Below are 57,671 nucleotides of genomic sequence, written 5' to 3'. Positions count from 1 at the left end.
AAACAGAAATCACAGGAAAACATTTACGAGGTGGCGTACTGGCAGATGGCTTAGGTTCTGCTTTCGCTGCCATCATGTCCACCACGCCCTTTTCTTCATTCTCACAAAACATTGGCGTGATTTCTTTAACTGGCGTAGCGAGCCGTTATGTTGTGGCATTGACAGGGGGGTTATTGGCATTGGCAGGGTTATTCCCTGTTTTCGGCGCCTTAATTGTTTCCATTCCATTGCCAGTTCTAGGCGGAGCAGGATTGATGATGTTTGCGATGATTATCGCCGCAGGGATTCAAATGTTGGATAACGTGGAACGCAGCCGCCGTAATGGATTAATCATCGCGATTTCAATTGGCTGTGGCTTAGCCGTTACCACCCGCCCAGAATTACTCGATAAATTACCGCACTTTTTCAAAGAAGTGCTCGGCTCGGGCATTACCGTAGGATCTTTGCTCGCTTTAATCTTAAATCTCATCTTGCCTTACGATAAGCCAAGCGAGAAATCCGAATAGGGAAACTACAAGTGCGGTCGATTTTCACCGCACTTTTTGCTATACTCCGCCCGTTTTTAATTTTAGCAAAAGGAAAAAATCATGGATCAAATGCCAAATTGCCCTAAATGTGGCGGCGAATATGTCTATCACGATAGTATCAACTTTGTTTGCCCTGATTGCGCCTATGAATGGTCTGGGGAAGAAGTGGCAGAAGAAACGCCAGAAAAAGTGTGGAAAGACAGCAATGGCAATCTGCTACAAGATGGCGATGATGTGATTTTAATTAAAGATCTGAAAGTGAAAGGCTCTTCGATTGTGTTGAAAAAAGGCACTAAGGCGAAAGGCATTCGTCTTGTTGATGGCGACCATGATGTGGACTGCAAAATTGATGGGCAGCCATTCTCACTCAAATCTGAGTTCTTGAAAAAGGCATAATTAAACTTTCCAAATAATCAAAGTGCGGTCAAAAAACTTTCTATTTTTTGACTGCACTTTTTTCATTCTTGCTAAGCAACGTCAACAGGCTTAACGATTTCACTTGGATAACAGCCTAACACTTTAAGAAATTCGCTGTATTCTTTCAATTCTTCTAAGGCTTCTTGTGTCGCTGGGTGATGAATATTAGCTTCGATTTCTAAATAAAACATTTCTTGCCAAGGCTTGCCATAAATCGGGCGAGATTCCAATTTGGTCATTTTAATTTGGTGCTTTTTGAATACAAACAAAGCATCAACCAATGCTCCAGCCTGCTGGCTTGTAGTCATCAACAGCAAGGTTTTTGCCGTGATTTGTGGCGATACCGTTAAAGGTTTGCGTGCAATAACGATAAAACGTGTAATATTATTTGCTTGGTTCGCAATGTCTGTTTTTAATACTTTCAAGCCATACAAATTGCCACCGTCTTCATTTCCCAACGCTGCAATGTTCGGTTTATTTAAACTGGAAACCAATTCCATGGCGTGCGAACTGCTCTCACAATATTCAATATGCACACGATCTAAGTCACGGATAAATTGGCTACATTGTTGAATGACTTGTGGATGGCTGTAAAGCGTGTCAATTTTGCTTAAATCATCTTGATCGCTCACGAGAACGCAATGTTTTATTGGATAGGCTAATTCGCCCACCAAAGATAGATCCGTATGTTGCAACAAATCATAAACTTCGTTGATTGAACCCGATGTCGTATTTTCTAACGGTAATACGCCTAAATCGGCTTCGCCTGAACTCACTTTTTCAAAGATTTGTTCAAAAGACGCACAGCTTAATTCAATACATTGCTTTTGATAACGATTAGCATAGCTGCGTGCGGCTAAATTAGAATAAGAGCCGCGTTTGCCAAGAAAAGCGATATGCACTTGGTTTTCGCGCTCATCGTTCAATTTCTTCTGTAAATAAGCTTGCTGTGTTAATACGGAATCTTCAATAATGCGCTGGAAAATTTGCGTAACATACTGTGCATCAAGCTGATAATTTTCACTTTCCGCGAATTTAACTAGCTCTTGCAATAATTGTTGTTCTCGCACTTCATCACGCAGTGCTTTTTGAGTAATCTCTTTGCTACGTACTACATCAAAGGCTAAACGATGACGCTCTGACAGTAATTTCAACAAACTACGGTCAATACGCGTAATTTGCTGACGAATTTCGCTTAAATCTAATGTCATGAGAATTCCTTAGGAAAAAATAAGTGCGGTCATTTTAGCAGATATTTCAAAATTTGTGATGTAAAAAACCGAGCGCATTGGCTCGGTTTTCGTGGGTTATTTATAAACGATTTCCCCTTTCGGTTCAAATTTGCTTGCATCAACATGCGAATTTTTCTCGAAAAACTCTTTGAGCACATCAGCATCAATAAAGCCTGTATCAACATAAGTTGGGTTGTTTTTGATTACTGGATAACCGTCGCCACCTGAAGCGCTGTAATTCGGCACAGAAATTCGATATTTTTTGTCCGCACTTAACGCTTCTCCATGAATTTTAATGTCGGAAACAGTTTTATTTTTAAAATCAATTGTCATACTAATTCCTGCGCTAAATTGCGGATAGCCGCCTGAATCAGTCTCTTTTAATGCGACAACGTTTAAATAATCTTGCAATTCTTTACCATTGAGATCCACATAGCTCACGGCGTTACCAAATGGCAGAACAGTCAATACATCACGATAGGTTACCACACCATTTTCGATAGATGTGCGCACCACGCCAGAATTAATAATCCCCACATCAGCATTGGCTTTAGCGCGTTGTGTTTCAGCGATTAAACGTCCCAAATTCGTTTGTTTGAAACGAACAACCTGACGATCGCCCTCCAATTTGCCATGAGTTTCCCCCACTTTCACATTGAGTAATTTATCGCCTTCGTTTTTATAATGTTGTAGTTTGTTGAGTAAAGTCTGATCTTGTGGAATTTCCTCAGCATAATAGCGATATTCTGTTTTGCCATCTGCCGTTTTGACTTTTTCTTTTAAGTTCACAGGGATCAGTTGGTAATTCACTAAACGCGTTTTACCATTTTTAAACTCAAAATCTGCACGTCCGACAAATTTGCCCCATTCTCCTGTTTGCATAATCCAAGTGCCGTTTTGGAAATCAGGACGACAAGGTTGTGTCGGTTTGTAATCTTTAATCCACACACCTTTTTCATCTACGCACACGGTATCATGGCTATGCCCACCAACAATCATATCAAAAGCCTGTTTATCTAATTGGCGCGCCATAGTGACATCGCCAGGGGCGTTAGAGCCAAATTTGCCGTCATAATAATAACCCATATGTGTCAACGCAATTTTCACATCGGGCTTTTCCGTTTCTTGCAATTTTGCTAATAACTTGCGTGCCGTGTCGATTGGGTTGTCAAAACGCACTAATCCCATATATTCGGGGTTGCCCAATTTTGCGGTATCTTCCGTTGTTAATCCCACAACAGCCACTTTCAACCCTTGCTTATCTAAGATGACATAAGGCTTCACCAATGGTTTGCCTGTTTTAGCGTTATATACGTTTGCCGCTAAAAAAGGGAATTTTGCCCATTTTTCTTGCATATCCAAAAGTTGCAAAGGATTATCGAATTCGTGATTACCAAGCGCCATCGCCTCATAACCTATTTCATTCATTCCTTCAATATCAGGACGAGCATTTTGTGTATCAGATTCTGGCGTGCCAGTATTGACATCACCCGCATTAAGCAAAATCACAGAGCCACCTTGGCTTTCCACTTCTTTTTTAATGCGGTCAATTAATGTTTTCTGTGCGGCAAATCCATATTCACCTTTGTCATTGGCGAAGAAATGTCCATGCAAATCATTGGTATGCAATACGGTGAAGTGATAGGTTTTGTCTTGCTCATAGGCATTCGCTGCCGTTGCAAACAAAGCGAGTGAAAGTGCGGTCAATTTTAACTGAGTTTTCATAAATGTTCCTTCGTTCCTTATTATAGTACCATGCGTAAAATACGTTCTACAGCGGCAAGATCAATATCTTTGCGCTCACCAATAAATGGTGGACGATGCTCTGCCAATTTTTTCAATACCAAAGGGAATTGGCTATCATCAATGCCCAATGCTGAAAAATTTGTTTTTAACCCCATTTGCTCAAAAAACTCACGTATTTTTTCAATAGCAAATTCCGCGGCGCGATGTATATCACCTTGATAATGAAATACTCTTAACGCCATTTGAGTTAGTTTTTCTCGTTTTGCTTCCAATTGATGGGTAAACAATGCGGGGACGATAATCGCTAAAGTTTGCGCATGATCCATACCATACACCGCAGTTAATTCATGACCAATCGCATGGGATGACCAGTCACCTGGCACACCAACGCTCAGAATATCATTTAGCCCTTGTGTTGCTGCCCACATAACATTGGCTCGCGCGTCATAATCAGTAGGATGTTCAAGCAATTTGGGACCATCTTCTAATAATGTTGATAGCACGCCTTCTGCAAAACTGTCTTGAATTTTGCCATTCACTGGATAAGTGGCATATTGCTCTAACGTATGCACAAAAGCATCGACCACGCCATTGGCAGTTTGTTTCGCTGGGAGTGAATAAGTTGTGGTGGGATCCAGCACTGCAAACTGTGGGCGAAGCCATTCGGAATAAAGTGAGAGCTTATCTTGTGTCGCCCTGCGACTCACAACCGCACGATGATTCATTTCTGAACCCGTAGCAGGCAATGTCATCACGCAACCAACGGGAAGTGCGGTCGAAATTGGCACTTTTTTATAAGGAATATCCCAAGGATCGCCATTAAATGGCACGGCGGCTGCAATAAATTTGCTACCGTCTAATACTGAACCACCACCAACAGCAAGAATAAAATCAAGTTTTTCCTCACGGGCAAGAGTGACCGCTTTCATCAATGTTTCATATTCAGGATTGGCTTCGATACCACCAAATTCAATATAAAAATGATCTTTTAATGCGCTTTGAACTTGCTCAAAAATGCCATTTTTCTTAATGCTACCACCGCCATAAGTCAGCAGAATGCGAGCCGTTTTGGGAATTTCATCAGCAATTGAAGCAATTTGTCCTTTTCCAAATAAGGCTTTAGTGGGTAAACGGAAAGTAAAATTAGAAATCATCATATTCTCCTGAAAACTTGGATAAAAAAAGCCATACTTTTCAGTATAGCTTTTTTCTTTTTAATCCATTAGATCAAAACTTGAGATGCTGCCACATAACCCTGCGGAACTTCTTCCTTGTCTTCGAAAGTTGCGAATTCCCACGCATCTTGATTATCTAATAATGCACGAAGTAATTTGTTGTTCAGACCATGGCCTGATTTATATGCGCTAAAATCACCAATCATATTGAAACCGCACATATACAAATCACCGATAGAATCTAGCATTTTATGACGAACAAGTTCATCTTTAAAACGTAAACCATCTTCATTGAGTACACGATAATTATCCAACACGATTGCATTGTCTAAACTACCACCTAATGCTAAACCTTGCGATTGAAGATATTCAATATCTTTCATAAATGCAAAGGTACGTGCACGGCTAATTTGTTGTACGAATTTTTGCGCTGAGAAATCCAGAGTGTATTTACTCAATGATTTCGGAATAGCAGGATGGTTAAAATCAATGACAAAGTTTAAACGGAAACCGTTATAAGGCTTGATTTCTGCCCATTTATCACCGTCTTCAACGCGCACTGTTTTTTTCACGCGAATAAATTTTTTCGCAGCATTTTGTTCTTCAATACCTGCATCTAATAGCAAATAGACGAATGGACTTGCGCTACCATCCATAATGGGAATTTCAGGTGCATCAACTTCGATAATAACGTTATCGATACCTAAACCAGCTAATGCTGCATTTAAATGCTCAACAGTTGAAATACGCACACCTTCATCATTCACAAGTGCAGTACAAAGCATTGTGTCGCGTACAGCTTTCGCATCAGCTGGGAATGATACAGGTGGGTTCAAGTCAGTACGACGATAAACTACACCAGTATTTGCTGCTGCAGGACGTAAATTTAAAGTGACTTTATTGCCGCTGTGTAAACCAACGCCAGTTACTTTAATACTCTGTTTTAATGTTCTTTGTTTAATCATTCTATTTCTCTTACATAACCATTCAGATTATGAATGATGATTATTTATTATATTGACGTAGAAAGTCAGGTTTAAATAAATCACTGCTACTACCACTTAACGATGTAGGGCGTGCTGGTTGTTGAGGCTCTGCTTGTGCAGGTGCAGCTTGTTGTACACCAGCTTGCTGAACTGGTTGAGTTGGCACGCGATTAACTGGTGACAATGGCGCTAATTCTTCATTTGCACCAATGCCCGTAGCCACTAATGTTACACGAATTTCACCTTGCATTTCTGGGTTCAAACTGGTACCAACAACTACTGTTGCTTCTTCTGATGCAAAAGATTTAATCGTATTACCGATAATTTCATATTCATCTAAACTTAAATCTAAACCAGATAAAATATTAACGATAACGCCTCGAGCACCACTTAAATCCACATCTTCTAATAATGGGCTAGCAACGGCTTCATTTGCCGCTTTTTCTGCACGACCGTCATCTGTATCGCCTTGCGCAATACCAGTTCCCATCATTGCACGTCCCATTTCAGACATTACTGTACGCACATCGGCAAAGTCCACATTGATCATGCCAGGGGTGGTAATCATATCTGAAATACCCGTTACAGCATTGCGTAATACATTATTTACCGCTGCAAATGCATCAATTAATGATGCACCTTTTGGTAAAACTTTCTTCAGTTTATCATTTGGGATCACAATTAATGAATCAACATATTGTGATAACGCTTTAATCCCTTGCTCTGCAAAAGACATACGTTTTTTACCTTCAAATGAGAAAGGTTTAGTTACGACAGCAACGGTGAGAATATTTAATTCTTTTGCAACTTGTGCAACAATTGGCGCAGCCCCTGTACCTGTGCCGCCGCCCATACCTGTTGCAATAAAGACCATGTTTGCGCCTTCTAACATTGAACGAATGGCATCACGATCTTCTTCCGCTGCTTTTTGCCCTACATTAGGATTTGCACCTGCACCTAAACCACGTGTCACTTCTGCGCCGATTTGTAAAGTTTGTTGCACTTTACTTTTACGCAATGCTTGAGCATCCGTATTCACTGCGTAGAAAATGATTTCGCCGTGTTCATCATTTGCTAATGAATCAATGCCGACTAATTCAGCACCTTGTTGTTGCATTTGGTCAACCATATAGTTGACAGCATTACCGCCGCCGCCGCCAACGCCAACTACTTTAATCAGCGTGCGACCAACTTCATCATCAAAATCATATTGTACAGGTTCAAACATTTATATTCTCCATTGATGTTAGCTGACCTAACACTAAATTATTCTTAAATTCTTTCTATTGTAGATGAAAAATCAAAAATTATCAAAATTCTGACCGCACTTTATTAGCAATTTTTTTAACTTTGCCCAAAATTTTACCCCAAGTGCCTTCTCCATTGGCTATTTGTGTTAATAATGGTGTATTTTCTTCTTCATTATGGTAGCTATATTGTAATAAACCTAATACTGTTGCATATTGTGGTTTATTCACATAATCCGTTAACCCATTAATATTCAACGGATTGCCAACTCGCACGTGAGATTCAAAGATTTCTGTTGCACATTTCGCAATATCTTCCATTTGTGCACCGCCGCCAGTTAATACCACTCCCGCAATTAAATCATTTTTAATTCCTTTTGCGGTTAACTCATTGCGTAAGTTCACCAGTTCATGTTGAACAACGCGTAACAGATCACCATAACATTTTGATGTCACTTCCATAATTTGTTTTTTAGTGAAAGTACGTGGTGACGTTCCGCCTAAGCCTGCTACTTCGACCTTTTTCTTCGCAAAATGTTCCGCAAATTCTTCGCTAGGATTGACCGCACTTCCGTATTTAATCTTGATACTTTCTGCCTCAGTTCGAGATGTTGTCAAGCTTTGTGCAACATAATCAGTAATATCATTACCACCATAAGGCACGACTTTGCTGTAACGTAATGCGCCATTTGTGTACACCATGATATCCATTGAGCCACCGCCAAAATCAATCATACACACACCAAGATCTTTTTCATCTTCGGTTAATACAGAATAGGTTGATGCCAAGCCAGAAAATACCACTTGATCCACTTTTAAACCGCAGCTTTCAACTGCTTTTTGTAAATTATTTAGCCACGATTGATGGCAACCGATTAAATGTGCTTGCGCTTTTAAGCGGACACCTTGCAAACCAAGAGGGCTTTTAATATTTTGTTGTTTATCTACGGCAAATTCTTGTGGAATCACATGTAATAAATTCAAACCTTCTGGCAGTTTTACAGAACTTGCCGTGTGCATAGCGGAATCAATTTCATCTTGTGTAACTTCACCACTGGCAATAGGCACAAAGCCACTTTCGTTAATGCTATGGATATGTTCACCTGTAATTGCGAGAGTGACCGACACAATTTGACAGTCGGCAACAGATTCTGCATTTTCAATAGCACGTTGAATTGAATTCACCACAGCGGCAAGATCAGTAATATTGCCTTTATCAATCCCTTTGGAAGGGCTGCTGCCAAAGCCCATCACATTTACCACACCATCAGGCAATACTTCACCGACAACCGCCACAACCTTAGAAGTACCCACTTCTAAGCCAACAATCGTTTTTGATTCCACCATTTTTGCCATTTTGTTTATCACCGTTAATTTAATTATTCTTATTTATCTGTAAAAGCAACTGAACCACCCACTTTATAGCGTAGATCCACATAGGCTATACGCTTATTCTCTGGGATTTCAATCTGTGGGTAAATAGTGACAAAATGATCAATTTTTGTTTCCCATTCACCGCGTCCTAATTTTAATAAAATATCGTTATCTAAGGTAATTTCCCACGAACCACGATCATCAATTGACACTGATTTTAGCGTCAAATTCTTATTTTTTAGCTCATTAAAAATCTTATACCACGCATCTAAGACCTCGGCACTTTTATAGTCGGGACCAAATAAACGAGGCATATTGGTTTCTTTTAATTTTTCTATCGGCAATTTAAAGACGACACCGTCACTCGATAAAAACTGGTCGCCATTCCAATAAGCGATGGGCTGATATTCTGAAACCAAAATACTTAGACGATCAGGCCAAATTTTACGCACCACAGCCCCTTTAATCCAAGGCAAAGACTGAATCTGCTCGCGCACTACATCCACATCTTGCCCGAAGAAACCTTTGAGCTCGCCCATTTTTACAATCATATCTCGCACATCGGCATTGGTGGTATAAGTGGGTGAGCCAAGCAAGGCAAAGGCGCTAATTGGCTTATCATCCAACTTTTCTAACCACGATTGCCAATTCACATAGGTAAAATAAAGCAAGCCCACGCATAATAACACAAGTAATGGCTTAATTTGTATTAAGCTCTTTGCGTTAAAATCTGGCAACTTCGCTTTTTTCTGTGAATGATTGCGTTTAATTACCGCCATTAAACACTTAACTCCAAGATTTTTTCAACTAATTGCTCGAAAGAATAACCTACCGTTGCTGCCGATTTAGGGAACAGGCTATGGCTCGTCATACCTGGGGTAGTATTTACTTCCACTAAACGGAAATTGCCTTGGCTGTCTGTCATCACATCAATGCGGCTCCACCCACGACACCCCACGACTTCATAGGCGGTTTTCACTAATTTTTTTAGTTCTTCCCAACGTTCAGCGCTCATTGGCATTGGGCAGAGATATTGCGTATTATCAGAAATATATTTGGCGTTGTAATCATAAAATTCGCCATCTGGAATAATTTGTATCGCTGGCAATACTTCGCCGCCTAGCACAGGCACGGTGAGTTCATCGCCAGCTAACCATTCTTCAATTAATACCGTATCATCATGCTCTAAGGCTAATTCTACTGCACGTTGCAGCTCTTCCGTTTTATTCACTTTAGTTAAACCAACACTAGACCCTTCGCGCGATGGTTTCACCATTAGCGGCAAGCCTAAACGCGCAACCACGGCTTGGGGATCTAAATCAAGTGCGGTCGTTTTTGTCACAATTTCCATATCCGCAATCGGCAAACCAAAGCCTTTCCACAACATTTTAGTACGCATTTTGTCCATCGTTAGTGCAGATGTCATCACCCCACAACCCGTGTACGGCAAGCCAATTTGTTCTAATACGCCTTGCACCACGCCATCTTCGCCACCCCGCCCATGCAGAATGTTAAAAGCGCGGTCAAATCCGTCTAATTTTAAGTTCGCCACTGGGGTTTCTTTGGGATCAATCGGGTGTACGTCATAGCCTTGTTTACGCAAAGCCTCTAAGACCGCAGCCCCTGAATTTAAAGAGATTTCTCGTTCGGCTGAGCTGCCACCTAATAACACGGCAATTTTTTGTTGTTTTAAGGGTTTCATTATTTTTGTTCTTCTCTATCTAGGCGTATGCATTACGCCAATATTTATGCCAACACATATTCAAAATACGTGTTCAATTTCTATTCTTTTGTCCACAACTCCACAAGATTGCGCGATAAACGGCTCACGTTGCCAGCACCTTGGGCTAAAACCAAATCGCCATCTTGCAACACTTGATCCATAATTTCAGGCAACTGGGTATGATCTGCGACAAAAATAGGATCAACTTTGCCTAATGCGCGAATTGAACGTGCTAAAGAGCGACTACCTGCGCCAACAATCGGCGTTTCACCTGCGGCATACACGTCTAATAAAATCAGCACATCTACTTGTGATAGCACCTGTACAAAATCATCAAACAAATCACGAGTGCGTGAATAGCGGTGCGGTTGGAACACCATCACCACACGCTTGTTTTCCCAGCCAGAACGTGCGGCTTGAATGGTTACGCCCACTTCCGTTGGATGATGTCCATAATCATCGACTAGCATCACTTTGCCATTCGGACGGATAAACTCGCCTAACTGATCGAAGCGGCGACCTGCTCCTTGGAAATCCGCAAGTGCGGTCAAAATTGGCGCATTTTCGATGCCTTCTTCTTTCGCCACCGCTAAAGCTGCTGTGGCATTCAATGCATTGTGTTTACCAGGCACATTTAATAGCACATTAATCCGTTCGCCCGTTGGGGTTATCACATCATAATGCCCTTGAAAACCAGTTTGTTCATAATTTTCAATACGATAATCAGCCTGTTCGCTAAAACCATAGGTAATCACTTGACGCCCAACTTGTGGCACAAGCTCCATTAACACGGGATCGTCTGCACACATAACCGCCAAACCATAGAATGGCAAGTTATGCAAGAAATTCACATAAGTGCGCTTCATTTCATCAAAATCACCGTGATAAGTATCCATATGGTCAGGTTCCATATTGGTTACCACAGATACCATCGGTTGCAAATGCAAAAACGATGCATCACTTTCATCAGCTTCCGCAATAAAATAACGGCTTGCGCCCAAATAGGCGTTCGTTCCAGCAGATTTGACTAAACCACCATTCACAAAAGTCGGATCTAAGCCTGCTTGAGTATAAATCATAGAAATCATTGCCGTTGTCGTGGTTTTGCCGTGAGTTCCTGCGATGGCGATGCCATGACGGAAACGCATTAATTCTGCTAGCATTTGCGCACGTTGAATCACCGGGATTCGTTTTTCATGAGCAGCGACCACTTCGACATTATCCGCTTTAATCGCACTGGAAAGCACAGCAACACTGGCATTCTCAACATTTTCAGCTGAATGCCCAATAAAAATTTGCGCACCAAGCGAACGCAATCGTTCCGTTACCGCATTTTCAGCAATATCAGAACCCGTAACTACATATCCTTCGTTTAATAATACTTCTGCAATTCCGCTCATGCCTGCGCCACCAATGCCGACAAAGTGAATTTGCTTAATTCGGCGCATACTTGGCACAGTTTCTCGGATTTTTTCACGTTTCTCTTTCATTTTATTCTCGAATAACCTATTAATGGGTTAAAGTTTAGCTACTAAGACAATCACTTGGCTTATCGAATGCCAGCAAAGTACAGTCAAAGTGCGGTCAAAATTTTCAATATTTATTTCGCATTTTCCATAATCACTTCTGCGACACGTTGCGCAGACAGTGGCGCGGACATCGCTTTTGCTTTCACCGCCATTTGTAATAATTTTTCGCGATCCAAATCAGCCACTAAGTTTACCAAAATTTCGGGGGTAAGTTCAGACTGTTCAATAATTTTTGCAGCCCCTGCATCAGCAAGATAAGTAGCGTTTAAATATTGCTGACGATCTTTATGTTGGAACGGCACAAAAATAGCCGGTGTGCCTACCGCCGCGAGTTCGCAGACTGTTAAGGCGCCAGAACGGCAAATAACTAAATCTGCCCATGCATAAGCCTGAGCCATGTCATCAATAAATTCCGTAATTTTGACCGCACTTTCAGCCTCTACATTCATGCCAAGATCACGATAAAGTGTGCTAACACTTTCCACCGAACCCGCACCAACTTGATGACAGACTTCCAATTTGTCTAATAATTTCGCCACCATTTTAGGAACATTTTGGTTTAATACACGCGCCCCTTGGCTGCCCCCGACGATCAAAATACGCAATTTACCTGAGCGTTCAGCAAAGCGTTGTTCTGGTGCGGGAATCTGAAATAAATCAGCACGCACAGGATTGCCGACCACTTCTGCATCAGCAAACGCCGTTGGAAATGCTTGTAAAGTCCGCTTGGCAATTTTTGATAACCAAACATTGGTTAACCCAGCAACGGCATTTTGTTCATGTAAAATCACAGGCACACCGCATAATTTAGCGGCAATACCGCCTGGCCCAGACACATATCCGCCCATACCCAGCACGGCGTTAGGCTGATATTGCTGAATAATTTTCTTCGCTTGCAAAACGGCGCGAAAAATAGCAAAAGGTGCTTTTAGCAACGCGACAATGCCTTTGCCACGCAAGCCCGAAATTTGAATAAAATTAATTTTGATGCCGTGTTTAGGCACTAATTGCGCTTCCATACGATCTGCCGTGCCCAACCATTGGATTTCCCAACCTTGTTTCTGTAAGTATTGAGATACGGCAATAGCAGGGAACACGTGCCCACCAGTGCCGCCTGCCATTACTAATAATTTTTTACTCATTGATTACTCTTATTTTTCTTTCATTAATCATCACGCAAACGCGCTTGTCCGCCTCGGCTTAAGCGATTTTCATGGTCAATTCGCAATAAGACGGCAATACTAATGGTCATAATCACCAAGCTAGAGCCACCATAGCTCACTAAGGGGAATGTCAACCCTTTGGTCGGTAATAAACCTAACGCCATACCCAAATTGACGAATCCTTGGAAAATAATCCAAAAACTAATGCCAAAGGCGAAGAATCCTTTAAAGCGTTGTTTTAATAGCAAACTTTCACGTCCAATTTTCATCGCACGCAACACCAATGCGCCCAGCAAGAACACCATGATAAGAATGCCTAAAAAGCCAAACTCTTCGCCAATCACCGCCATAACAAAGTCTGTATGCGCTTCGGGTAAATATTCTAGTTTTTGAATAGAGTTGCCTAAGCCCTCGCCTGTAAATTCACCTCGCCCAAACGCCATTAACGAGTTAGAAAGCTGGAAACCTGTGCCATAAGGGTCTTTGAACGGATCCATAAAGCCGGTGATACGCTTCAGTCGATATGCAGAGTTCAAAACCAACACCACAAATAAGAAAGCGCCAACACAAACCAATCCGAAGAATTGCATAATGTGCGCACCAGTTAAGAATAATAAGCCAAAGGTGATTACAAATAATACAATAGTACTCCCTAAATCGGGTTGTACAATTAAAAGGACTCCTAAAACTCCCATAACCGTAAGCGGCTTAAATGCACTCAATTTTTTTGAGCGCACTTCATCATAATGGCGTGTAAAATAGCCTGATAAGAAACAAATTAAGGCAAATTTTGCAAATTCTGCGGGCTGAAAATTAAAAAGCACCATAGGAATCCAACGACGAGCACCATTGATCGATTTTCCAATGCCAGGAAGCCAAATTAAAGCTAGAAATAGTAAGGCTAACCCAAATACCCATCTATGATGTTTTTCCCATTTTTCCATTGGAATTTTGAGAAAAAAGTACAGCACAATGAAAGATAAAACCACATACACAGCATCACGCGTGGCAAAATAGAACGGATCATTATATAAACGAGTGCCTACGGGAATAGATGCCGATGTAACCATAATAAAACCAATAAACAATAAAATGACGTATAGCCAAAAGAGCCAACGGTCATAAAGTAAATTGGTTGGCGTGACAGTTGTCCATCGACTCCAACTTTGTTTAAATTCCTCGAGAAACTGCATTATTTATCCTAATTTAGCTAAACGCGTAAATTCTTCACCGCGCTTTTCAAACGATGTAAACTGATCAAGACTTGCACAAGCTGGCGACAATAGCACCATATCGCCTGATTTCAACTGCGGGCGCAATGCACTCATTGCTTGTTCCATTGTTTCAAACAGTTGGCTTTGACTAGATAATTTTGCCAATGCTGCGCCATCTTGCCCAAAGCAATAACAAAAAATTTCAGGTTTATTGATCAGCGATGCAAGCTCTGTAAAATCAGCGCCTTTTCCATCGCCGCCTAATAACAAATGTAAACGCCCCTCTAATTGCAACCCTGTTAATGCAGCTACCGTACTTCCCACGTTAGTTGCTTTGCTGTCGTTTACCCAGCGCACGCCATTGGCGATATGCACCACTTGAAAGCGATGATCTAAGCCACCAAAGCCTTTAAGTGCGGTCTGAATGGCAGGCGTTTTTACACCCACCGCCTGCGCTAAGGCAATAGACGCCAAGGCATTCATATAATTATGGCGCCCTGAAAGCAATAGCGCATCGCAAGGCAAAATCATTTCTTGTTTTGCCATTAAATACTGTTTACCGTTCTCTGTTTTCAGCCAGTAATCCGCATTATGCTCAGCAAAACTCAATTGCGTTTCCGCACTTTGCTTGCCATCTTCTGTTGTCAACGCATCTTCTGCATTCACAATAGCTGTTTTGGCATTCAAATAAATTCTCAATTTAGCTTGGCGGTAATCTTCTAAATCTACATAACGATTCATGTGATCTTCCGTCACATTTAACACAGTCGCTACTGCGGCTTTTAAACTGTAAGTGGTTTCTAATTGAAAACTAGAAAGCTCAAGCACATATAAATCATAATCATCATTTAATAAAGATAAGGCAGGAATACCAATATTTCCGCCCATACCAACGCGCAAACCTTGTGCTTTCGCCATTTCTGCAGTCAGCGTGGTGACCGTGCTTTTGCCGTTTGAGCCAGTAATCGCAACCACAGGTTTGCCTTGTTCATTTGCTTCGCGAACAAAGAGCTCAATATCCCCTACAACTTCAACGCCATGAGAAAGTGCGGTCTGAATTTCAGAAGTTTTTACGGCTAATCCCGGGCTGATAACAATCATATCTGCAGCGTTCAACCATTCTTGGTTTAAATTGCCAGTATGCAATGGAATATTTTTATCTAAATGCTCTGCACCTGCGGGGTTTGCCCTTGTATCAATGACTTTTACATTTGCTTGTTTTTTAACAAGAAAATCAACAACAGATAAGCCCGTTTTGCCCAAGCCAATAACAACGATATTTTTATTTTTGTAATCTGCCATTTTAAACCTTCAGATATGATAAAAGGCTTTGGGTTCGACAAGCGCCCCCAATGCCATTGTTAGCGTAATTTTAATGTGATCAATCCAAATAAAACCAACATTAAGGAAATAATCCAGAAGCGGATGATCACCCGTGGCTCAGGCCAACCTTTGAGTTCGTAGTGATGATGAATTGGTGCCATTCGGAAAATGCGCTTTTTGCGTAATTTGTATGAGCCCACTTGCAAAATCACGGAAACAGTTTCCATGACAAACACACCACCCATAATGACTAACAAGAATTCTTGGCGAACCAATACGGCTAGCGTGCCTAATGCGCCGCCCAATGCTAGCGAGCCAACATCGCCCATAAATACTTGAGCTGGATAGGTGTTAAACCAAAGAAAACCTAAGCCAGCGCCAACAATCGCGGTACAGAAAATCACTAGCTCAGAAGTAAAACTAATATAAGGAATATAAAGGTATTTTGAGATTTCTACATTGCCCGTTGCCCACGCGATTATCCCGAAAGCACTTGCCACAAATACGGTTGGCATAATGGCTAAACCATCTAAACCATCCGTTAAATTCACGGCGTTACTGGTGCCAACAATCACAAAATAGGCAAGCACAATATAGAACAAGCCAAGTTGCGGCATAATTTCTTTGAAGAATGGCACCACCAAGCGTGTTGCATCAGTGTCTTTGCCCACGGCGTACATTCCCACTACTGCGATTAACGCGATCACGGATAACCAAAAATATTTCCAGCGAGCGATTAAACCATCGGTATTTTTATATTTAATTTTGCGATAATCATCGACAAAACCCACCGCGCCATAGCCAAGTAATACCAACAGGCTAAACCAAATATAGGGATTAGATAAATCGCTCCAAAGCAAGGTGCTGATTGTGATTGTCGCCAAAATCATAATACCGCCCATTGTTGGCGTACCACGTTTTTGGAAATGGCTTTCAGGGCCATCATTGCGGACTTCTTGACCAAATTTAAAAATCTGCAAACGTTTGATCATTTTTGGACCAATCCAAAGTGATAACAATAACGCGGTCATTAACGCCAATACTGCGCGCACCGTGAGATATGAAATCACATGGAAACTAGTGAAATATTGCTCTAAAACTGAGGCGAGCCAAACTAACATAATAATTATCCTTTAAAATGTGTTTTAATCAATTCGATGACTTGTTCCATTTTTTGGCTACGAGAGCCTTTGGCTAACAAGACAACACGTTGATTCTCTTTCATTTTTTCTTCAATAAGTGCGGTCAAAAATGCGGACATTTTTTGTTTATCCGTAAAGTGATTGCCTTGGCTAATCACTGCTGAAAACTGCCCAAAGCTCGCAATACAATCTAAATCTGCGGCTTTTGCGTGATCTGCCACTTGTTGATGACAAAGTGCCGTATTGTCGCCTAATTCTGCCATATCGCCAACCGCTAAAATGCGAAAAGCGTCATAATTTTTTAATACATCAATGGCAGATTTCAAGGAATCTACATTGGCATTGTAGGTGTCATCTAATAAAAGTAAATTGTCATTCACTTGAATTGGGAACAAACGCCCTTTAACTTGAGCACGTTGCTCTAACCCAGCTTTCACTTGCGCCAGCGTTGCCCCAACATTCATCGTAAGTGACGTTGCGGCTAAGGCATTGCTCACATTATGCGAGCCAAGATAAGGCAGGTTAATTTCCACGGAACCCGCAGGGCTGTGCAATACAAAGCGCGAGCCTGTTTCAGTTAAACGCACATTTTCTGCCCAAAAATCCGCTTGCGAATTTGTGGCTGAAAATGACCGCACTTGGCGAGTGCCAATTTCTTTTGCCCAAAGTTCAGGGTAACAACAATCCAAATTCATTACCGCCACACCATCGGCAGGCAAGCCGCGATAAATCTCGCCTTTCGCTTGCGCCACGCCTTCAATCGAGCCAAATCCTTCTAAATGGGCGGGAGCGACATTATTCACTAAAGCCACGTCAGGGCAGACTAATTTGGTGGTATAGTCAATTTCGCCTTGATGATTCGCGCCTAGTTCAATGACGGCAAATTGATGTTTCGGCTCAAGACGCAATAACGTCAAAGGCACGCCAATATCATTATTAAAATTGCCATTAGTGAACAAAACTGCGTCAGAATTGACCGCACTTTGCTGCAAAATTGCTGCCGTCATTTCTTTCACGGTAGTTTTGCCAGAAGAGCCTGTCATTGCTACGGTTTTCGGATTAATTTCCGCTTTTAGCCATGCGCCCAGTTTGCCTAAAGCAAGGCGAGTATTTTCCACCACAATTTGCGCAACGTTAATCTCCGTGACACGTTCAACCACCACTGCCACGCAGCCTTGCGCAACCGCATCGGCTAAATAATCATGGGCATCAAAATGCTCGCCTTTTAAGGCAAAAAATAGACCATTAAGCGCAGCTTGACGTGTATCCGTACTCACCGTTTCTACATAAGTATTTTCATCGCCGATTAATTTACCATTGAGAATTTCGGCAAGTTTTTTTGTTGTGAGTTTAATCATTTATTATCTCTTAAATTGCACTCGTTCAATATGTTGAATTGACGATCTGTCATCTGTTTTGTAAAGCCCAAATTACTCGCTTGTAAGGCTTTCACCGCTCACTAAGCCAAATATTTTTTAGCTGTTTCTTGATCTGAAAAATGCTGTTTTTCCACGCCAATAATTTGATAATCTTCATGCCCTTTGCCGGCAATTAAAATAATGTCTTTTTTGTCTGCACTTTGAATCGCCGTTTGAATGGCTTGCTCGCGTTTATGGATCATCTGTACGCAATCAGGCTGTTTAAAACCAGTTTGGATATCTGCAAAGATTTGCGCGGCATCTTCCGTGCGCGGATTATCGTCTGTGACGATTACTTGATCTGCCATATTCTCAGCGATTTCTGCCATCATCGGCCGTTTACCCTTATCACGATCGCCACCGCAACCGAAAATGCACCATAGTTTGCCGTGACAATGAATACGCGCCGCCTGCAAGGCTTTTTCTAAAGCATCGGGTGTATGCGCATAATCCACGATAACTGTGGGTTTATTTTCTGCGCTGATCATTTCCATACGCCCGCACACGCCATTGAGCCGTGAAACCGTTGCGGTCAATTGTGCTAATGGATAGCCTAAAGCAAGCAAGGTTGCCAATACAATCAGCAAATTACTCACGTTAAATGCGCCGATTAAACGGCTTTCAAGCGCGCCATTTCCCCAGCTTGAGGAAAATTCAATATTGCTGCCTTTATTTGTGTAAGAAAGTGCGGTCAATTTTAGCCAAGATTTTTGACGCGGTTGATAATCTGGGTTGCAACTCACCGCTACGGCATCAGGCATTTCTGCCAGCCATTGCGCGCCCACTGCGTCATCTGCATTGATAATTTTATGTTGGCTGGCTAACTCGGTGAATAGGCGCTTTTTCGCTTTGGCGTACTGTTCCATAGTGCCGTGATAATCTAAATGATCACGGCTTAAATTGGTGAATAATGCCGCGGCAAAATGCAAGGCTTCGATGCGTTTTTGAACCAAACCGTGCGATGACACTTCAATCGCAGCAAAATCAGCACCTTGTTCCACAAAGTTTGCCAAAGAAGATTGCACTTCAATCGCTGAGCCCGTGGTGTTTGCAGCGGGCTGTACGCGCCCCAATAAACCGTTGCCAATTGTACCCATTACAGCGGGTGTTTTGCCTAAAATTTGTGTCCATTGGGCAAGTAATTGCGCCACCGTTGTTTTGCCATTCGTGCCAGTTACGCCGACTAAAGTTAAGCGTTGTGAAGGCTTGTCATAAAAAATATCCGCAATTTCTGACAAATGTTCAGGCAATGCAAAATAAGAAATCACAGGCGTATTTTGTTGCCAGTGAACCTGCAAATGCTCACTCACATCATCACATTCTGCCAAAACCGCCGCTGCGCCTTGCTCAATCGCATTAGCAATAAATTTGCGCCCGTCCACGGCATGGCCTTTTATCGCAACGAAAAGACAGCCGCGTGTTACCAAACGGCTGTCTAAGGTCATTTGATTAAAAATGATGTCGTCAAGTTGGGGCAGGTTATGCCCTAAAAGTGCGGTCAAATTTTTCATATTTTTCTCTAATTCGTTTGGCGTTCCGTTGACTGATCACTGAGGCGCACTATCCGTTTAGTTGTTTTTTGATTTTGTTCGCTCGGCGCTGCATCTGGGGTAATGTTATAGGCTCGCAAAGCTGCCCCCATAATGCTGGAGAACACAGGCGCTGAAACAGCACCACCATAATATTGTCCCGCTTTTGGATCATCAATTAAAATCACTAGAGCAAAGCGTGGATCGGTAACTGGCGCAATCCCTGCGGTGTACGCCATATATTTGTCCACATAGCGTCCGTTCTCAATTTTTTTCGCGGTACCTGTTTTAATCGCCACACGATAGCCATCGACCATTGCACGTTTATTCTTAATCGCCACTTTTTCCATCATATTCACCACATCTCGGGTGATTTTCTCCGAAAATACGCGACTTCCAATTACTGGCGGATCCACTTTGGTGATAGATAATGGACGGTAAATTCCAAAGCTGCCTAATGTCATGTAAGCGCGTGCAATTTGCACTGGGGTAGCATTGATACCATAACCAAATGAAACGTTTGCACGTTCAATATCTGACCAACGTTTACGGTTTGCATTAAGGAACCCCATTTGTTCACCACCCAATCCTAGATCGGTGGATTTACCTAAGCCCGCCGCTTGATAAGTTTCCATCAAGGCTGAAGGGGGCATGCGCAAGGCAAGACGGCTCACACCACGGTTTGATGAGTTTTCTAAAATCTCATCAAGGGTTTGTTGGTTACGGGGCGCCACATCTCTAATCTCTTTGCCCGTTAATACTAATGGACCGGTGTTAATAATTTCATCACGACGCACGGCTTTACGCTGAAGTGCGGTCAAAACAACGAAAGGTTTTACCGTAGAACCCGGCTCGAAAGTATCGGTTACCGCTCGGTTACGCATAAAATCTTTCAATACGCCAGAACGTTTATTTGGGTTATAAGACGGCGCATTAGCCATAGCAAGAATCTCGCCAGTGCGAATATCCACTAACACGGCAGTGCCTGAAGTCGCATTGTTGTCTGACACCGCCTTTTTGATTTCTCGGTACACCATTGATTGCAATTCTTTATCAATACTCAGCATAACATTATGCGCTTCGTATTTTTTAACATCGGCAATGTCTTCAACAATATTGCCATATTTATCTTTACGATAGGTGCGCGAACCCGATTTGCCCACGAGTAAAGAATTAAAACTTTTTTCAATGCCTTCAATGCCGTTATTGTCTATATCCGTAAAACCTAATAATTGTGCGGTTTCTTCTGCTCTCGGATAAAAACGGCGGTAGTCATTAGAAATGATCATCGTTGGCAGTTTTAAATCGCGTGCATAATTTTTGATTTGCTCTGACACTTGACGGGCAATGACAATTTCACGCAATTTAGGTTTGCTTTCAATTTTTGAAGCTAAATCTTTGTAAGACATGCCTAAGACATCCGCTAAGGCTTTCCATTTTTCGCGATTTTTTGCGACTCCACCATCTTCAATGATTACTTTGGGATCCACTTTTAATTGGAACATTGGCACGCTAATGGATAACATTTGTCCATTACGATCTAAAATAGAGCCGCGTGGCGATTTGATCTCTTGCACACGTAATGAACGTTTATCGGCTTCATTCGTTAATTCTTCAACGTTTACGATTTGTATATAAGCCGCGCGCGCAACCAAGGCAAATAAGCCCAAGAACACAAAAGACATCGCCCAACGATAACGCCCTTTTAAAAAGCTGTTTTCGTAGGTTACTTTGGGTTTATTCAGCTTCACTCCACCAGCAGCTGCCATTGCAGGCTTTTTCGCTGGTTTCTTTGGTTTAGCTTGATTACGTGCTGTATTAAATTTAACCATAATCCTTATTCTAAAATCACCACTTCTTGTTCAGGTTTCACACGCGACATACCCAGTTTTACTGTGGCAATCGCTTCAATACGCGTATTATCACTTAATGTTGTTTCTTCTAATTTTAAATTCACATATTCATTTTCTAGCGCTTGTTTTTCAAACACTAATTCGCCTTTTTCTGCCACTAGAAGGCGTGTTTGGTGCGTCACCCAAACGGTGCTCACTGCGGTGACTGCAATGCATAAAATTAAGGCGATGACCGTTTTATTTAATTCAAATAAATCTTGCAACAGCACATATTGCAATGGATAACGTTCGCTATTTGATAAAGGTTCTGCCATTATAATTTCTCCGCAATTCTTAATACGGCACTACGAGAACGTGGATTGGCTGCGACTTCCGCATCACTCGCTTGAATCGCTTTGCCTATGGTTTTCAAGGTGCAATTTCGGTTAATTTGATCTTCACGCAATGGCAGCCCTTTTGGCAGATTTTCACCTTTGCTCTGCTTGCGCATAAAGTGTTTCACCATACGATCTTCTAAAGAATGGAAACTAATAATGGATAAACGCCCCTGCGGTGCAAGCACACTTAATGCTGAGTTTAAAACGCTTTCCAATTCTTCTAATTCAGCATTGATAAAAATACGAATCGCCTGAAATGAACGTGTGGCGGGGTGTTTGTGTTTATCCTTAAATGGCACAGCATTTGCAATAATTTCCGCAAGCTGCAAAGTGCGGTTAATTATTTCTTCGTTTTTTTCCACCGCACTTTTGTTGTAATTTACAATCGCTGTGGCAATACGTTTTGCGAAACGTTCTTCACCAAAGGTTTTCAGCACCCAAGCCAGATCATCAATTGAAACTTGCGCCAACCATTCCGCTGCAGATTGCCCTTTGGTGGTATCCATACGCATATCTAACGGGCCATCTTTCATAAAACTAAAACCACGTTCAGCATCATCAAGCTGCGGGGAAGATACGCCAAGATCTAATAAAATACCGTCAATTTTTCCCGTAAGACCGAGTTTTTCACAAATTTCAGGCAGGTGAGAAAAGCTATTATGTTCAATATGAAATCGAGGATCTTGAATAGTTTGTGCTTCTGCAATAGCACGAGGATCGCGGTCAATGCCGATTAAACGACCTTGTTCGCCAAGTTGAGAAAGGATTAAACGAGAATGTCCCCCACGCCCAAAAGTACCATCTATGTAAATACCATTTTCACGCCCATTCACCAATGCCAAGCCATTCACTGCTTCGTGAAGTAGCACCGTGATGTGTTCTGGATGTGAAAAGAGATGTTGCTCGTTCATATTAATAACCGAATAAAATAAAAATCCACAATGGAGAGCTTACTCAGTCGCTCTAAAGGAGAGATAATACGGCGATTGCTCGCCGTTTATCTTTTTTACACCTAGCATTATGCTAGTGGCTAATGCCGCTGTTCTTATATTTTGAAAGTTATAGTGACAGCGTTTTTAATGCTTCAGACTCCGCGAATTCGCCTTTCACGCCCCGCGCAATGTCTTGTTCGATCTGAGCATTCCATTCTGCTTCAGACCAAATTTCAAATTTGTTTAATTGCCCCACCAACATAATACTTTTTTCTAATTTGGCATGTTGGCGTAATGGCTGACTTAACAAAATGCGACCTGAATTATCTAATTCGCATTCGGTTGCATACCCCATCATCACGCGTTTTAACGCACTTTGGACAGGATCTAGGCTTGAAAGCCCTAAAAGTTTTTGTTCTATTTGTTCCCATTCTTTTAAAGGATAAAGCAACAAGCAAGATTGGCGGGCATCTACCGTGCATACCATCGCACCTTGGTGCTGTTCAAGGATCTCTGGGCGATAGCGCGTTGGGATCGCTAAGCGACCTTTCGCATCTAAATTTACCGCTGAAGCTCCACGAAACATTCGTTTATCCTAAATGAGATTTCTTAACAAGTGCGGTCAATTTTAGCTGGGAATTTGTAAAAATTTCCCACAATTCACCACTTTTCTCCACTTTCATGCAATTCTATATTTTGAGCGCTCATTATGCAAGCAATTAATATACGAGTTATCAATTCTTATATTTTGCAAATAGCAGGCGCTCTGCAAATCAGGTTTTATAAGCACAAAAAAGGACAGGTATAAACCTGTCCTTAATCAAATCTTAAATGCTAATTAATCATTATTTTGTTCTTCTGGCGTCATTGGTTTTAATAGGGTGAAAAATGCAATCACCGCCACCACTGTGGTTACAATACCAACCCACAATGACACATCATAAGATAAATTGAAACCAATTGGCGCGTTAGCAATGTAGCTCATACATACCATCGTCATAAAAATTGCTGGAATTGTGGTGATCCAGTGGAATTTTTGATGACGGAATAAATAAGCCGATGCCGTCCATAACATTACCATTGCGGTGGTCTGGTTTGCCCAACCGAAGTAACGCCACAATACTTGGAAATCAACGGTGGATACCCAATAGCCGATAGCAAATAATGGAATGGCAATACTTAAACGTTTTGCGATATTACGTTGATCGATTTTTAAATAATCTGCAATCAATAAACGTGCTGCACGGAAAGCTGTATCGCCTGAAGTGATTGGTAACACCACCACACCTAGCACCGCTAAAATACCACCGAATAAACCGAGCATACCGATAGCAGAATCATAAACTACTTTAGATGGAGTACCTTTTAAGGCTTCCATAAATGAAGCTTGGTCATCGTAGAAACTTAAACCAACCATACACCAAATTAATGCAATAACTCCTTCGCCGATCATCGCACCGTAGAAAATAAAACGCCCTTCTCTTTCATTTTCAGTACAACGAGCCATTAATGGCGATTGTGTTGCGTGGAAACCCGAAATAGCGCCACAAGCGATGGTGACGAATAATAATGGCCAAAGTGGCGTACCTTCTTTGGGATGTAAATTTCTGAAGAAATCAGCAAATTCCACTTCGTGGCCTAATTTCGCCGTGATTGTGTGGAAGAACGGAATTCCTTCAAAGAATAAGCCAAATAACATGCCCAATGTCATAAACATCAGCAATGCACCAAATAATGGATAAATACGGCCGATAATTTTATCAATTGGCACTAAGGTGGCGATAATGTAGTAAACAAAAATAACGCCCGTCCAAATAGCAAGAAGATTGCCTTTTGTCACGCCCGCTTCATCGTTCACTGCTGCAGCGCCTACGGAACCTGAATCCATTAAACTACTGGTAATGTTAGTCAATAATGACGCAGGACTTGCCACAAATACAACACCGACAAGCAACAATAATAAGATCGCAAAAATGTTCATCACATGTTTTGCTGGACGACCAAGATATTTACCCGCCATAAAAGGAATGTTGGCACCGCCATTACGAATACTTAACATCCCACTAAAGTAATCGTGAACAGCCCCTGCAAATACGCAACCGAATACAATCCAAAGCATCGCCACAGGTCCATACAACGCCCCAAGGATAGGACCGAAAATAGGCCCCGTGCCCGCAATATTTAAAAGCTGAATTAACCAGATTTTTTTCTTCGACATTGGCACATAGTCCACACCATCATTAATGGTGTGAGCTGGAGTTGCGCGTTTTGGATTAATAACAAAAATCTTCTCAACGACTTTACTATAAAAATAGTAACCAAGTAGCAAAATGGCTACGCAAATTAAAAACCACAACATGAGATTTCCTTAAATGAAGTTAGAGTAAATATAACGCGCGTATTGTAGAGTGCTGTTAACAACTTGTAAATGCCATTAACAGGGGGATAACATAAATACTGTGATCGCAATCACATTTTTTCATCATTTTTTTGCAGATTGCCGTTTTTATCGGCTTTCACTATCGGTGTACAACTTCGACAAGCACCATTATCAACACCTAAGTCCTTGCATAATTCGTTATATTTTTTTACTAATGTCTTAAAAAAACCTTGTTTTTCTTTTTGTTCAGTCATCATATTTCCTTGTAACAATTATCTTAAGCTCTATGCTGAGCTTCATATTTTCTCAGCCAATTTTTGACTTCCAAACGACATTGGGCAAGCCAGTTTTTCTTGCCGCCCTGTAAAGCCTTATCCGAGCTCGAATTTAAACAGTAATCTCGAAGTAACGGGCAATCTTGCGGTTCAGCCATAGCAAGCAAACGACAAATCGCGGGCAAAGCCGCTGCCAAAGTGCGGTGAAAATGAGCAAAGTTTTTTAGCGATAACCAATCTCTGTCATTGAGTTGCCAATCAATTTCGCCTTGAGCGAATTGAGCCGCCAGCGGATGAAAAGAAAGGGCAACATCACGCAAAAAATGTTTCTGTAATTTTTCCACCAACGCCTTGCCTTGAGCGGAAATTGCTCGCACGGCAATGGCGGAATAACAGCCGCTGGTCGCTTCTTTATGCCCACTCATTTGCACTAAAATAAAACCGCACTTTTGCCAAAATGCCTGTAATTCTTGGGTATAACCAAAACTCACTGAGAGAAAATCCACTGCCGCATTTTCCGCGACTTTTCCGATTAGCCTTTGCCCAATGCCATTTTGCTGCCATTTAGGTTGCACCGCAATACGCGAAATGCGCAACGATGTTAATTGGCACGCCTCTGGCGAATGAAAATGAAAGGCTAAGGATTGCGCCACAAGGTTGCCTTTTGGGCGGCGTTCGCCACGACAAATTTGTTCAATTAAATGAAGATCTTGCAAACCGCCTTCCTCGATCAACCAAGCACATCCTAGCAACGCTGATTCCTTTTCTGCCACATAAAATTGCTGCTTAGGCGCATCGAACAAACGGCGAAGATCTAAAGGCGAAGTGCAATAATGAGCTAAGGTCAACAAGCCATAAAAATGCACAATACGTTTCGCCACTTCTGGTTGAAAAACTTGGCGAAATTTGACCGCACTTTGCGCTTCAAATTCGGGCTGGGGCAAGTTATCTTCCGCTTCTAGCAGCAATAATTCATCAATAAATGCTTCTAAGGGATCATTTCCCCCCCAACGCAGCGGTTGGGTTAATTCAAAATGTTGATAAGTGCGGTGCAAATTGGTTAAAAATTTTAATAAAAAACCGCGCCCCGTTCCCTCGTAACTATGAATCGTGGTGGTGATGACGATATGCTTAAAGGTAGAAATAAGTTCGTTCAGCATTGGCAGCGACAACTGCGCCGCTTCATCAATAAAGAGCCAATCTTCGGCAAAATATTGGGGCTGTTGTTGAATTTGCGCTACCAGTTCATCGGGGGCAATAAAATTCAGTTCTACTTTTGCAAAATCTTGCAGCGTTTTGACCGCACTTTTATTGGGCGCAGTCACATAAACTTGCTGAATTGACGGTTGCTGGGTTTGCGGCGTTGAGTGTTGCTGAACTTGCTTCGCAAGGAGCTGATTAATCAGCATACCCGCTAACGCTGATTTGCCGCGCCCACGCTTGGCGGTAACGATAAAAATATCCGCTTGCTGCGCCAAAATTTGATTAATGATAGCTTGCTGTTGTCGCGTAGCTCTCGGTTCTAGCTTAGCTTGCGGATCTGGCGTAGTTTGTGATTTGAAATTAGCTTGCAATTCTAGCGAAGAAATCGCGGAATAAGGGCTAAGTGCGGTTGTTTTTTGAGAATGTTTTTCAATGCATTGCCACAGGTGATGATCAAAATTAGGAGTGAAAATGCCTTGTGCCACACCAGACCAACGCTGGCTATCTAAATCAATACGGGCATTTTGAGTTAACCATAAAAGCAACTTACCCCCTGCTTTAATTGTGCCTGCGGCGATGGCTAAAGCGTCTAAATTCAGTGATTCGCGCGCATCAAATAAAATCTGCTCAAACTCTTGACCGAGCAAGTTTTTCGCTTTGCTAAAATTTTCAGGCGATAAAATGACCGCACTTTTGCTTGCTAAAAGCGGTGCATTGGCAAAAAAGTGCGGTCGATTTTCATCATAAATAATTTCGAGCTGGCGTTGTTGCATAGCGAATGGAATTATTCTTCGTCATAAGAATAAGGATCTTCAAAGCCTAAGCCTGTCATAATCTGGGTTTCAAGGCTTTCCATTTCAACGGCTTCATCATCTTCAATGTGATCATAGCCCAATAAATGCAGGCTGCCGTGTACGACCATATGCGCCCAATGAGCGAATAATGGCTTGCCTTGTTCCTGCGCTTCTCGTTCCACCACTTGGCGGCAGATAATCAAATCCCCCAACAAGGGCAATTCCACTTCATCAGGACATTCAAAGGGAAATGAAAGCACGTTAGTCGGGCGATCTTTGCCACGATAAGTTAAATTCAAATGGTGGCTTTCAGCTTCATCCACGATGCGAATGGTTATTTCAGGCTCAATATTCTCTGCACGAACCGCTTTCGTTGCCCATTCGGTGAATTGTTCGAGAGTGGGAAGATTGGTTTCATCTTCACTGGCAATTTGAAGATCAATAAGGACGTTTTTCATTTTTATTCTCTGTCTTTGGTTTGTATAATCACTACATAGCCTGAATCAACGGACACATCGATAAAATCGCCAATAAATTCATTGCTTGAATAGATTTTTTTCTTAAAGAAATTGCTTGGAGTTAGATCATATTTGGCATTCAAAATCGTTAAATCAGCGTTGCCGTCAGTCATAAAAGACACATATTTCATGTTATCAATCCGCTTCACTCGGTGCAGACCCGATGGTGCATAGCTCACAACATTTTGCCCATCGATCAAGCTAATTTGCTGCATAAAAGGCGCTAATTCAGGATCTGAGGGCAAAAAAACATTCGCTAAAAGGTGATCCAATCTGCCGCCGAATCCCCCATAAATGGTGGCTTTGGCTTGAGGGTATTGAGCAAAAATAGTTTTTAATGCCAGCTCGGTATCCGTATCATTTTTTGCTGTGGGCGCTTGAATAAAATGCTTAGTCGCTTGTTGAATTTTCGCTAAATCTGCGGCGGAAATGCTGTCAAAATCACCGATGGCAAAATCCAGCGGCAAGCCATTATTTAATAAAAACAAACACCCACGATCAATGCCGACATAAAAATCATAGTGATTTTGCAATGGACTAAATTCGCCGCCCGCAATAAAAGCAATGTTAGTCATGGCGATCCATCTGTTCCCGCTCTAAACGGCGTTGTTCGGCAAGACTTTGTTTGCGCGCTTCATCTTCTTTTTCCCATTTTTCATAGGCTTGTACGACTTTGGCAACCACTGGATGGCGCACAATGTCTTGGCTATCAAAATAGTTAAAACTGAGTTCCGACACGCTAGAAAGTACATCAATGGCGTGTTTTAAGCCAGATTTTTGGCTGCGTGGTAAATCGACTTGAGTAACATCGCCAGTAATCACTGCTTTGGAATTAAAACCGATGCGGGTTAAGAACATTTTCATTTGTTCCACCGTGGTGTTTTGGCTTTCATCAAGGATAATAAAGCTGTCATTTAGGGTGCGACCACGCATATAAGCAAGGGGGGCAATTTCAATTACCTTGCGTTCCATCAGTTTTTCTACCCGTTCAAAACCGAGCATTTCAAATAAGGCATCATAAAGCGGGCGTAAATACGGTTCAATTTTTGAACCAAGATCGCCAGGTAAAAAGCCCAATTTTTCGCCAGCTTCTACTGCAGGGCGAGTGAGCAAAATGCGGCGAATTTCTTGGCGTTCTAACGCTTCCACCGCGGCCGCCACCGCTAAAAAGGTTTTCCCTGTGCCTGCGGGCCCAATGCCAAAGCTAATATCGTGGGTCAGAATATTGTGCAAATACTCAATTTGATGTTTGCCCCGCGGTTTAATCACGCCGCGCTTGGTTTTAATGGCGGTGCTATAAACCTGACTTTCCACACGATCTTGGCTGAGCATTTTACTTTCACGAATGGCAAGATGAATATCTTCTAAATCTAACTCTTTAATTTTGCCTTTTACCGAAGCGGTTTCCACATATAAATTTTTGATTAATTCGACCGCACTTTGCGCTAATTTTTGTTCATAGGCGGTGGGGTTTTCCGCAGCTGGATAAATCTGAAAATCAAAATCACGGCGGGCAATGACGAGATTAAATTCTTTCTCGATCAACTGAAGATGGCTGTCAAACGCGCCGCAAAGGGATTGCAAACGCTGAAATTCTTTGGGTTCTAAACTAAATTCTTGTTTTATCATTGGATTGGGGAATAGAAAAATATGGTGAAAAGTATAAACCAATTCCGTCTAATTTCCACCCAGATCTTTTAAAAATGCCACTAAATTCGCTTTCTGCGATGCACTCAAATTCATCAAAGTGCGGTCAAATTTATCAAAATTTTCTATACAATCCACAAAAAAATGAACCGAATAATTGAATTATTCGGCTCATTGTCTATGTTTGTTAGCTTAATGCTACTGCATTTCAGGGAACAACATTTTTAGCACGTTGTGCGTCAATCGGCGAGATTTGCCCGAATAGGGGAAAATATGCATCATCATCATCGGGTTAAAATTCGCTTCAATCACGCCCCAAGAAGATAAATTATTTTCAGCGGGTTTCTTCAGATCAGGAATAATCAGATCCACGCCACAAACCGCAGCGCCCATAGCTTTGGTAATGCCCACCGCAAGCGCTTTATAACTTGGATGCATTTCATCTGTCATATCAATGCTGTCTCCGCCTGTGCTGATATTTGAATTAGCACGCAGTTGCACCAGTTGCCCCTCTGCTGGAATGCTATCCACCGTTAAACCTTGTTCTTTGAGCTGTAATTGTTCGATTTCGCCCAAAGCAATTTTCTTCAATGGTGTGCGACTGCCGTCACCACGCAATGGATGGGCATTTTTTGCTGCCACAAGTTCTGCAACCGTTGATTTGCCATCGCCCACCACATTTGCTGGCACGCGTAACAAGACGGCAAGGGTTTCATCGCCTAGCACAAAGAAACGGTATTCCGTTCCGACTAGATAATCTTCGACCATCACTTCTTTATCTTCACGGAATGCAATTTCGATCGCCTTGGCAAAGTCTTCACGATTGGTGACACCCTGTTGGAAAATGGTTATGCCTAAACCAAAGTTAGTGGATTTGGGTTTTATCACCACAGCTTTGCCTTCAAATAATGGATAGTTCGCCACCGCCTGTTCAACGCTGGTAAATTCTTTACTTTGCGGCACATTGAACCCTGCTTTTTGCAAGACTTTTTTGGTGACAACTTTGTTTTCCATAATCAATGGGGAAATATAGCTGTCATGGCTGGTCATATTGCCGTTTTTCACATATTCAAAATGATCGCCAAATTGCAGGCGTAGGAATTGGTCATTTTCATCAAGGATTTCCATGCTCAACCCTTTTTGAATCACATCGAACATCAACGCTTGGGTTGATAGCTCCATATTATCAAAGGCAGAAAGTGCATAGAAACGCTCAAAAGCATGGGTTTTATATTGTTGCGCCAATTTTGCACCTAATGCTTGATAACCACCTGCCGATTGAATTTCTGCGACCAAACGCGCGCAAAGGGTTAATTCAGGCTGAGCAAATTGTGCTAATTTTTCTTTCACAATTTTGACCGCACTTTCGTCAGCGCCAATCTCATTAAGCATAGCGATCATAGCAGAAAGCAAACGTTCGCCTTCACTTGCATATTTCGTTTGTTGGCGAGGGTCTTCAAAAGCCACTTCGGCTAAACGCGCTTTGCCTTCTTCAACGCCTGCTTGATCCGCGATTTCATCAATCCATAACATACATAAAATGAAATAATGAACGAATTTGGCATCGTTAAGCGCCATGCCATATTGTTCAAATGGATTCAGATCAAATAAGCGGAACTCTAAATATTGAATCCCCGTTTGTAGGAACTCGCGCGCTCTTTTCGCGCCACGCAAACGGACGTTAGAATAAAATTCTTTCTCTGCAATTAATTTGCCCGAATTCACCCAATGTTCTAAGGTTTTTACATATTCAGGAATGCAATCGAAAGACACAATAATTTCCGGCGCATTCACATAACCATATTGGCTAGAACGCAGGCTACGAACATATTGATTCGGCTGCAATGGCGAGCCTTCTTTAAAATAATTGGCATCAACTGTTGGCGTTGCCGAAAAGAGATAAATCAGAACCCATTGATAACGAAGGAAATTTTTCGCTAATTTTAAATATACTGCATTTTGGAATTCAACTTTACTTTGATATTGGCTTTGCGCATTAAAGAGCGCATTAATCAATTCAGGGGAAAGTTGGAAATTATAGTGAATACCGCTCACCATTTGTTTGTACGCGCCATAAGATTGCACTAAATGCTCGCGATATGCCACATCTTCAGGGTTATCAAGCTGTGCTACTTTAATCTCTTTTTCAGGCGGCAACCCTGCGGGCATACTCATTGGAAAGACAAATTCATCGTCAGGTAAGGTTCGCAACACCACTTCATGAATGGTTTGCAACCAACGCATCGTATCTTCTAAGGTTTTATTCGGCGGCGTGATCAGCTCTAACTGACTTTCCGCAAAATCGGTTTGAATATAAGGGTGAAATGAACGATTGCCAAAGGCTTTTGGGTGAGCCGATGTCACCACCGAGCCATCTTGGTGGACACGTTGACTTTCTTTTTCAATGCCAAAAGAACCTTGCTGGAACAGCAATCCTAAACGATTTTCTTTAATAATTTTTTGTAATTCCATCATAATTTCTATATCTAAACGCATTTCCTATGAATTTACTTTACCACTGTTCGGCTATCTTCGCTAGGAATAAAAAATGCGGCCAATTTTGACCGCACTTTAGCTAATACACTGATTATTTATATTCTACAACAATATCTTCTGGTTTGATGCTATCGCCATAGATCGGTTTTAATACTTTCTCATAGGCTTGGTTTAATACACCTTCTTTGCCTAATTTTTCTGTTTCGGCACTTAGCCATTCAAGCAAATCTTTGTCTTCTTTGCGTACGGCGCCTGCGATGAAATCAATATCGCCTAATTCTTTTACGCCCACAGTGAAACCAGGATTCTCTTTTGCCCACGCAAACAATAAGGCATTATCATGCGCGAGAGCATCGCCTCGACCATCACGCAACGCTTCAAAGGTTTCGGTATTTTGTTCAAATTTTAATAATTTGATTTGTGGGAAGTTTTTAGTGAAATAAGCATCTGCGGTTGTACCTTTGTTCACTAATAAAGTTTTACCTTCCAATTGTTTCACATCGGTGATTACAGCACCATCTTTAGAAACGATCCCTAGTGCAACTTTCATATAAGGTTTGGCAAAATCCACCACTTCTTGGCGCGCTGGAGTGACGGTGAAGTTCGCAAGGGTGATATCGACTTTATTGGAAAGTAAATATTCAGCACGGTTTGCCGCTTCCACGAGAACAAATTCCACTTTGTTTTCATCGCCTAATAAATCTTTGGTTAAGGCTTTAGCAATTTCAATGTCAAAGCCTTGGTTTTTGCCGTCTTTATCTACATAACCAAATGGCGGTTTATCGCTAAATACACCAATACGAATTTTATCGGCTTGTTTAATGCGTTCGATCGCAGAAGATTTCTGTGCATCGTTAGCGGGTTTGCTGTCGTTTTTATCATTGCAAGCACTGACGCCCAATGCGAGAACTAAGGTTGCTGCTAATGCAGTGATTTTCTTGATTGCTTTCATAGGATTTCCTTAAAAAGTAAATGTTGTGTTTTTGTATTTTCATCATTATAAAAATAAGGTTTATACAAAAGGAAATAATTATTTGAGATTTAATATAAAATTTTGATATAAAAAACAGCGCAAAAAATGACCGCACTTGATAGGCTCAAAGTGCGGTCAAAAATGAGAAAATATTTCTTTTCATCAATGAAAAGATGTTCGTCTAAAATAATGACTAAATATTTTCGAGATAATCCGTGCCTCGCGGTTCGTAATTTAGGATATTTAAAAAGGCTTTGGCACGATCAGTTGTTGGGTTTGTGAAGAAATCTTCTGGTTTGGCTTGTTCTATGATTTCGCCTTTGTCCATAAAGATAATACGATCTGCCACTTGGCGAGCAAAACCCATTTCGTGGGTGACGATTAACATCGTCATGCCTTCTTTGGCTAACCCTAATATTACGTCAAGCACTTCACGCACCATTTCAGGATCGAGCGCGGCGGTCACTTCGTCAAATAGCATAATTTCTGGGTTCATACATAACGAACGCACAATCGCAATACGCTGTTTTTGCCCACCAGATAATTCTCGTGGATAAGCATTTTTTCGCTCATACAAGCCCACTCGTTTTAACAATTCATCGGCTTGTTTTTCCACTTCTTCACGTTTACGTTTTTGTACTTTTAAAGGACCGAGCAAAATATTGTCGATCACCGACATATGGGAAAATAATTCATAACTTTGGAATACCATACCAATATGTTGGCGTGCATTCACCCAAGAAATATCTTTCCCAAGCATGCCTTTACCCGCTAACAGCAATTCGCCACTTTTAATTTCTTCCAAACCATTAATGCAACGCAATAAGGTACTTTTTCCACAGCCTGAAGGCCCTAGAATCACGACTACTTCGCCTTTTTGCACTGATAAATTAATGCCGTGAAGTGCGGTCACATTGCCATAATTTTTAACTAATTGATTAATTTCAAGTAATGCCATATTTTTATCCTAATTTTCCCAACGACTTTCCAAATATTTTGAGAACAAGGAAAGGGGATAACAAATCACAAAGTATAATGCAAAAATCACACCATAAACCCATAATGCTGCGGAAGGATCGGTAAACAGCGAAGTTTCAATAATCTGTTGTCCGACTTTGATCACTTCTAATACGCCAATCAACATCGCAAGCGAACTGGTTTTTACCATACGAGTAAATAAATTAATCGCTCCCGGGGTGACGCGTTTTAGACTTTGTGGCAACAAAATATAAATAAAGGTTTGCATTTTAGTTAAACCGAGTGCGTAAGCGGCTTCTACTTGGTGTTTTTCAATGGATGTCAACGCACCACGCACCAAATCGCCCATTTCTGCCGTTCCCCAGAAAATGAACACCAAAATACATACCCAAACGCCATCAAGGTGCAAACCAAACCATTTTGCAAAACCAAAATAGACTAAAAATAGAATCACGAGCAATGGAATAATGCGTACAATTTCGAGATAGCCTTGGCTGAGAAAATGCACGAGCTTATTTTTACTCGTCATCACAATGCCCATAATGACGCCAAAAATACAGGCAAAAAAGACGGAGATAAAGGCAATTTCTGCAGTAACGGCTAATCCGCCGAGTAATCGCTCCCAATTGGAGCCTTGAAAAAGAATCGCTAATCCCATGCTAGACTCCATATTTTGCTTGGCGTAAACGACGCTCGAGAACACGAATATAAATTGATACAGGCAATAAAATAATCAAATAAAAGACGACCAACAAAAATAAAGCTTCTGTGGTTTTATAATCCATACCAATGATATCTTTCGCCAAAAACATTAATTCTGCCACGGCAATTGCACTGATGATCGATGTCTCTTTCATTAAAAATAAGCAGTTTGCCCCAATGGCGGGCGTTGAAATAGCAAAGGCTTGTGGGAAAGTGACATAACGGAATGCTTGGAATGGCGTTAAACCAATACTCAGCGCACTTTCAACTTGCCCTTTAGAAACCGCTTCTAAACCTGCGCGCATGGCTTCTGCCATATAGCTGCCCCCTAGAAAAGCTAAGCCAATAATACCGCAGGTGAAACCATCTAATTTAATTCCGACTTTAGATAAACCAAAATATAAGAAAAAGACTTGAATTAACAAGGGCGTATTGCGCGAAAGTTCGATGTAAGCTTTGACTAACCATTGCAAACCGCGCACTTTATAAACAAGCACAACGGCACAAAGCACGCCAATAATAATAGATAAAACAATACTCCATAAAGAAAGGTGGAGCGTTAATAAGGTCGCATCAATAAATCGTGGAATTGCATCCCAAACATATTGCCAGTTCATATTTGTTCTATTTAGATTTCATTCAATGAATTTTATTATATTGAGGATAAAACTAAATGCTAAAGAACCTTTTGCTATGTGCTATAACAAAAGACCATAAAGAAATCAGGTTAAAAATCTGCAAAAGTGCGGTCAAAATTTAATAAATTTTTAATCCATGATACCCGACACCAATAAGAAAGGCAGGTTTAAGCCTGCCTTGAGTAGAAAATTAAAGGGTAAATTTGCCAACACCGAGTTCATCTTCTTTGCGCGTGCGTTGCATCACCGCTTGTGGGGATTGCACGACACGCAGCCCCATTTCATCTTCGGTGCGTACCACATCACCGCGCAATGAGTTGGTATAAACATCCGTAATTTTAATATCCACAAATTTACCAATCATATCTGGCGAACCTTTGAAGTTCACGATGCGGTTAGTTTCTGTGCGCCCTGTTAATTCCATAATATCTTTTTTCGATGGGCCTTCCACCAACACACGCTGTTCGGTGCCAAGCATTGCACGACTGAATTGTGCCGCTTGATTATTAATGCGTTGTTGTAATAAAGCAAGACGTTGTTTTTTCTCTTCTTCACTAACATCATCAGGCATATCAGCCGCTGGCGTCCCTGGGCGTGCTGAGTACACAAAGCTGTAACTCATATCAAAATTCACTTGTGCGATCAGATTCATCGTTTCTTCGAATTCTTCATTCGTTTCACCAGGGAAACCGACAATGAAATCTGAACTAATTTGAATATTTGGACGCACTTTGCGTAATTTACGAATAATCGACTTATATTCTAATGCAGTATGACCGCGTTTCATCATCGTTAAAATACGATCTGAACCTGCTTGCACTGGCAAATGTAAGAAACTCACTAATTCAGGTGTATCCGCATAAACGTCAATAATATCATCCGTAAATTCAATTGGATGACTGGTGGTGAAACGTAAACGGTCGATACCATCAATCGCGGCAACAAGGCGTAATAATTCAGCAAATGAACAAATCCCACCATCATGAGTTGCCCCACGATAGGCGTTTACATTCTGACCAAGTAGATTGATCTCACGCACACCTTGTTCTGCAAGCTGGGCAATCTCAAATAACACATCGTCCAATGGGCGGCTCACTTCTTCGCCACGCGTGTAAGGCACGACACAATAAGTACAATACTTGTTACAGCCTTCCATAATCGAAACAAATGCGGTTGGACCTTCTGCTTTTGGCTCGGGCAAACAGTCAAATTTCTCGATCTCGGGGAAGCTAATATCCACAATAGAATCTTTACCACCACGAATTTGGTTGATCATCTCTGGTAAACGGTGCAAAGTTTGTGGCCCAAAAATAATATCAACAAAAGGCGCACGCTCACGAATATGCTCGCCTTCCTGTGAGGCTACACACCCCCCCACGCCAATAATTAAATGTGGTTTTGTTTGTTTCCAAGTTTTCCAACGACCTAATTGGGAAAAGACTTTTTCTTGCGCTTTTTCACGAATTGAGCAGGTGTTCAGCAACAATACATCGGCATCTTCAGGATTATCGGTAATTTCTAAGCCATGGGTGGAAAGCAATAAGTCTGCCATTTTTGATGAATCATACTCATTCATTTGGCAGCCCCACGTGGTAATGTGTAATTTTTGAGTCATAATGTTCTAATTAATAAAATTCGTTTAAATTTCTGAAAAAATTGGTCGGTTATTTTACAAGTTTAGGCTATTGATGACTAGCCTTAATTTTAATCAATTCGGGTAGAATTTATTATTCCAAAACTAGCCAAAACAAAACCGCACTTGGTTTAAGAACACAAAGTGCGGTTAAATTTGAGTTATTTTTTATTTACCCAGTTTTTTCTCAAGCGCTTTAATGCGTTTGTGCATGCCAGTTAAGTCACTAGCGAGAACTGCATTTTTATGCCATTCTTTATTGGGTTGCGCTGGTACGCCTGATGAGTAAATACCTGGTTCTTTAATCGGTTTCATCACCATACTCATTCCAGTGATGACCGCATGATCGCAGATTTCCATGTGGCCATTCACCACACTCGCACCGCCAATTTGGCAATAACGACCCACTTTTAAGCTACCCGCTAAAATCACGCCACCAGCAATCGCTGTGCCCGTGCCGATATGCACATTGTGCGCAATCTGACATAGGTTATCAATAATGACGTTATCTTCGATCACGGTATCATTTAATGCTCCGCGGTCAATACAGGTGCAAGCACCGATTTCAACGTGATTACCAATAATCACACGACCATTCTGTGGAATTTTAATCCATTTGCCACGATCATTAGCATAACCAAAACCATCGCCACCAATTACTGTGCTTGATTGAATTAAACATTCATCGCCAATTTCTACTTCGTGATAAATGCTCACATTCGCCCATAACTGCGTGTTTTTACCGATTTTCGCTTGTTTACCAATAAAACAACCTGCGCCAATAACCGCATTATCACCAATGATTGCGCCATCTTCGATAACTGCATTCGCACCGACCGATACATTTTTACCCAAAGAAACACTGTCAGAAATGACCGCACTTGGGGCGATATCTGATGCGGCTTTAGGCGTGGTATCCATATATTGCGCTAAGTTCGCATAGGCGACATAAGGATTTTTCACAATGAGCAAATTCGCATTTTCAGCACAGAATTCTACATCGTCTTCTGAAACCACTAAAATACTGGCTTGAGCTTGTGAAAGATAAGGACGATATTTGACGTTTGAAATAAAAGTAAGCTGATTAGCCCCCGCACGATCAAGCGGTGCAATGGCGTTAACAACAACATCGGCGTTGCCACGAATGACACCGCCGACTTGTTCTGCTAATTCTTTTAAACTATAAGAACGCATTGATTTAATCACCTTTTAGCAATTATTGTGCTTTTGGTGCTTCTGCTTTAGGCGCTTCTGGTAATTTGCCACCTACAGATTTTAATACATCTTCAGTAATATCTTTACCGTCAGCCGCATAAACTACAGAATTCGCATCTAACACATAAGTGAAGCCTTTATCTTTTGCCATTTTATTTGTCGCTGCTTGGATTGATTCTAATAATTTAGCGGTTTCTTCACGTTCTGCTTGTGCTGTTTCTTGTTGGAATTTGCGTGCTTTTTCATCGTGAGCCTTCATCAATTTATTGATTTCGTCTTCACGTTTTTTAATGTCTGCGCTACGTAAGTTTTTCGCATCTTTTTGTAATGCGGCGATTTTTCCATCAATCGATTTTTTGCTCGCTGCTAATTGATCTGCTTCCGCTTTGAATTGGCTTTCTAATTTTTTGCTAATTGCTTCACGGTCTGGATGATTTTGGAATACAACACCTGCATTAATGAATGCAATATTTTCGTCTGCCATTGCAGAGGCTGATGCGAAAGCGAGTGCTAAAGAAAGTGCGGTTGCTTTTACGATATTTTTCATTGTGTAAATTTCCTTACTATTTTATTAATTGATTCCGCACCATACCATTCATGGTGCGGATGTGTGTTTCGACTACGAAATCCTAAAGAAGTTCAGATTAGAATGTTCCACCAATACTAAATTGGAATTGTTCTACATCATCTTCTTCATATTTTTTAATCGGTTTAGCATATGAGAATACTAATGGACCAATTGGTGATTGCCATTGGAATGCGACACCTGCTGAAGAACGGATACGGCTTGGATCACCATAATCTGGTAAATTCGGGAATTTCGCTTTTTCCGCATTAGACCATTTGGTATTCCACAAACTCGCTGCATCCACAAAGAGAGAGGTGCGCACGTTGTTTTGATTTTTCTCTGCAACAAACGGCGTTGGTACAATTAATTCCACACTCGCAGTTGCCATCGCATTACCACCAATTACATCGTCATTAACAAGTGAATAATCACCTGCAGAATTTAAATAAATGGCTTGAGGCCCGAAACCACCATAAGCGAAACCACGGATTGTACCAATACCACCTAAGTTATAGAGTTGATAGAATGGTAAACGTTTTCCACTTAAACCATTGGCATAAGCAGCAGAAGCACGGCCTGATAATACCCAATAGTTATCACGATCTAATGGATAATAGCCTTGCACTTCAGTGCTTAATTTATAGAATTTATTATCAGAACCTGGTGCGGTGATCGTGCCACCAATTGTCGCTTTTATCCCTTTAGTCGGGAAATAACCGCGGTTTAAGCTGTTATAATTCCAACCTGCAGAAAGCGTGAAATCATGGGTTTTAAATTCCCAAGTATCAAATCCCATAGATTGACGATAAAGATCACGCGTATATTCTGGTGCGATATTTTTCAATTTATTGTAGGCATATCCTGCACCAATATAGTAGGCATTATTTTCATTTACAGGGAAACCTAAATTAAGGTTTAAGCCGTAGGTTGTACGTGAATAAGATGCCACATTATCTTTAGCGTCTGAGTTATCATAGGTTTGATAGAAAACATTACCGCCAAGACTTACGCCATCTTTGGTGAAATAGGGTTCGTTATAACCTAAATCAATGCTTGTACCGTAATCATTGCGAGAACCAGACAAACTGACAGAAGATCCCATTCCTAAGAAGTTATCTTGTTTTACGCTTGCTTGATAGCTAAAGCCACTTTCTGTACCGTAACCAATACCAAAGTTGATACTCCCTGTATTGCGTTCTTTCACTTTATAGATCACATCGACCGTATCGTCTGTGCCAGCAACAGGCTCATTACGATATTCAACAGTTTCAAAAAAACCTGTTCGGTCTAAACGAGTTTTACCTAATTCTATTAATTGAGAAGATAACCATGTGCCTTCTTGTTGACGCATTTCTTGACGCAATGTGCTATCAGCACTCACTGTGTTACCTTCAAAACGAATTTGACGAACAGAATAACGGCGTCCTGCATCAACCACATAAGTGATAGCAACAGTTTTATTCGTTTCGTCAAACGATGGTGACACATTGACTTGGGCAGTAGCATAACCTTGTTCAGCTAATTTAGCTTTAATGGCGTTTTCCACATCGGAAATTTCACTACGGCGGAAACTTTCATTAAGATGAATGCCTGCTAACAAGAGTTGCAATTCATTTTGCATACCGCCAACATCACCGACAATTCGCGCACTGCTTACATTATATAAATCACCTTCATTGATGGTAACTTTTGCGCGGGCTTCCGTTTTTTCATCATTTAATTGAACGTCTGTAGCAGTGATTTGCGCTTTTGGATAACCGCGGTCTTGGTAATAATTGGTAATGGTATCTAAATCTTTACTGAATTGATCTTGAGTAAATTTCGCACCAAATAGTTTCCACCAAGAATCGGTTGAAAGTTCCATTTGATCAGCCAAGCGATCGCTACTAAAAGCGTTATTACCTTCAAAGGTAATCTCTTTAAATTTCGCTACATCATTTTCTTTGATGTTAATTTTTACTTCGGCACGGTTATTTGGCAACGTATTCACCACCGCATCCACCGTGGCATTATAACGACCTGTTGTCGCATAATGTTCTTTTAAACTTTGAGCGAAGGCATTTAATTTTTCACGATCTAATGTATCCCCAACTTTGAAACCATTATTGTCTAAGTTTTCTTTTAATGCTTCAGTTGGAATAGAGTCATTTCCAGAAATCACGACATCAGCAATAATCGGCTGTTGAGTAATAGAAATCACTAATACATTGCCATCACGAGCAGCTTGTACATTTTGGTAGCCACGCATATAAAGTGTTCTTACCACATTAGAAATATCAGCATCGGTAGCGCGTTTTCCAATTTGCACTGGTAAACCTGCCAGCACTTTCCCTTCGGAACCTGCCTGAACACCATCTACACGAATATCTTGCACAACAAACGGTGCTGCATAAGCACTTGCAGAGCCGAATAATAAACTAGCAATCAATAGTTTTTTCATTTTAAAAATCACCTATAAAGTGCGGTTAAATTTAGCGTTTTTTCTATGCGTCATAAACAACTTTATGTCGTTTTATAAACGTAAAAAATCATTGAATAAAGCAAACACAGTGAGCGTTAATAACAAAGCAGCACCAATGCGATAACACCAGTCTTGTACTCGTTCAGAAACGGGTTTGCCTTTAATACCTTCCGCTGCCAAAAACACGAGATGGCCACCATCAAGCACAGGCAACGGAAATAAATTCATAATGCCAAGGTTGACACTAATTAATGCCATAAAGCTGAGGAAATAAACAAATCCAATACTTGATGAAACACCAGCGCCCTTGGCAATGGAAATTGGACCACTCAGATTCGTTAATGATAAATCGCCAGTAAACAATTTACCGATCACTTTCACCGTTAATAATGAAAGTTGTCCTGTTTTCTCAACACCCTTCCACAAGGCATCAAGAATACCATATTTTAATTCTGTACGATAGATTTCATTTACAGGCTCAGCGGTTGGCGAAATTCCTGCAAAATAACGGTTATCTTTCATTTCAGGTTGCAGTGTCAAATCTAATATTTCATTCTGACGTTTCACCTGTAATTTCAAAGGTTTCCCTTGTTGAATTTTATCAATAAGTGTTTGCCATTTGACTTCTTCGCCATTCACTCGCAACAATTCATCGCCAATTTTCAAACCAGCACGATCTGCCGCAGAGCCTGCCACAACATTTGACAAAATATTTTTAATTTTGCTCGTTACTGGCTGAATGCCTAGAGAACGGAATGAACTTTCTTTTTCAGGATCAAATGACCAATGGCGAATATCCAAAATCTTATCTTGCGTGCGATGCTCGCCAAATGGGGTAACGGTTAAGGTTAAATGTTCATCGCCTAACTTAGCGGCTAATGCCATATTAATGCTTTCCCAATCGGGCGTTTCAACACCATCAACCGCTAAAATTTGCGTATTCGGTTCGAGTTCTGCCGCCGCTGCAATAGAATTTGGAGTAACTTCTGCAACCACTGTTTTTAAACTTGGCATCCCTACAACAAAAATTACCCAATAGGCAACAATGGCAAACAGAAAATTGGCAAGAGGACCCGCCGCAATAATAAATGCGCGCTGTAAAACCGATTTGCTATTAAAAGATCGAGATTTCAGTTCTGGTGGCACTTCTTCATTACGCTCATCGAGCATTTTGACATAGCCGCCCAAGGGAATTGCAGACACCGCAAATTCTGTGCCTAATTTATCTGTACGCTTCCATAACACTTTGCCAAAACCGATAGAAAAACGATGCACTTTTACACCGCACTTTCGGGCAGCCCAAAAGTGTCCGTACTCATGCACTGACACCAAAACGCCAATTACGATAACAAATGAAATAAGTGACCACAAAAAGGACATCATTTTTCCTTAGATAACAAAGAAATAGAAATAACTAAAAAACGGCACCGCTGCAGTTAAACTATCAATACGATCCAAGATTCCACCATGCCCAGGAATTAAATTGCTGCTGTCTTTAATACCCGACTCACGCTTAAACATACTTTCGGTTAAATCCCCTAATACTGAAATTGCAACCGTTGCAGCAGAAAGTGCGGTCAAAATTTGTGGCGTTCCGTGCGTAAATAAGCTGTTACCCGTAAAATGAATAAATAAAAAGGCCAAAATTGCCGCGGTTACGATCCCACCGATAACACCTTCCCAAGTTTTCCCTGGGGAAACTTTAGGTGCTAATTTATGTTTACCCAGCGCACGCCCTGCAAAATAAGCACCACTATCGGCAGCCCAGACTAATATAAACACATACAATAATAATTGAACGCCATGTAACGCATTGGTCACATAATTATCCAAGCGTAAGCTCAGTACGCCAATGATAAATGGTACTAAGGTGTGAAAGGCGAAAATCGCCTGCAAAATCGCTGATTTTCCCCATAATTTAGCTGATTTCGGATAGAAAATCACCAGTAAGAATGCCACGCACCACCAAATCACCGCACCTAATAATAAAGGTTCGGCATGGCTTTCAAAAACGCGCCCTGCATTAAGATAATTCGCTTCACTAAAAATCCATAGGAAAATAAAAGCGGCAGCAATAGCAGTAATCACAAAACGCCAAACAAATTGTTTAAATTTCGCGAATTGTGTCCATTCCCATATCCCAAGTGTCGCCACCACGCCAATCGCTAAGGCAAAATAAAATGGCGAAAATAAAAATAATGCTACACATACAACAGCAATCAATACGATTGCCGATAAAACACGCTCTTTAAGCAAGGGAAAACTCCTTATTCAGACCCGCCAAAACGGCGTTCACGTTGTTGAAAAGCACAAATTGCTCGATTAAATTCTTGTTCATCAAAATCTGGCCAAAGCACATCGGTAAAATACAACTCGGCATAGGCAATCTGCCATAATAAAAAATTACTGATCCGCTGTTCGCCGCTGGTACGAATCAACAAATCCACCGCTGGCTGATTTTGAGTGACTAAACGTTGTTGGAAAACGGTTTCGTTAATTTCTTCAACGGCTAACTCACCACTTTTTACTTGCTGCGCCAAGGCTTGCGCAGCCTGCACAATATCCCAACAGCCACCATAATTTGCGGCAATATTCACCGTAAGTGCGGTGTTATTTTCGGTTAATTTTTCTGCTCTTGCGATTTTTTGTTGCAACTGAGCACTAAATTTTGATTTATCACCTAAAATCAATAATCGAATATTGTTTTTATGCAATTTTTTGACTTCACGATCAAGAGCTTGCATAAATAAATTCATCAAGGCTGAAACTTCAGCTTCGGGGCGATTCCAGTTTTCGCTGCTAAAAGCGTATAAAGTGAGGGACTGCACACCAATCTGGCGCGCATAAGAAACAGATTTTCGTACCGCTTTCACCCCGTTCGTATGCCCAAATACGCGCATTTTCCCTTGCTGTTTCGCCCAGCGTCCATTGCCGTCCATAATAATGGCAACGTGCTTGGGAATATTATTCGGATTGAGTTCGTTCATTCTCTTTAAAATTCTCAAATTTCTGACCGCACTTACGGCAAGACAAATTGACAAGAATATAGCATAAGCCCCTATTTCTGTCATTTTCTTTTGCGATTGAAGTCATTTTTATGCAACGGTATAATGCCCGAATGAAAAATTTAAAATAGGACGGAAAAATGCAATTTTCCAAAATGCACGGCTTAGGCAATGATTTCGTTGTCGTTGATGCGGTGACCCAAAACCTCTTCTTTCCTGAAGATGTGATCAAAAAACTCGCGGATCGCCATCGTGGTATTGGCTTTGATCAGTTGCTCGTGGTAGAACCGCCTTATGATCCCGAACTGGATTTTCATTACCGTATTTTTAATGCTGACGGCAGTGAAGTGGCGCAATGTGGCAACGGAGCAAGATGTTTTGCCCGCTTCGTAACCTTAAAAGGATTAACCAATAAAAAAGACATCTCGGTTAGCACGGCGAAAGGTCGTATGATTTTAACGGTAAAAGAAGATGGGATGATCCGAGTCAATATGTGCGAACCCATTTGGGAACCTGCGAAAGTGCCATTTATCGCCAATAAATTTGAAAAAAATTACATTTTGCGCACCGATATTCAAACAGTGTTATGCGGTGTGGTTTCAATGGGTAACCCGCATTGTGTGGTACAAGTGGATAATGTTGAAACCGCCAATGTTGCCGAATTAGGGCCGTTACTTGAAAGCCATGAACGTTTTCCTGAGCGCGTTAATGTGGGCTTTATGCAAGTGGTTAATCGTCATCACATTAAATTGCGAGTCTATGAACGCGGCGCAGGCGAAACGCAAGCTTGTGGAAGTGGCGCTTGTGCGGCGGCAGCCGTAGGCATTATGCAAGGCTTGCTAGATCACCAAGTGCAAGTCGATTTGCCTGGTGGCTCAATTACCATTGAATGGGAAGGTGAAGGGCAGCCACTGTATATGACGGGCGATGCCACGCACATTTACGATGGCGTAATCAAACTGTAAATATCAAGGGTAAGCGCAGGCTTACCCTTTTCTTCGGCTGGCAATGCGTAATGGCATTGCATAATAAAGAACACGTCCCCAAAAAATTTCTTAAAAATCGACCGCACTTTTGCGGCTTCCGCCACAATACTTTTACACAATTATTTGTCGCAATGACAAACAGATTATAGGCAGCCTACACCGCTATTCTTTTGCCACAATACTTTCTGCGCAAGCAAAGCCTGAGCTCCACGCCCATTGAAAGTTAAAGCCGCCTAACCAACCTGTGACATCAAGCACTTCACCAATAAAATATAGCCCCGCCACTTTATGACTTTCCATCGTTTTTGAAGAAATCTCTTTCGTATCCACCCCGCCTAACGTCACTTCTGCGGTACGGTATCCTTCCGTGCCATTTGGTGAAAATTGCCATTGATGAGTCAGTGCATGCAGCTGTTGCAAATCCATTTTGCTTAATTGCGCAACGGCCTTATGGGCGATAGAAAGCCAATTTTGCTCAATCCAAATTTCCACTAATCGTTTCGGCAAATGCTGAATTAATGCATTTTTTAACTGCATATTCGGCGAAGTTTGGCGACATTGTTCTAAAATATCCGCAATGTTCTTTGCGGGCAAAAGATCAATGGATACCGTTTCATTCGGCTGCCAATAACTGGAAATTTGCAAAATAGCCGGTCCCGATAATCCACGATGAGTAAACAGCATATCCCCGTGGAAATGCATATTAGAACAAGCGACTTCAACCGTTAATGAAACGCCTGAAAGTGCGGTCAAAAATTTATCCGTTTCGCGATAAGTAAAAGGCACTAAACCTGCCCGCGGCGGAAGCACGCCAAGCCCAAACTGTTCTGCAATTTTATAACCTAAAGGGGATGCCCCCAACGCCGGCATCGACAATCCCCCCGTGGCGATCACTAAATTTTGGCACTGCCATTCTGCCACATTGGTTTGAATTTTAAACCGCGCGCTGTCCTGATTTTCTATGCGTTGCACAGATTCAACGGTTTGTCTTAATTGGATCGCAACCCCAGCCTTATGGCATTCCTGCTCTAGCATATCGACAATATCTTGCGCGCTATGCGTGCAAAAAAGTTGCCCCGATTGTGCCTTTTCTTCATAAGCAATGCCATATTCGTTCACCAAAGCAATAAAATCCCATTGCGTATAACGTGCCAGCGCGGATTTCACAAAATGGGGATTTTGCGATAAATAACAGCTAGGGCGCACATCCAGATTGGTGAAATTACAAAAACCACCGCCAGACATTAAAATTTTGCGTCCAATTTTTTTGCCACTATCAAGAATGGTCACAGGCTTGCCTGCTTTGCCAATTTGCGCCGCGCAAAATAAGCCCGCTGCCCCAGCGCCGATAATGATTGTTTCTGAATAATTCATAATGGGTTAAATTAAAGGAAAAGTGCGGTTAGTTTAATGAAAATTTTGTGAAAAGCGAGCAGAATTCGGGGAAATAAAACCTATACTTCAGAGCCGTATAGGTTTTCGCTTAGGGTTGATTATTTAATAAACTGCGCGCCATTTCCATACTTTCGATGGTTTGACGGCGATTGACTTCTTGCCGTTCGCTATCAAGTAATTTCTGCCAATATTTCAAGGCATTCGCATAATCCCGTTTAAGAAAGGCATCAGAGGCGAGCAATGATAAACTCGATGTTTCGTAGGCGTCTTCTGCTAGTGCGGCATCAATAAGTTGCTGTGCTTTTGGCGTGATGCGCTGCCCTGCTTGATAATACAATGCGGTGGCAGCCAATCCTAAAATCGCAGGCTTGCTGCCAGAAATTTTTTCGGCGTTGCTATAAGCCACCAGCGCATGATCGAATTCATTATTAAAGGCATAGGCTTGCCCTAGTTCTAACCAAGCCTCGGCATTATTGGGATCGCGGCGCAATGTATTTTGCATCGAAAGAATGTAATCATCATTCTTCTCAGTTGCCGTTGCGGTTTGAATTTGCTGACGTTTTTCGGCAAACGCTTCTCTGCCCTGCTGCACAAAATCAAAACGGTGAAGAGAGAAATAATAAGCCAACGGCAAACAGATCAATAGAAAGTACAAGCCAATCAAAAAAACAGGTGAAAATTTGACCGCACTTTTTGTCTGTTGCAAGGGCGATTGATTGTTTTGCAAGCTTTGTTCATCGTCTAATAAACGTTGGCTAAATTCATCGGCTAATTCAGGCGCAGGTTGCTGTGCCATTTGTTGCTGATAAAGCGCAATATTTTGCTGCTGACGCAGATTTTTATGCCAATCAATTTGTTGAGCAAATGGCACGAAAATGAGCAAAATAATTAGTGCAAAAATAACGATTCCAACTGTCAATATCATTGTTTTTTCTCAAGTAAATCTGCAAGTGCTTGTTTTTGTTGGTTTGAAAGTGCGGTCGTTTTTGGCATTATTTTTTCTCGCTGTTTCGCATAACGCCATACCAGCACGAAAGCGAACAACACTAAAGCGAGCGGCAATCCCCATAACAATGCCGTTTTCCATTGAACCGGCGGTTTATACAACACAAAGTTACCAAAACGGGACGTAATAACCTCCACGATTTGCTCGTTGCTTTTGCCTTCATCAATCATTTTATACACTTCAAGGCGAAGATCATAGGCAATGGGCGAATTGGATTCCACCAGATTTTGATTTTGGCATTGTGGACAACGCAAAGATTTGGCTAACGCCACTGCCCGTGTGCGATCTTCCATATTTTTAAATTGAAAGGTATCCACCATTTCCGCTTGCACAAAACTGGCAAAAAATAAAAAAAACAAGGCTAAAAATTTCATCTCATCATCCACTGCGCTTTCGCTCTGATTATCATCGCTATTGAACGTTATCGTTTCTTTTTACTTTAATTTTTCTAATTCGGGCAAAATCACTTGCTGTATTGCCTCTCGATCAAATGCGCCCGAATAGCGATAACGAATAACACCATATTTATCCACAATATAGGTTTCAGGCGCACCATCGACACCTAGTTTCATAGCCAAAGTGCCACGGCTATCATCAATGCTAAATAAAAATGGATCGCCCGAATGTTGCAAATATTCCAACGCATTTTGTTGTTTATCGCGATAATTCAGCCCCACAATTTTAATGCCTTGCGCTGCCAACTCTTTCAGCAAGGGATGTTCTTGCTTGCAATAATAACACCAGCTGCCCCACACATTGAGCAAAAAGGCTTGTTTAGGAAAATCTTTGTTGCTGCGAATCCGCTGCGGATCTTGTAAATCTGCCTGAAAAAACTCTGGCACGGGTTTATCAATCAAGGCAGATGCAATCTTTTTGGGGTCTTGATGCAACCCGACTAACAGCAATATGCACACGGCTAAAATTGCGATTAAGGGCAAAAATAATAGGAATTTCTTTTTCATCATTTAAAATTTCATTAAAAATAGTTGCAAGGCAGAAAAAAATTCATATAATGACCGCACTTTCATCAGTGCCGACTTAGCTCAGTAGGTAGAGCAACTGACTTGTAATCAGTAGGTCATCAGTTCGATTCCGATAGTCGGCACCACTTCTCTCTTAATATCTCTTAGTTTTTCGATTTAATCCCATTACGGCAAGCATTGCTCCGAAAGCCATCAGTATTCCACCAAACCATAGCCAGCCGATAAACGGTTTATAATGTAGGCGGAAAGTAAACTCACCAGAAACACCACTTTCTTTGGTTAATTTGTCACCCATAACAATGTAAATATCCCCTAACAATCCCCAACTGATGCCGACTTCGGACATATTCATCGTGCGCACATCGTAATAACGGCGCTCTGGGAAAAGTGAGATCTGTTTCACACCATTTTTATAAATATCAAAGTGGGCTTTTTCGCTAGTATAATTCGCACCAATTTCATTGGTGAAACCAAGATAATGAAATTCATAGCCATTTAATGTTTGACGCTGATTCGGCGCAAGTCTGACGCCAATTTCAGAGCCGAAATAGCTCGACATCACTGCACCAATCACTGTTACCGCCACACCACAATGCGCCAAAATCATACCAAGACGTTTTATGCTCATTGCGCGCCAATTCGTCCAAAGGGTAGCAAAAAATAGCCAAATGGCGAGTGAGATTAAGAGAAAAGCGACAAGATTAAACTTCAAGCTTTCATCTTGCGAAATTGTGGCGCTAATCCAAACATAGGCTAAAATCGCACTTGGTATCAGCAATAATAGGCGTTTTAAGCATAAAGTGCGGTTAATTTTTTGCCATTTTGTGGCAAGCACCAACACCATCGCAACCAATAAAATAATAATTAACGGCAGGAAAATACTGTTGAAATAAGGCGCGCCAACAGAAATAGAACCCCAGCCTAATGCGTTGAACAGCATAGGGTAAAACGTGCCGATAAATACGGTGAGGGTGGCAACGGAGAAAAGAACATTCGCACTCAATAATAAGGTTTCTTTTGAAATTAGTGAAAATCTGACCGCACTTTGGCGCAACTGCGTTTTGAGTGCAAATAATGTGAAAGAACCAACGGTCAATAGGAAAAATAATACCAGCAATGCTGTTCCACGTTCGCCATCCACGGCGAATGCATGCACAGAGGTTAATACCCCAGAACGCACGATGAATGTTCCCAACAAACTAAAAGCAAAAGCGAACAAAGAGAATAGGATTGTCCAATAGCTAAAAATGCCCCGCTGTTCGGTGACGACTAAACTATGCAATAAGCCCAATCCAAGCAGCCATGGCATTAAAGACGCATTTTCTACGGGATCCCAAAACCACCAGCCGCCCCAGCCAAGTTCGTAATATGCCCACCAAGCGCCTAGCACGATGCCGAGTGTGAGCAATAACCAAGAAACTAATGCCCAAGGTCGCATCCAGCGCGCCAATGCTGCATCTAAATGTCCACTCAGTAATGCGGCAATGGTAAGAGCAAAATTCACGGCAAATCCCACATAGCCTAAATAGAGCAACGGCGGGTGGAAAATCAACCCCACATCTTGCAACATTGGATTCAAATCACGCCCTTCTGGTGGCACTGGGAATTGGCGAATAAATGGGTTGGAAAAATAAAGGATAAACAGCCCAAATCCTAGGCATAATAGCCCTAAAACAGATAAGGTGCGTGTTGCAATAACCGGATCAATTTTTCGGCTGGCATAGGCAAATATGCTTACCCATAGGCTCAACGAAAATAGCCAAAATAGCATTGAACCTTCATGCCCGCCCCATGTAGCTGCTAGTTTGAAGAAGGTGGGTAATTGCGAATTGGAATGTGCTGCAACGTATTCTAAAGAGAAATCATCTGCCGCAAAACTATAAGCCAAAATACCAATAGAAATGGTTGTGAAAATGGTGAAAAGATAACTCAGCCCCCAAGAAGTGCGGACAAAATTCAGGTTATTTTTATAAATCCCTATAGTCGGCACAATAAAAAGTAATGCCGAAGCCAATATAGCGATAAGTAATGCGATAAATCCGAGTTCAGGTAGCATAGTTGGTTACATCATTCTCAAAAATTTCTAAGATCAGACAAGAATATCAAAGAGTCTTTGCTTGCCGCCTGAAATAATAAATAGATTTTGTGATTGTCGCAGGCTTTAAGTGACAAATAAGGGCGCAAAAACGCCCTTATTTTACAATAGATAACCTTTACTAGGCGACTGTTAATTGCCCTGCGTACAAAATAAAGTAGCGTAGGCAAAGCACACCGATTAAGTCAAAAATTGACACCCAAATAATAAATTTCACATTATATTTGAGTCTGTCGCTGGCAAATAGGTTGGCAATGAGTGGGATCATAATACCGATTAAGAAAACGCCAAGCCAGAACACCACGCCCCAAAAACCAGATAAAGCGTTGTGTAATGCGACCACTTTCTGACCACCACCAAAGTGTAAACCAACGAAAAAGCACACAATCAAACCAAGCTCAGTTACCATAATTGGCACTTCAAACTTGTGCATAAAATGCACTTCGTGGCTATCACCTTTTAATTTACCAGCCAGTAAGATACATAGGAAGGTTGCAGCAATACCAGAGGACGTTCCCGAAGCCAAGAACAACGCTGGCAATACTGGGTTATTCAGCATTGGATAGCTGATTAACGCTGAAAGCAAGAAACCTGTATATGCACCTAATACGGCGGCTAAGATAAATAAAACCACTTCTGCTGCGGAAAAAATACGTTCAAGTTTACCAATCCAGCTTGTTAAGAACTGAAGTTTTGGTACAAAACGTTTAATTAACGCATCAATTTCTGCCTTGAAAAGAACTGCAATCCAAATCACCATAAATAGCATATAAATTTGGAAAAGCATCACCCCCATAGACATTACGGAATTAAATTGATAGTTAAACATCAATTTCCAGAAAGTCCACGGACGTGCAAGGTGGAAAATCAAAAGTGTTAGACCAATTAATGTAGGCACTGTTCCAAGGAATACTGCACTGCGTACAATCCAGTTTTCATTCGGTTTTTCCAACTTATGGGTGCGGCGATAAGCAATCGCTAATTGCACTGCACCTGATGAAATCCCTAATAAGAACAAGTAAATTGCAATGGTGCTGTGCCAAACAAGGTTCGGAGTGTGAAATGGTACATATTCGTTCATTATCTATGCTCCCCCTTGCCGAATGGGATATGGTATAAGTTTGGTTGAGTACCCAATTCCACTTTGGTGCGATACACTGGATTCATTTTAACTTTCATCGCCACCGCACTTTGTGGATCATTCATATCGCCAAATGTGAGCGCTTTGGTTGGGCAGGCTTCAACACAAGCAGGTTGTTTGCCGTTTGCCAAATTGGTATCGCGACAGAAGTTACATTTATCTGCCGTTTTATGCACTGGATGAATAAAACGAACACGATATGGACATACTGCAACGCAATATTGGCAACCCACACAAAGATCTTTATGAACGTCAACAATTCCCGTTTCAGGATCAATATAAGATGCACCTGTCGGGCATACCGCAACGCATGGCGCATTGGTACAATGTTGACAAGATTGACGGAAAAATTCGTATTCTTGATTCGGAAACTCGCCGATAGGTTCACTACGGATAATTTCCAAACGAGAAACACCTTCTGGCACTTGGTTGGTTTCGCGGCAAGCTTCCATACAGGCTGTACAACCGATACAAGCTGTTTCGTCATGTACCATTGCATAGCGTTTTGGTTTAGCTTGTTTATCACTTTCACCTTGTGCCGTTAAACTAACTGTTGCTCCCGTTGTAAGGATTAATGCCCCCACTCCAGAAACAAAGTTTCGGCGTGAGCAAGCTGTCATTGTTTATCCTTTTGTTCGGTCGCTAATTGTTTTTCTCGAGCTTCTTTCTGTTTTTGCTGTTCACTATGGCAATCTACACAAAGTTTTACACGCTCTTTCACTGCAATGCCTTTCATTGCTTCTTTTTCAGGGTGTAATTTGTGGCAGTTTGCACATGGCAATTTGATTGAGTGAACATCATGCGCCCAGAATTTTTCTTGTAATTTTTCTGGTTGGTGGCAAGAGAAACAAACTTGGTTTTGTTCTGCTGGCGTATATTTCACGGTTTGCTGTTTATCCCATAAACCATGGAAACGCATTACATCTTTTACACCTTTGCGGTGATTTTCTGTAATGTTGCCGTGACAGGTTACACAAGTAATAGGTTTACCTGTTGTTGGGTTTTCTTTTGTTAAGTGCGTACCGTGGAATTTACCCGCATGATTGGTTCCCACAGCCTGATCAGGCGTAGTATCCAAATTATGGCATTGAGCACAATATTTATTGGGATCACGAACGTTATCAAGGGTCTGATCAAAGGCAGCAACAGGTACATTTTGTTCTGTCGCAGGCTTTGCATTCTCCGCTTGAACTGAGATCGCAACAAACATCGCCCCTAGCAGCGCTGAGAGTTTTGCAAATTTTGTTAATAAGTTCATAATCATTACCTTAATTCTTGCTAGAAACTGACCGCACTTTTACTGTTTTGCACAAAAGTGCGGTCGATTTTTTCATTATTTTGCAGGTGGTGGAGTTAAGATTAAGCCTTTTTCAACCGCTTCTTTATTCCACTCAGGAATGACAGTTTTGATGAACTCTTCTTTATCTTTACGTTCTTTCTCAATATCAATACCCATCACTTTCCACGCTTTTTCAGCTGTTGAAACATCTGGATATTTAATTGGTTGTTGAACACCATGTTTAGCAAGAATTACTGCTAATTTCGCACGCGCATCTGCTGCACGGTCTAAACCAGAAGCAATCACTTTTAAAGCAACATCAGGCGCATGAATATGCATACCGTGGCTTGCTGCCGCATAATCCCAACGCCATTGTGCATGACGAATAGCTTGTAACGCATCTTTCATTTCGTCTTGAGTTGCACCCGCATCCCATGCCGCTTTTGCTTCAAAGTGCGCTTTAACAAGTTGATCCTCAAGTTTAACCAACACATCTCTCACGTCTGCTTTATGTTGTTCTACAGTTTTCACCATAGTTTCTTTGCTTTGATCGTGACAACGAGCACAAGTGTTTTCAAAGTTATCTTTGGCAGGGTTACCAACCACTTGGTGATCGGTATAAACTTTACCATCTTTGTCTTGTGTTTTCGCCATATGACAATCAACACAGGTTACCCCATTTTTACCATGAGTACCCATTGACCAAGCTTCAAAATCTGGATGTTGCGCTTTTAACATTGGCGCTTTAGAAATTGAGTGAGTCCAGTCAGAGAAGTTGATTTCATCGTAGTATTTTTCGATGCTATCTACATCACGGCCTTTATACCAAGGGAAAACCACATTATTCACCCCTTCGGTTTTATCGAAGTAGTATTCTACGTGGCAGTTTGCACAGATTGCCGCACGTTGATCTGTACGGTCAGAAGTTGCAAAGTTTTTACCTACCGCATCTAATGCACGTAATACGTGTGGACGAGCAATACGTAATGCAGGTTTGCCGTCTTTAAATTCTTGAGATTTAGTATCATGGCAGTCTGCACAACCGATACTGTTGACCACTTGCGCCCCTTCTCTTGCCCATTTACCCGAGAAATAGCCTTCTTCGCCAAGTTCTGAAATTAAACGTGCAACATCTGGGCCTTTACATGTCCAACAAGCCATTGGTTGTGGGCCTGAATTCGCATCTTTTGGTGCGCCTGTACGTAAAATATTACGCACATCAGTAACGGTATAGAAGTGACCGCGTGGTGAGTTAAATTCTTTTGCAAAAGCATATCCACCCCAAAGTACGATCATACGCGGATCATCTTCGACTTCGCGGTGAAATTCAGTTTGCTCCGCTGTTTTTGCCCATGAATTGTATTGACGTGGGAAATCTTTCGCGAATTTTTCATTCACAGTATCCACTTTTAATTCAGGATTTGGTTTAGCTAATTCAGCCTTAGTTGGCGCGCGTTTTGCCGCCGCATCAGGTAAAGGTTGTTGCAATTGCTCCGCTTTTTCGTGCGTAGTTTGAGGATAATCTTCCGCTGACGCTGAATTTACCATTGCGAAACCTAAACCAATCATCGCTAATGATGATAGTGTCTTTTTGAGCATGTTCACGGTAATCACTCCATTCAAAATAAAATGTGTATCTACAAAAATATCTTAATCACACATATTGATGTCGGAATTGTGTCACTAAAATAAAAATGGCAATCAGGTCTGTTATACGCAAAGGATTGCGCGCTTTGAGAAGACCTTTTTTACGCCTTATATTTTCTAGGGTTATTTTGCCACAAAAAATACCCACAAAGGGGTATTCAGACAAAACTTTGATATAGATCACGAGAATAAAAAACGGAGAACATATATTCTCCGTTTATTTTATATTGAAAGGCAATTATTTCACGAGTTCACCGCTAGCTTGAAGATCTGCATGATAAGAAGAACGCACAAAAGGCCCACAAGCTGCATGTTCAAAGCCCATTTTCTCGGCTTCAACGCGGAACATATCAAATTCTTCTGGTGGCACATAGCGTTCCACTTTTAAATGATGGCGGCTTGGTTGCAAATACTGTCCAATCGTTAGCATAGTGACACCATGATCACGCAAATCGCGCATCACTTGCAAAATTTCTTCATTTGTTTCCCCTAAACCCACCATCAAACCAGATTTAGTTGGAATATCAGGAAACTCTTGTTTAAAGATTTTTAACAATTCTAATGACCAATTATAGTCAGCACCTGGACGCACTTCACGGTATAAACGCGGCACATTTTCCAAATTGTGGTTAAATACATCAGGGGGATTTTGTTTTAAAATCGCCACAGCTTGTTCCACACGGCCACGAAAATCTGGCACTAAAATCTCTACTTTACATTCAGGATTCAACGCTTTAATTTCACGCACCGTTGCAGCAAAATGAGCTGCACCACGGTCGGCTAAATCATCACGGTCAACAGAAGTAATCACCACATATTTCAGTTTCATATCCTGCACAGTTTCTGCTACTTTACGCGGTTCGTCAGGATCTAATGGCAACGGTTTTCCATGAGCCACATCACAGAACGGGCAACGGCGCGTACAAATCGCCCCCATAATCATAAATGTTGCCGTGCCATGATTGAAACACTCATGTAAATTCGGGCATGACGCTTCTTCACAAACTGAGTGCAAACCATGGCGGCGCATTCCGTTCTTGATCGCATCGATTTTCGCTGAACTGGCAGGCAATTTGATTTTCATCCACGAAGGTTTTTTCAACAATTCCTGATCGGGATCGATATTGCGCACTTGAATAATCGATGTTTTAGCGGCATCGCGGTATTTCACACCACGTTCCATTTTAAATGGCGTACTCATAAAGTTTTCCTAAATAGTAAAATTGAAAGTAAACTCAAAAAAAGTTTAAATGTTAAAAATTTGTTGAGTATTATAACCTAAAATTTTAACAACGTGAGCAACTAATTTAGGGGATACCAAATCGCAATTTACCTGTGCTGGCTCAACAAAATCCGCAAGCTGACACATTTCTAATCCCGCATAACCGCAAGGGTTAATATTGTGAAATGGGGAAAGATCCATATTAATATTTAATGCCAATCCGTGGAACGAGCAGCCGCGGCGAATACGCAATCCAAGAGAGCAAATTTTTTTCTCTTGCCCATTTACATTCACATATACCCCTGGCGCATCTGCTTTCGGATAGGCTGAAACGCCATAATCAGCCAAAGTTTGCACCACAGATTGCTCAAGTGCGGTCACTAATTGGCGAACATTTAGATCCTTGCCTTCGGCTTTTTGGCGTTTAATATCAATCAGCACATACATAATCTGCTGACCTAAACCATGATAGGTAATTTGCCCACCACGATCAGATTGCACCACAGGAATGCTAGTTGGGTTAAGCAAATGCTCAGGTTTACCAGCTTGCCCTTGCGTAAACACCGAAGGATGTTGTACCAACCAGATTTCGTCGGGCGTATTTTCATCACGATTGTCAGTAAAATCCTGCATTTTCTGCCAAACGGTTTCATAATTTTGTGTGCCAAGTTGGCGAATATTTAATGAAATCATGCTTACAGCACCATTCTTACGCCTTCAATTTTTGCCAATTCGGCGTAAAGTGTTTCCACTTGTTCGATATTTTCAGCAATAATGTCGATTGAAACTGAGCTATAAGTCCCTTTTGAACTGATATGCTCACGAGGGTTGTAATCACCTTTGGCATATTTTTGGGTTACCGCAACAACATCATCAATCAAATCTTGACGATTTTTACCCACCACTTTGAATGTGAATGGGCAAGGAAATTCAAGTAAATCCTTAAGCTCTTTTTGTGGAATATCATTTAAATTAAATTCGCGCGTTGATACTGCCATAATATGTTCCTTAAAATAGAGAAAAAAATCACCGCACTTTGGGCTCTTATAAATAAGTAAAGTGCGGTCAATTTTGAGAAAGTTTTGCTGATTAATTCTGAACAAAACGTCAATTAATCAAATAAGCTTTTCACGGTTAAGACTAACCAATCCCAACCTTTTCCAATAAAGCCAGCTTCGCCTACATCTTTCATTATTTGAAGATCCACGTTCGCCACATCTTTACCATCAAGGCTGTAGATCACTTTACCGATCACTTGACCTTTAGCCAATGGCGCTTCAAGATATTTTTTCTCAAATTCCATTCTTGCTTTTAAGTCCGCTTGGCGACCTTTAGGCACAGTGATAAAGCCATCTTGTAACACGCCTACTTCTACATCGCCCGCATCACCATAATACACAGGGCGTTCTGCTACTGTTTTATTGGCTTCTAAGGTTTTGAATGTATCGAAACTGTTAAAGCCCCATTGCAATAATTTTTTGCTTTCAACTTCACGGCCTTTATATGTTTTCACACCCATCACCA

General features: G+C 41.4%; 54 protein-coding genes and 1 tRNA gene (2 of these 55 cut by a window edge). 4 read left to right on the top strand and 51 right to left on the bottom strand.

Features of this window, described 5'->3' with window-relative positions; all coding sequences use genetic code 11:
* Nucleotides 1-506, top strand: the 3' end of a protein-coding gene (locus C8D76_RS00575; RefSeq protein WP_116630896.1) for a nucleobase:cation symporter-2 family protein. It extends 802 nt beyond the left edge of the window; the window shows 506 of its 1,308 coding nt (coding positions 803-1,308); its start codon lies off the left edge, out of view; it ends in the stop codon at nt 504-506.
* An 81-nt stretch (nt 507-587) separates the two neighbouring features.
* Entirely contained in the window at nt 588-923 is a 336-nt protein-coding gene (locus tag C8D76_RS00570) for a zinc ribbon domain-containing protein YjdM (protein WP_116630895.1), read from the top strand.
* Nucleotides 924-994: 71 nt separating this feature from the next.
* Here the strand turns inward: C8D76_RS00570 and C8D76_RS00565 are convergent, their stop codons facing one another.
* From C8D76_RS00565 to uppS, 37 genes are all read right to left on the bottom strand, one after another.
* The gene (locus C8D76_RS00565; protein WP_116630894.1) at nt 995-2,155 is read right to left on the bottom strand and encodes a chorismate mutase; all 1,161 of its coding nucleotides are present in this window, start codon (nt 2,153-2,155) and stop codon (nt 995-997) included.
* Between the two features lie 96 nt (nt 2,156-2,251).
* Nucleotides 2,252-3,901, bottom strand: coding sequence for a bifunctional UDP-sugar hydrolase/5'-nucleotidase UshA (gene ushA / locus C8D76_RS00560; protein WP_116630893.1), 1,650 nt, complete (start codon nt 3,899-3,901; stop codon nt 2,252-2,254).
* 20 nt (nt 3,902-3,921) lie between these two features.
* Entirely contained in the window at nt 3,922-5,073 is a 1,152-nt protein-coding gene (locus tag C8D76_RS00555) for an iron-containing alcohol dehydrogenase (RefSeq protein WP_116631092.1), read from the bottom strand.
* Between the two features lie 71 nt (nt 5,074-5,144).
* On the bottom strand, nt 5,145-6,062 hold the full coding sequence (gene lpxC / locus C8D76_RS00550) for a UDP-3-O-acyl-N-acetylglucosamine deacetylase (RefSeq protein WP_116630892.1): 918 nt from the start codon (nt 6,060-6,062) through the stop codon (nt 5,145-5,147).
* 40 nt (nt 6,063-6,102) lie between these two features.
* Nucleotides 6,103-7,311 (bottom strand): cell division protein FtsZ, encoded by a 1,209-nt coding sequence (ftsZ, locus tag C8D76_RS00545; protein WP_116630891.1) that lies wholly within the window; start codon nt 7,309-7,311, stop codon nt 6,103-6,105.
* A gap of 82 nt (nt 7,312-7,393) precedes the next feature.
* Nucleotides 7,394-8,686 (bottom strand): cell division protein FtsA, encoded by a 1,293-nt coding sequence (ftsA, locus tag C8D76_RS00540; RefSeq protein WP_116630890.1) that lies wholly within the window; start codon nt 8,684-8,686, stop codon nt 7,394-7,396.
* A gap of 29 nt (nt 8,687-8,715) precedes the next feature.
* Nucleotides 8,716-9,483, bottom strand: a complete 768-nt coding sequence (locus C8D76_RS00535) for a cell division protein FtsQ/DivIB (protein WP_116630889.1) — start codon at nt 9,481-9,483, stop codon at nt 8,716-8,718.
* Nucleotides 9,483-10,409, bottom strand: coding sequence for a D-alanine--D-alanine ligase (locus C8D76_RS00530; protein ID WP_165814328.1), 927 nt, complete (start codon nt 10,407-10,409; stop codon nt 9,483-9,485). Before C8D76_RS00530 ends, C8D76_RS00535 begins: the two co-directional genes overlap by 1 nt.
* A gap of 77 nt (nt 10,410-10,486) precedes the next feature.
* A complete protein-coding gene (gene murC, locus C8D76_RS00525; protein WP_116630887.1) occupies nt 10,487-11,917 on the bottom strand; it encodes a UDP-N-acetylmuramate--L-alanine ligase in 1,431 nt (476 codons plus the stop codon).
* A gap of 110 nt (nt 11,918-12,027) precedes the next feature.
* Nucleotides 12,028-13,098 carry an undecaprenyldiphospho-muramoylpentapeptide beta-N-acetylglucosaminyltransferase gene (gene murG, locus C8D76_RS00520; protein WP_116630886.1) on the bottom strand — a complete coding sequence of 357 codons (1,071 nt, stop codon included), beginning with the start codon at nt 13,096-13,098 and terminating at the stop codon, nt 12,028-12,030.
* Between the two features lie 23 nt (nt 13,099-13,121).
* On the bottom strand, nt 13,122-14,312 hold the full coding sequence (gene ftsW, locus C8D76_RS00515; RefSeq protein ID WP_116630885.1) for a putative lipid II flippase FtsW: 1,191 nt from the start codon (nt 14,310-14,312) through the stop codon (nt 13,122-13,124).
* 3 nt (nt 14,313-14,315) lie between these two features.
* Complete coding sequence (gene murD, locus C8D76_RS00510) at nt 14,316-15,635, bottom strand: UDP-N-acetylmuramoyl-L-alanine--D-glutamate ligase (RefSeq protein ID WP_116630884.1); 1,320 nt, start codon at nt 15,633-15,635, stop codon at nt 14,316-14,318.
* Between the two features lie 59 nt (nt 15,636-15,694).
* Nucleotides 15,695-16,777 carry a phospho-N-acetylmuramoyl-pentapeptide-transferase gene (gene mraY / locus C8D76_RS00505; protein ID WP_116630883.1) on the bottom strand — a complete coding sequence of 361 codons (1,083 nt, stop codon included), beginning with the start codon at nt 16,775-16,777 and terminating at the stop codon, nt 15,695-15,697.
* Nucleotides 16,778-16,782: 5 nt separating this feature from the next.
* Entirely contained in the window at nt 16,783-18,156 is a 1,374-nt protein-coding gene (gene murF, locus C8D76_RS00500) for a UDP-N-acetylmuramoyl-tripeptide--D-alanyl-D-alanine ligase (protein ID WP_116630882.1), read from the bottom strand.
* A gap of 101 nt (nt 18,157-18,257) precedes the next feature.
* Complete coding sequence (murE, locus tag C8D76_RS00495; protein ID WP_116630881.1) at nt 18,258-19,727, bottom strand: UDP-N-acetylmuramoyl-L-alanyl-D-glutamate--2,6-diaminopimelate ligase; 1,470 nt, start codon at nt 19,725-19,727, stop codon at nt 18,258-18,260.
* 8 nt (nt 19,728-19,735) lie between these two features.
* Complete coding sequence (locus tag C8D76_RS00490) at nt 19,736-21,577, bottom strand: penicillin-binding transpeptidase domain-containing protein (protein WP_116630880.1); 1,842 nt, start codon at nt 21,575-21,577, stop codon at nt 19,736-19,738.
* A gap of 5 nt (nt 21,578-21,582) precedes the next feature.
* The gene (ftsL, locus tag C8D76_RS00485; protein ID WP_116630879.1) at nt 21,583-21,912 is read right to left on the bottom strand and encodes a cell division protein FtsL; all 330 of its coding nucleotides are present in this window, start codon (nt 21,910-21,912) and stop codon (nt 21,583-21,585) included.
* The gene (gene rsmH / locus C8D76_RS00480) at nt 21,912-22,886 is read right to left on the bottom strand and encodes a 16S rRNA (cytosine(1402)-N(4))-methyltransferase RsmH (protein WP_116630878.1); all 975 of its coding nucleotides are present in this window, start codon (nt 22,884-22,886) and stop codon (nt 21,912-21,914) included. The genes ftsL and rsmH overlap by 1 nt, the downstream gene beginning before the upstream one ends.
* Nucleotides 22,887-23,034: 148 nt before the next feature.
* Nucleotides 23,035-23,493: a division/cell wall cluster transcriptional repressor MraZ gene (gene mraZ / locus C8D76_RS00475; RefSeq protein WP_116630877.1), complete on the bottom strand. Its 459-nt coding sequence runs from the start codon at nt 23,491-23,493 to the stop codon at nt 23,035-23,037.
* Nucleotides 23,494-23,745: 252 nt separating this feature from the next.
* Nucleotides 23,746-25,266, bottom strand: coding sequence for a carbon starvation CstA family protein (locus tag C8D76_RS00470; RefSeq protein ID WP_116630876.1), 1,521 nt, complete (start codon nt 25,264-25,266; stop codon nt 23,746-23,748).
* Nucleotides 25,267-25,376: 110 nt separating this feature from the next.
* Nucleotides 25,377-25,544, bottom strand: coding sequence for a DUF5363 domain-containing protein (locus C8D76_RS09860; RefSeq protein ID WP_243405781.1), 168 nt, complete (start codon nt 25,542-25,544; stop codon nt 25,377-25,379).
* Nucleotides 25,545-25,564: 20 nt separating this feature from the next.
* Nucleotides 25,565-27,538: a tRNA(Met) cytidine acetyltransferase TmcA gene (locus C8D76_RS00465; RefSeq protein WP_116630875.1), complete on the bottom strand. Its 1,974-nt coding sequence runs from the start codon at nt 27,536-27,538 to the stop codon at nt 25,565-25,567.
* Between the two features lie 11 nt (nt 27,539-27,549).
* Nucleotides 27,550-28,017, bottom strand: coding sequence for an rRNA maturation RNase YbeY (gene ybeY, locus C8D76_RS00460; protein ID WP_116630874.1), 468 nt, complete (start codon nt 28,015-28,017; stop codon nt 27,550-27,552).
* A gap of 2 nt (nt 28,018-28,019) precedes the next feature.
* Nucleotides 28,020-28,652 (bottom strand): thiamine diphosphokinase, encoded by a 633-nt coding sequence (locus C8D76_RS00455; RefSeq protein WP_116630873.1) that lies wholly within the window; start codon nt 28,650-28,652, stop codon nt 28,020-28,022.
* Entirely contained in the window at nt 28,645-29,706 is a 1,062-nt protein-coding gene (locus C8D76_RS00450) for a PhoH family protein (RefSeq protein WP_116630872.1), read from the bottom strand. Before C8D76_RS00450 ends, C8D76_RS00455 begins: the two co-directional genes overlap by 8 nt.
* A 216-nt stretch (nt 29,707-29,922) precedes the next feature.
* Nucleotides 29,923-32,196, bottom strand: a complete 2,274-nt coding sequence (gene gshAB / locus C8D76_RS00445) for a bifunctional glutamate--cysteine ligase GshA/glutathione synthetase GshB (protein ID WP_116631091.1) — start codon at nt 32,194-32,196, stop codon at nt 29,923-29,925.
* Between the two features lie 115 nt (nt 32,197-32,311).
* Nucleotides 32,312-33,172, bottom strand: a complete 861-nt coding sequence (locus C8D76_RS00440; protein WP_116630871.1) for a cysteine ABC transporter substrate-binding protein — start codon at nt 33,170-33,172, stop codon at nt 32,312-32,314.
* A gap of 214 nt (nt 33,173-33,386) precedes the next feature.
* A complete protein-coding gene (locus C8D76_RS00435; protein WP_116630870.1) occupies nt 33,387-34,151 on the bottom strand; it encodes an amino acid ABC transporter ATP-binding protein in 765 nt (254 codons plus the stop codon).
* A 9-nt stretch (nt 34,152-34,160) separates the two neighbouring features.
* Entirely contained in the window at nt 34,161-34,829 is a 669-nt protein-coding gene (locus C8D76_RS00430; protein ID WP_116630869.1) for an amino acid ABC transporter permease, read from the bottom strand.
* Nucleotide 34,830: 1 nt separating this feature from the next.
* A complete protein-coding gene (locus C8D76_RS00425; protein ID WP_116630868.1) occupies nt 34,831-35,490 on the bottom strand; it encodes an amino acid ABC transporter permease in 660 nt (219 codons plus the stop codon).
* Between the two features lie 211 nt (nt 35,491-35,701).
* A complete protein-coding gene (miaB, locus tag C8D76_RS00420) occupies nt 35,702-37,126 on the bottom strand; it encodes a tRNA (N6-isopentenyl adenosine(37)-C2)-methylthiotransferase MiaB (RefSeq protein WP_116630867.1) in 1,425 nt (474 codons plus the stop codon).
* Nucleotides 37,127-37,312: 186 nt separating this feature from the next.
* Nucleotides 37,313-38,338 carry a UDP-3-O-(3-hydroxymyristoyl)glucosamine N-acyltransferase gene (gene lpxD, locus C8D76_RS00415; RefSeq protein ID WP_116630866.1) on the bottom strand — a complete coding sequence of 342 codons (1,026 nt, stop codon included), beginning with the start codon at nt 38,336-38,338 and terminating at the stop codon, nt 37,313-37,315.
* Nucleotides 38,339-38,360: 22 nt separating this feature from the next.
* Nucleotides 38,361-38,906: an OmpH/Skp family outer membrane protein gene (locus C8D76_RS00410; protein WP_116630865.1), complete on the bottom strand. Its 546-nt coding sequence runs from the start codon at nt 38,904-38,906 to the stop codon at nt 38,361-38,363.
* A gap of 97 nt (nt 38,907-39,003) precedes the next feature.
* Nucleotides 39,004-41,367 carry an outer membrane protein assembly factor BamA gene (gene bamA, locus C8D76_RS00405; protein WP_116630864.1) on the bottom strand — a complete coding sequence of 788 codons (2,364 nt, stop codon included), beginning with the start codon at nt 41,365-41,367 and terminating at the stop codon, nt 39,004-39,006.
* 72 nt (nt 41,368-41,439) lie between these two features.
* Nucleotides 41,440-42,768 carry a sigma E protease regulator RseP gene (gene rseP / locus C8D76_RS00400; protein ID WP_116630863.1) on the bottom strand — a complete coding sequence of 443 codons (1,329 nt, stop codon included), beginning with the start codon at nt 42,766-42,768 and terminating at the stop codon, nt 41,440-41,442.
* 9 nt (nt 42,769-42,777) lie between these two features.
* Complete coding sequence (locus C8D76_RS00395; RefSeq protein ID WP_116630862.1) at nt 42,778-43,644, bottom strand: phosphatidate cytidylyltransferase; 867 nt, start codon at nt 43,642-43,644, stop codon at nt 42,778-42,780.
* Nucleotides 43,645-43,655: 11 nt separating this feature from the next.
* On the bottom strand, nt 43,656-44,375 hold the full coding sequence (uppS, locus tag C8D76_RS00390; RefSeq protein WP_116630861.1) for a polyprenyl diphosphate synthase: 720 nt from the start codon (nt 44,373-44,375) through the stop codon (nt 43,656-43,658).
* A 158-nt stretch (nt 44,376-44,533) separates the two neighbouring features.
* Between uppS and dapF the strand changes: the two genes are divergently transcribed.
* Nucleotides 44,534-45,358 (top strand): diaminopimelate epimerase, encoded by an 825-nt coding sequence (gene dapF / locus C8D76_RS00385; protein ID WP_116630860.1) that lies wholly within the window; start codon nt 44,534-44,536, stop codon nt 45,356-45,358.
* Here the strand turns inward: dapF and C8D76_RS09855 are convergent.
* The 5 genes from C8D76_RS09855 to C8D76_RS00365 form a co-directional block, all read right to left on the bottom strand.
* A complete protein-coding gene (locus tag C8D76_RS09855; RefSeq protein WP_165814321.1) occupies nt 45,334-45,498 on the bottom strand; it encodes a hypothetical protein in 165 nt (54 codons plus the stop codon). The two genes, dapF and C8D76_RS09855, sit on opposite strands and share 25 nt — an antisense overlap.
* 43 nt (nt 45,499-45,541) lie before the next feature.
* Nucleotides 45,542-46,756: a BaiN/RdsA family NAD(P)/FAD-dependent oxidoreductase gene (locus C8D76_RS00380; protein WP_116630859.1), complete on the bottom strand. Its 1,215-nt coding sequence runs from the start codon at nt 46,754-46,756 to the stop codon at nt 45,542-45,544.
* A 106-nt stretch (nt 46,757-46,862) separates the two neighbouring features.
* Nucleotides 46,863-47,699 (bottom strand): tetratricopeptide repeat protein, encoded by an 837-nt coding sequence (locus C8D76_RS00375; RefSeq protein WP_116630858.1) that lies wholly within the window; start codon nt 47,697-47,699, stop codon nt 46,863-46,865.
* Nucleotides 47,696-48,154, bottom strand: a complete 459-nt coding sequence (nrfF, locus tag C8D76_RS00370) for a heme lyase NrfEFG subunit NrfF (protein WP_116630857.1) — start codon at nt 48,152-48,154, stop codon at nt 47,696-47,698. Before nrfF ends, C8D76_RS00375 begins: the two co-directional genes overlap by 4 nt.
* A gap of 60 nt (nt 48,155-48,214) precedes the next feature.
* Entirely contained in the window at nt 48,215-48,742 is a 528-nt protein-coding gene (locus C8D76_RS00365; protein ID WP_116631090.1) for a DsbE family thiol:disulfide interchange protein, read from the bottom strand.
* A gap of 70 nt (nt 48,743-48,812) precedes the next feature.
* Here C8D76_RS00365 and C8D76_RS00360 point away from each other — a divergent pair.
* Nucleotides 48,813-48,888: transfer RNA gene (locus tag C8D76_RS00360), tRNA-Thr, on the top strand.
* 8 nt (nt 48,889-48,896) lie between these two features.
* Here the strand turns inward: C8D76_RS00360 and nrfE are convergent.
* The 9 genes from nrfE to C8D76_RS00315 form a co-directional block, all read right to left on the bottom strand.
* Nucleotides 48,897-50,819 (bottom strand): heme lyase NrfEFG subunit NrfE, encoded by a 1,923-nt coding sequence (gene nrfE, locus C8D76_RS00355; protein WP_116630856.1) that lies wholly within the window; start codon nt 50,817-50,819, stop codon nt 48,897-48,899.
* A gap of 160 nt (nt 50,820-50,979) precedes the next feature.
* Nucleotides 50,980-51,939: a cytochrome c nitrite reductase subunit NrfD gene (gene nrfD / locus C8D76_RS00350; protein WP_165814320.1), complete on the bottom strand. Its 960-nt coding sequence runs from the start codon at nt 51,937-51,939 to the stop codon at nt 50,980-50,982.
* Nucleotides 51,939-52,619 (bottom strand): cytochrome c nitrite reductase Fe-S protein, encoded by a 681-nt coding sequence (gene nrfC / locus C8D76_RS00345; RefSeq protein WP_116630854.1) that lies wholly within the window; start codon nt 52,617-52,619, stop codon nt 51,939-51,941. The genes nrfD and nrfC overlap by 1 nt, the downstream gene beginning before the upstream one ends.
* Entirely contained in the window at nt 52,616-53,263 is a 648-nt protein-coding gene (nrfB, locus tag C8D76_RS00340; protein WP_423802733.1) for a cytochrome c nitrite reductase pentaheme subunit, read from the bottom strand. Before nrfB ends, nrfC begins: the two co-directional genes overlap by 4 nt.
* 69 nt (nt 53,264-53,332) lie before the next feature.
* Nucleotides 53,333-54,877, bottom strand: coding sequence for an ammonia-forming nitrite reductase cytochrome c552 subunit (gene nrfA / locus C8D76_RS00335; RefSeq protein ID WP_116630852.1), 1,545 nt, complete (start codon nt 54,875-54,877; stop codon nt 53,333-53,335).
* 286 nt (nt 54,878-55,163) lie between these two features.
* On the bottom strand, nt 55,164-56,126 hold the full coding sequence (gene lipA / locus C8D76_RS00330; RefSeq protein WP_116630851.1) for a lipoyl synthase: 963 nt from the start codon (nt 56,124-56,126) through the stop codon (nt 55,164-55,166).
* Between the two features lie 45 nt (nt 56,127-56,171).
* Nucleotides 56,172-56,840 (bottom strand): lipoyl(octanoyl) transferase LipB, encoded by a 669-nt coding sequence (gene lipB, locus C8D76_RS00325; RefSeq protein WP_116630850.1) that lies wholly within the window; start codon nt 56,838-56,840, stop codon nt 56,172-56,174.
* Nucleotides 56,841-56,842: 2 nt separating this feature from the next.
* On the bottom strand, nt 56,843-57,145 hold the full coding sequence (ybeD, locus tag C8D76_RS00320; RefSeq protein ID WP_116630849.1) for a DUF493 family protein YbeD: 303 nt from the start codon (nt 57,143-57,145) through the stop codon (nt 56,843-56,845).
* 113 nt (nt 57,146-57,258) lie between these two features.
* A protein-coding gene (locus C8D76_RS00315) for a serine hydrolase (protein ID WP_423802736.1) crosses the window boundary here: on the bottom strand, nt 57,259-57,671 show its end. Its footprint extends 715 nt past the window's final position; only the last 413 of its 1,128 coding nucleotides appear in the window; its start codon lies beyond the right edge, outside the window — the gene reads right to left on this strand; it ends in the stop codon at nt 57,259-57,261.

This window comes from Alitibacter langaaensis DSM 22999 (assembly GCF_003096995.1).
Classification (GTDB): domain Bacteria; phylum Pseudomonadota; class Gammaproteobacteria; order Enterobacterales; family Pasteurellaceae; genus Exercitatus; species Exercitatus langaaensis.
Note: the sequence above shows the minus strand (reverse complement) of the source record. Positions and strands in the feature narration are given on the sequence as shown.

Coding starts and splice junctions, on each gene's coding strand:
- C8D76_RS00570 (WP_116630895.1), top strand. CDS start 588: ATGGATCAAATGCCAAATTGCCCTAAATGTGGCGGCGAATATGTCTAT.
- C8D76_RS00565 (WP_116630894.1), bottom strand. CDS start 2,155: ATGACATTAGATTTAAGCGAAATTCGTCAGCAAATTACGCGTATTGAC.
- ushA (WP_116630893.1), bottom strand. CDS start 3,901: ATGAAAACTCAGTTAAAATTGACCGCACTTTCACTCGCTTTGTTTGCA.
- lpxC (WP_116630892.1), bottom strand. CDS start 6,062: ATGATTAAACAAAGAACATTAAAACAGAGTATTAAAGTAACTGGCGTT.
- ftsZ (WP_116630891.1), bottom strand. CDS start 7,311: ATGTTTGAACCTGTACAATATGATTTTGATGATGAAGTTGGTCGCACG.
- ftsA (WP_116630890.1), bottom strand. CDS start 8,686: ATGGCAAAAATGGTGGAATCAAAAACGATTGTTGGCTTAGAAGTGGGT.
- C8D76_RS00535 (WP_116630889.1), bottom strand. CDS start 9,483: ATGGCGGTAATTAAACGCAATCATTCACAGAAAAAAGCGAAGTTGCCA.
- murC (WP_116630887.1), bottom strand. CDS start 11,917: ATGAAAGAGAAACGTGAAAAAATCCGAGAAACTGTGCCAAGTATGCGC.
- murG (WP_116630886.1), bottom strand. CDS start 13,098: ATGAGTAAAAAATTATTAGTAATGGCAGGCGGCACTGGTGGGCACGTG.
- ftsW (WP_116630885.1), bottom strand. CDS start 14,312: ATGCAGTTTCTCGAGGAATTTAAACAAAGTTGGAGTCGATGGACAACT.
- murD (WP_116630884.1), bottom strand. CDS start 15,635: ATGGCAGATTACAAAAATAAAAATATCGTTGTTATTGGCTTGGGCAAA.
- mraY (WP_116630883.1), bottom strand. CDS start 16,777: ATGTTAGTTTGGCTCGCCTCAGTTTTAGAGCAATATTTCACTAGTTTC.
- murF (WP_116630882.1), bottom strand. CDS start 18,156: ATGATTAAACTCACAACAAAAAAACTTGCCGAAATTCTCAATGGTAAA.
- murE (WP_116630881.1), bottom strand. CDS start 19,727: ATGAAAAATTTGACCGCACTTTTAGGGCATAACCTGCCCCAACTTGAC.
- C8D76_RS00490 (WP_116630880.1), bottom strand. CDS start 21,577: ATGGTTAAATTTAATACAGCACGTAATCAAGCTAAACCAAAGAAACCA.
- ftsL (WP_116630879.1), bottom strand. CDS start 21,912: ATGGCAGAACCTTTATCAAATAGCGAACGTTATCCATTGCAATATGTG.
- rsmH (WP_116630878.1), bottom strand. CDS start 22,886: ATGAACGAGCAACATCTCTTTTCACATCCAGAACACATCACGGTGCTA.
- mraZ (WP_116630877.1), bottom strand. CDS start 23,493: ATGTTTCGTGGAGCTTCAGCGGTAAATTTAGATGCGAAAGGTCGCTTA.
- C8D76_RS00470 (WP_116630876.1), bottom strand. CDS start 25,266: ATGTTGTGGTTTTTAATTTGCGTAGCCATTTTGCTACTTGGTTACTAT.
- C8D76_RS09860 (WP_243405781.1), bottom strand. CDS start 25,544: ATGATGACTGAACAAAAAGAAAAACAAGGTTTTTTTAAGACATTAGTA.
- C8D76_RS00465 (WP_116630875.1), bottom strand. CDS start 27,538: ATGCAACAACGCCAGCTCGAAATTATTTATGATGAAAATCGACCGCAC.
- ybeY (WP_116630874.1), bottom strand. CDS start 28,017: ATGAAAAACGTCCTTATTGATCTTCAAATTGCCAGTGAAGATGAAACC.
- C8D76_RS00455 (WP_116630873.1), bottom strand. CDS start 28,652: ATGACTAACATTGCTTTTATTGCGGGCGGCGAATTTAGTCCATTGCAA.
- C8D76_RS00450 (WP_116630872.1), bottom strand. CDS start 29,706: ATGATAAAACAAGAATTTAGTTTAGAACCCAAAGAATTTCAGCGTTTG.
- gshAB (WP_116631091.1), bottom strand. CDS start 32,196: ATGGAATTACAAAAAATTATTAAAGAAAATCGTTTAGGATTGCTGTTC.
- C8D76_RS00440 (WP_116630871.1), bottom strand. CDS start 33,172: ATGAAAGCAATCAAGAAAATCACTGCATTAGCAGCAACCTTAGTTCTC.
- C8D76_RS00435 (WP_116630870.1), bottom strand. CDS start 34,151: ATGGCATTACTTGAAATTAATCAATTAGTTAAAAATTATGGCAATGTG.
- C8D76_RS00430 (WP_116630869.1), bottom strand. CDS start 34,829: ATGGGATTAGCGATTCTTTTTCAAGGCTCCAATTGGGAGCGATTACTC.
- C8D76_RS00425 (WP_116630868.1), bottom strand. CDS start 35,490: ATGAACTGGCAATATGTTTGGGATGCAATTCCACGATTTATTGATGCG.
- miaB (WP_116630867.1), bottom strand. CDS start 37,126: ATGACTCAAAAATTACACATTACCACGTGGGGCTGCCAAATGAATGAG.
- lpxD (WP_116630866.1), bottom strand. CDS start 38,338: ATGCGTTCTTATAGTTTAAAAGAATTAGCAGAACAAGTCGGCGGTGTC.
- C8D76_RS00410 (WP_116630865.1), bottom strand. CDS start 38,906: ATGAAAAATATCGTAAAAGCAACCGCACTTTCTTTAGCACTCGCTTTC.
- bamA (WP_116630864.1), bottom strand. CDS start 41,367: ATGAAAAAACTATTGATTGCTAGTTTATTATTCGGCTCTGCAAGTGCT.
- rseP (WP_116630863.1), bottom strand. CDS start 42,768: ATGTCCTTTTTGTGGTCACTTATTTCATTTGTTATCGTAATTGGCGTT.
- uppS (WP_116630861.1), bottom strand. CDS start 44,375: ATGAACGAACTCAATCCGAATAATATTCCCAAGCACGTTGCCATTATT.
- dapF (WP_116630860.1), top strand. CDS start 44,534: ATGCAATTTTCCAAAATGCACGGCTTAGGCAATGATTTCGTTGTCGTT.
- C8D76_RS00375 (WP_116630858.1), bottom strand. CDS start 47,699: ATGATATTGACAGTTGGAATCGTTATTTTTGCACTAATTATTTTGCTC.
- nrfF (WP_116630857.1), bottom strand. CDS start 48,154: ATGAAATTTTTAGCCTTGTTTTTTTTATTTTTTGCCAGTTTTGTGCAA.
- C8D76_RS00365 (WP_116631090.1), bottom strand. CDS start 48,742: ATGAAAAAGAAATTCCTATTATTTTTGCCCTTAATCGCAATTTTAGCC.
- nrfE (WP_116630856.1), bottom strand. CDS start 50,819: ATGCTACCTGAACTCGGATTTATCGCATTACTTATCGCTATATTGGCT.
- nrfD (WP_165814320.1), bottom strand. CDS start 51,939: ATGAACGAATATGTACCATTTCACACTCCGAACCTTGTTTGGCACAGC.
- nrfC (WP_116630854.1), bottom strand. CDS start 52,619: ATGACAGCTTGCTCACGCCGAAACTTTGTTTCTGGAGTGGGGGCATTA.
- nrfB (WP_423802733.1), bottom strand. CDS start 53,263: ATGATTATGAACTTATTAACAAAATTTGCAAAACTCTCAGCGCTGCTA.
- nrfA (WP_116630852.1), bottom strand. CDS start 54,877: ATGCTCAAAAAGACACTATCATCATTAGCGATGATTGGTTTAGGTTTC.
- lipA (WP_116630851.1), bottom strand. CDS start 56,126: ATGAGTACGCCATTTAAAATGGAACGTGGTGTGAAATACCGCGATGCC.
- lipB (WP_116630850.1), bottom strand. CDS start 56,840: ATGATTTCATTAAATATTCGCCAACTTGGCACACAAAATTATGAAACC.
- ybeD (WP_116630849.1), bottom strand. CDS start 57,145: ATGGCAGTATCAACGCGCGAATTTAATTTAAATGATATTCCACAAAAA.